The organism is Clostridium coskatii, from assembly GCF_001675205.1.
In the GTDB taxonomy this organism is placed as follows: Bacteria; Bacillota; Clostridia; order Clostridiales; family Clostridiaceae; genus Clostridium_B; species Clostridium_B ljungdahlii.
On sequence record NZ_LROR01000038.1, the window covers coordinates 1 to 57,671 of the forward strand.

Annotated in this window: 54 protein-coding genes, 7 riboswitches and 1 other annotated feature (1 of these 62 running past the window's edge); of the genes, 13 read left to right on the plus strand and 41 right to left on the minus strand. The window is 31.1% G+C overall.

Annotation, left to right across the window (positions count from 1 at the left end):
- Positions 1-126: 126 nt before the first annotated feature.
- Together CLCOS_RS07365 and CLCOS_RS07370 are read right to left on the minus strand one after the other, a co-directional pair.
- A complete protein-coding gene (locus CLCOS_RS07365; RefSeq protein WP_063600525.1) occupies positions 127-1,623 on the minus strand; it encodes a sugar ABC transporter ATP-binding protein in 1,497 nt (498 codons plus the stop codon).
- 35 nt (positions 1,624-1,658) lie between these two features.
- On the minus strand, positions 1,659-2,810 hold the full coding sequence (locus CLCOS_RS07370; RefSeq protein ID WP_063600526.1) for a sugar ABC transporter substrate-binding protein: 1,152 nt from the start codon (positions 2,808-2,810) through the stop codon (positions 1,659-1,661).
- Between the two features lie 269 nt (positions 2,811-3,079).
- A riboswitch (SAM riboswitch) is annotated at positions 3,080-3,189 on the minus strand.
- A 316-nt stretch (positions 3,190-3,505) separates the two neighbouring features.
- Positions 3,506-3,623, plus strand: a riboswitch (SAM riboswitch).
- Between the two features lie 173 nt (positions 3,624-3,796).
- Here CLCOS_RS07370 and CLCOS_RS07375 point away from each other — a divergent pair.
- The gene (locus tag CLCOS_RS07375) at positions 3,797-5,197 is read left to right on the plus strand and encodes an APC family permease (RefSeq protein WP_063600527.1); all 1,401 of its coding nucleotides are present in this window, start codon (positions 3,797-3,799) and stop codon (positions 5,195-5,197) included.
- Between the two features lie 33 nt (positions 5,198-5,230).
- Positions 5,231-5,965, plus strand: a complete 735-nt coding sequence (locus CLCOS_RS07380; protein ID WP_013239074.1) for a cyclase family protein — start codon at positions 5,231-5,233, stop codon at positions 5,963-5,965.
- A gap of 109 nt (positions 5,966-6,074) precedes the next feature.
- Here CLCOS_RS07380 and CLCOS_RS07385 read toward each other — a convergent pair whose 3' ends face one another.
- A complete protein-coding gene (locus tag CLCOS_RS07385) occupies positions 6,075-7,226 on the minus strand; it encodes a metallophosphoesterase (protein ID WP_063600528.1) in 1,152 nt (383 codons plus the stop codon).
- Positions 7,220-7,558, minus strand: a complete 339-nt coding sequence (locus CLCOS_RS07390) for a winged helix-turn-helix transcriptional regulator (RefSeq protein WP_013239076.1) — start codon at positions 7,556-7,558, stop codon at positions 7,220-7,222. The genes CLCOS_RS07385 and CLCOS_RS07390 overlap by 7 nt, the downstream gene beginning before the upstream one ends.
- A 156-nt stretch (positions 7,559-7,714) precedes the next feature.
- Between CLCOS_RS07390 and CLCOS_RS07395 the strand changes: the two genes are divergently transcribed.
- Complete coding sequence (locus tag CLCOS_RS07395; protein ID WP_063600529.1) at positions 7,715-8,119, plus strand: pyridoxamine 5'-phosphate oxidase family protein; 405 nt, start codon at positions 7,715-7,717, stop codon at positions 8,117-8,119.
- Between the two features lie 67 nt (positions 8,120-8,186).
- Here CLCOS_RS07395 and CLCOS_RS07400 read toward each other — a convergent pair whose 3' ends face one another.
- From CLCOS_RS07400 to CLCOS_RS07410, 3 genes are all read right to left on the minus strand, one after another.
- Entirely contained in the window at positions 8,187-9,125 is a 939-nt protein-coding gene (locus tag CLCOS_RS07400; protein ID WP_063600530.1) for a hypothetical protein, read from the minus strand.
- A 2-nt stretch (positions 9,126-9,127) separates the two neighbouring features.
- Positions 9,128-10,147, minus strand: coding sequence for an SPFH domain-containing protein (locus CLCOS_RS07405; protein ID WP_063600531.1), 1,020 nt, complete (start codon positions 10,145-10,147; stop codon positions 9,128-9,130).
- A gap of 297 nt (positions 10,148-10,444) precedes the next feature.
- Positions 10,445-11,797, minus strand: coding sequence for an APC family permease (locus CLCOS_RS07410; RefSeq protein ID WP_063600532.1), 1,353 nt, complete (start codon positions 11,795-11,797; stop codon positions 10,445-10,447).
- 249 nt (positions 11,798-12,046) lie between these two features.
- Positions 12,047-12,154: riboswitch (SAM riboswitch) on the plus strand.
- A gap of 168 nt (positions 12,155-12,322) precedes the next feature.
- On the opposite strand from CLCOS_RS07410, the gene metA reads away from it, so the two are divergent.
- Positions 12,323-13,240 (plus strand): homoserine O-acetyltransferase MetA, encoded by a 918-nt coding sequence (gene metA / locus CLCOS_RS07415; RefSeq protein WP_063600533.1) that lies wholly within the window; start codon positions 12,323-12,325, stop codon positions 13,238-13,240.
- A 33-nt stretch (positions 13,241-13,273) separates the two neighbouring features.
- Positions 13,274-13,777 (plus strand): hypothetical protein, encoded by a 504-nt coding sequence (locus tag CLCOS_RS07420; RefSeq protein ID WP_063600534.1) that lies wholly within the window; start codon positions 13,274-13,276, stop codon positions 13,775-13,777.
- Positions 13,778-13,978: 201 nt separating this feature from the next.
- Here CLCOS_RS07420 and CLCOS_RS07425 read toward each other — a convergent pair whose 3' ends face one another.
- The 14 genes from CLCOS_RS07425 to CLCOS_RS07490 form a co-directional block, all read right to left on the minus strand.
- A complete protein-coding gene (locus CLCOS_RS07425; protein ID WP_063600535.1) occupies positions 13,979-15,478 on the minus strand; it encodes a nitrogenase component 1 in 1,500 nt (499 codons plus the stop codon).
- Between the two features lie 30 nt (positions 15,479-15,508).
- Entirely contained in the window at positions 15,509-16,297 is a 789-nt protein-coding gene (locus CLCOS_RS07430) for an ABC transporter permease (RefSeq protein WP_063600536.1), read from the minus strand.
- A gap of 22 nt (positions 16,298-16,319) precedes the next feature.
- Complete coding sequence (locus CLCOS_RS07435) at positions 16,320-17,330, minus strand: ABC transporter permease (protein WP_063600537.1); 1,011 nt, start codon at positions 17,328-17,330, stop codon at positions 16,320-16,322.
- 24 nt (positions 17,331-17,354) lie between these two features.
- The gene (locus CLCOS_RS07440; RefSeq protein WP_063600538.1) at positions 17,355-18,236 is read right to left on the minus strand and encodes an ABC transporter ATP-binding protein; all 882 of its coding nucleotides are present in this window, start codon (positions 18,234-18,236) and stop codon (positions 17,355-17,357) included.
- A 38-nt stretch (positions 18,237-18,274) separates the two neighbouring features.
- Positions 18,275-19,339: an ABC transporter substrate-binding protein gene (locus tag CLCOS_RS07445; protein ID WP_063600539.1), complete on the minus strand. Its 1,065-nt coding sequence runs from the start codon at positions 19,337-19,339 to the stop codon at positions 18,275-18,277.
- 26 nt (positions 19,340-19,365) lie between these two features.
- Positions 19,366-20,163 (minus strand): ABC transporter permease, encoded by a 798-nt coding sequence (locus tag CLCOS_RS07450; RefSeq protein ID WP_063600540.1) that lies wholly within the window; start codon positions 20,161-20,163, stop codon positions 19,366-19,368.
- A gap of 96 nt (positions 20,164-20,259) precedes the next feature.
- Positions 20,260-20,727, minus strand: a complete 468-nt coding sequence (locus tag CLCOS_RS07455; protein WP_242866894.1) for a DUF523 domain-containing protein — start codon at positions 20,725-20,727, stop codon at positions 20,260-20,262.
- A 185-nt stretch (positions 20,728-20,912) separates the two neighbouring features.
- Positions 20,913-21,014, minus strand: a riboswitch (SAM riboswitch).
- 68 nt (positions 21,015-21,082) lie between these two features.
- Entirely contained in the window at positions 21,083-21,619 is a 537-nt protein-coding gene (locus CLCOS_RS07460; RefSeq protein WP_192847883.1) for a CPBP family intramembrane glutamic endopeptidase, read from the minus strand.
- A 265-nt stretch (positions 21,620-21,884) separates the two neighbouring features.
- Entirely contained in the window at positions 21,885-22,589 is a 705-nt protein-coding gene (locus CLCOS_RS07465) for a hypothetical protein (RefSeq protein WP_063600543.1), read from the minus strand.
- Between the two features lie 19 nt (positions 22,590-22,608).
- The gene (locus CLCOS_RS07470) at positions 22,609-23,844 is read right to left on the minus strand and encodes a sulfite exporter TauE/SafE family protein (protein ID WP_063600544.1); all 1,236 of its coding nucleotides are present in this window, start codon (positions 23,842-23,844) and stop codon (positions 22,609-22,611) included.
- A 92-nt stretch (positions 23,845-23,936) separates the two neighbouring features.
- Complete coding sequence (locus CLCOS_RS07475) at positions 23,937-25,370, minus strand: cell wall-binding repeat-containing protein (RefSeq protein WP_063600545.1); 1,434 nt, start codon at positions 25,368-25,370, stop codon at positions 23,937-23,939.
- 98 nt (positions 25,371-25,468) lie between these two features.
- Positions 25,469-27,754, minus strand: coding sequence for a heavy metal translocating P-type ATPase (locus tag CLCOS_RS07480; protein WP_063600546.1), 2,286 nt, complete (start codon positions 27,752-27,754; stop codon positions 25,469-25,471).
- Positions 27,755-27,866: 112 nt separating this feature from the next.
- Positions 27,867-29,177, minus strand: a complete 1,311-nt coding sequence (locus CLCOS_RS07485; RefSeq protein WP_063600632.1) for an amino acid permease — start codon at positions 29,175-29,177, stop codon at positions 27,867-27,869.
- Between the two features lie 452 nt (positions 29,178-29,629).
- Positions 29,630-29,733: riboswitch (SAM riboswitch) on the minus strand.
- 218 nt (positions 29,734-29,951) lie between these two features.
- Positions 29,952-31,487, minus strand: coding sequence for a methyl-accepting chemotaxis protein (locus tag CLCOS_RS07490; RefSeq protein WP_063600547.1), 1,536 nt, complete (start codon positions 31,485-31,487; stop codon positions 29,952-29,954).
- Positions 31,488-31,838: 351 nt separating this feature from the next.
- Positions 31,839-31,926, minus strand: a riboswitch (cyclic di-GMP riboswitch).
- 207 nt (positions 31,927-32,133) lie between these two features.
- Positions 32,134-32,255: riboswitch (SAM riboswitch) on the plus strand.
- A gap of 170 nt (positions 32,256-32,425) precedes the next feature.
- On the opposite strand from CLCOS_RS07490, the gene CLCOS_RS07495 reads away from it, so the two are divergent.
- Positions 32,426-33,226, plus strand: a complete 801-nt coding sequence (locus tag CLCOS_RS07495; RefSeq protein ID WP_063600548.1) for a hypothetical protein — start codon at positions 32,426-32,428, stop codon at positions 33,224-33,226.
- 39 nt (positions 33,227-33,265) lie between these two features.
- Positions 33,266-34,768, plus strand: coding sequence for an amino acid permease (locus CLCOS_RS07500; protein ID WP_063600549.1), 1,503 nt, complete (start codon positions 33,266-33,268; stop codon positions 34,766-34,768).
- A 119-nt stretch (positions 34,769-34,887) separates the two neighbouring features.
- Here CLCOS_RS07500 and cysK read toward each other — a convergent pair whose 3' ends face one another.
- From cysK to CLCOS_RS07545, 9 genes are all read right to left on the minus strand, one after another.
- A complete protein-coding gene (gene cysK / locus CLCOS_RS07505; protein WP_063556424.1) occupies positions 34,888-35,802 on the minus strand; it encodes a cysteine synthase A in 915 nt (304 codons plus the stop codon).
- Between the two features lie 34 nt (positions 35,803-35,836).
- Positions 35,837-36,979 carry a bifunctional cystathionine gamma-lyase/homocysteine desulfhydrase gene (locus CLCOS_RS07510; RefSeq protein ID WP_063600550.1) on the minus strand — a complete coding sequence of 381 codons (1,143 nt, stop codon included), beginning with the start codon at positions 36,977-36,979 and terminating at the stop codon, positions 35,837-35,839.
- 4 nt (positions 36,980-36,983) lie between these two features.
- A complete protein-coding gene (locus CLCOS_RS07515; protein ID WP_063600551.1) occupies positions 36,984-37,616 on the minus strand; it encodes a class I SAM-dependent methyltransferase in 633 nt (210 codons plus the stop codon).
- Positions 37,617-37,725: 109 nt separating this feature from the next.
- Positions 37,726-37,978 (minus strand) — a binding site (T-box leader).
- A 217-nt stretch (positions 37,979-38,195) separates the two neighbouring features.
- Complete coding sequence (locus CLCOS_RS07520) at positions 38,196-38,432, minus strand: hypothetical protein (protein WP_156496367.1); 237 nt, start codon at positions 38,430-38,432, stop codon at positions 38,196-38,198.
- A gap of 19 nt (positions 38,433-38,451) precedes the next feature.
- The gene (gene nadC / locus CLCOS_RS07525; protein WP_013239089.1) at positions 38,452-39,282 is read right to left on the minus strand and encodes a carboxylating nicotinate-nucleotide diphosphorylase; all 831 of its coding nucleotides are present in this window, start codon (positions 39,280-39,282) and stop codon (positions 38,452-38,454) included.
- A 6-nt stretch (positions 39,283-39,288) separates the two neighbouring features.
- Positions 39,289-40,854, minus strand: coding sequence for an L-aspartate oxidase (locus CLCOS_RS07530; RefSeq protein WP_063600553.1), 1,566 nt, complete (start codon positions 40,852-40,854; stop codon positions 39,289-39,291).
- A gap of 25 nt (positions 40,855-40,879) precedes the next feature.
- Positions 40,880-41,794 (minus strand): quinolinate synthase NadA, encoded by a 915-nt coding sequence (gene nadA, locus CLCOS_RS07535; RefSeq protein ID WP_013239091.1) that lies wholly within the window; start codon positions 41,792-41,794, stop codon positions 40,880-40,882.
- A gap of 214 nt (positions 41,795-42,008) precedes the next feature.
- The gene (locus CLCOS_RS07540; RefSeq protein ID WP_063600554.1) at positions 42,009-43,163 is read right to left on the minus strand and encodes a methyl-accepting chemotaxis protein; all 1,155 of its coding nucleotides are present in this window, start codon (positions 43,161-43,163) and stop codon (positions 42,009-42,011) included.
- A 141-nt stretch (positions 43,164-43,304) separates the two neighbouring features.
- Positions 43,305-44,081, minus strand: coding sequence for an N-formylglutamate amidohydrolase (locus CLCOS_RS07545; protein ID WP_063600555.1), 777 nt, complete (start codon positions 44,079-44,081; stop codon positions 43,305-43,307).
- Positions 44,082-44,178: 97 nt separating this feature from the next.
- Here CLCOS_RS07545 and CLCOS_RS07550 point away from each other — a divergent pair, with 97 nt between their 5' ends.
- From CLCOS_RS07550 to CLCOS_RS07575, 6 genes are all read left to right on the plus strand, one after another.
- Positions 44,179-45,771 carry a serpin family protein gene (locus CLCOS_RS07550; RefSeq protein ID WP_063600556.1) on the plus strand — a complete coding sequence of 531 codons (1,593 nt, stop codon included), beginning with the start codon at positions 44,179-44,181 and terminating at the stop codon, positions 45,769-45,771.
- A gap of 132 nt (positions 45,772-45,903) precedes the next feature.
- Positions 45,904-46,449 carry a biotin transporter BioY gene (locus CLCOS_RS07555; RefSeq protein ID WP_063600557.1) on the plus strand — a complete coding sequence of 182 codons (546 nt, stop codon included), beginning with the start codon at positions 45,904-45,906 and terminating at the stop codon, positions 46,447-46,449.
- Positions 46,443-46,838, plus strand: a complete 396-nt coding sequence (locus CLCOS_RS07560) for a DUF1284 domain-containing protein (protein WP_013239096.1) — start codon at positions 46,443-46,445, stop codon at positions 46,836-46,838. The genes CLCOS_RS07555 and CLCOS_RS07560 overlap by 7 nt, the downstream gene beginning before the upstream one ends.
- A 273-nt stretch (positions 46,839-47,111) precedes the next feature.
- Entirely contained in the window at positions 47,112-47,591 is a 480-nt protein-coding gene (locus tag CLCOS_RS07565) for a dihydrofolate reductase (protein ID WP_063600558.1), read from the plus strand.
- 13 nt (positions 47,592-47,604) lie between these two features.
- A complete protein-coding gene (locus CLCOS_RS07570) occupies positions 47,605-49,410 on the plus strand; it encodes a DUF2207 domain-containing protein (RefSeq protein WP_063600559.1) in 1,806 nt (601 codons plus the stop codon).
- A 113-nt stretch (positions 49,411-49,523) separates the two neighbouring features.
- Positions 49,524-50,753 carry a 4Fe-4S binding protein gene (locus CLCOS_RS07575; RefSeq protein WP_013239099.1) on the plus strand — a complete coding sequence of 410 codons (1,230 nt, stop codon included), beginning with the start codon at positions 49,524-49,526 and terminating at the stop codon, positions 50,751-50,753.
- Positions 50,754-50,795: 42 nt separating this feature from the next.
- Here CLCOS_RS07575 and CLCOS_RS07580 read toward each other — a convergent pair whose 3' ends face one another.
- From CLCOS_RS07580 to CLCOS_RS07625, 11 genes are all read right to left on the minus strand, one after another.
- Positions 50,796-51,752: an anti-sigma-I factor RsgI family protein gene (locus CLCOS_RS07580; RefSeq protein ID WP_029169946.1), complete on the minus strand. Its 957-nt coding sequence runs from the start codon at positions 51,750-51,752 to the stop codon at positions 50,796-50,798.
- Positions 51,742-52,428, minus strand: a complete 687-nt coding sequence (gene sigI / locus CLCOS_RS07585) for an RNA polymerase sigma-I factor (RefSeq protein ID WP_063600560.1) — start codon at positions 52,426-52,428, stop codon at positions 51,742-51,744. The genes CLCOS_RS07580 and sigI overlap by 11 nt, the downstream gene beginning before the upstream one ends.
- A 149-nt stretch (positions 52,429-52,577) precedes the next feature.
- Positions 52,578-52,724 carry a hypothetical protein gene (locus CLCOS_RS21435; protein WP_183128107.1) on the minus strand — a complete coding sequence of 49 codons (147 nt, stop codon included), beginning with the start codon at positions 52,722-52,724 and terminating at the stop codon, positions 52,578-52,580.
- Between the two features lie 297 nt (positions 52,725-53,021).
- A complete protein-coding gene (locus CLCOS_RS07590) occupies positions 53,022-53,762 on the minus strand; it encodes a class I SAM-dependent methyltransferase (RefSeq protein WP_013239102.1) in 741 nt (246 codons plus the stop codon).
- Positions 53,763-53,915: 153 nt separating this feature from the next.
- Positions 53,916-54,095 carry a hypothetical protein gene (locus CLCOS_RS07595; protein WP_144289729.1) on the minus strand — a complete coding sequence of 60 codons (180 nt, stop codon included), beginning with the start codon at positions 54,093-54,095 and terminating at the stop codon, positions 53,916-53,918.
- A gap of 56 nt (positions 54,096-54,151) precedes the next feature.
- Positions 54,152-54,793 (minus strand): hypothetical protein, encoded by a 642-nt coding sequence (locus tag CLCOS_RS07600; RefSeq protein WP_193756604.1) that lies wholly within the window; start codon positions 54,791-54,793, stop codon positions 54,152-54,154.
- Positions 54,712-55,218 (minus strand): MFS transporter, encoded by a 507-nt coding sequence (locus tag CLCOS_RS07605; RefSeq protein ID WP_013239104.1) that lies wholly within the window; start codon positions 55,216-55,218, stop codon positions 54,712-54,714. The genes CLCOS_RS07600 and CLCOS_RS07605 overlap by 82 nt, the downstream gene beginning before the upstream one ends.
- 444 nt (positions 55,219-55,662) lie before the next feature.
- A complete protein-coding gene (locus tag CLCOS_RS07610) occupies positions 55,663-56,307 on the minus strand; it encodes an alanyl-tRNA editing protein (RefSeq protein ID WP_063600562.1) in 645 nt (214 codons plus the stop codon).
- Positions 56,308-56,479: 172 nt separating this feature from the next.
- Entirely contained in the window at positions 56,480-57,001 is a 522-nt protein-coding gene (locus CLCOS_RS07615; RefSeq protein WP_023161871.1) for an aminoglycoside adenylyltransferase domain-containing protein, read from the minus strand.
- A 26-nt stretch (positions 57,002-57,027) separates the two neighbouring features.
- Entirely contained in the window at positions 57,028-57,249 is a 222-nt protein-coding gene (locus tag CLCOS_RS07620; RefSeq protein WP_013239107.1) for a hypothetical protein, read from the minus strand.
- Positions 57,250-57,270: 21 nt separating this feature from the next.
- Positions 57,271-57,671, minus strand: partial view of a class I SAM-dependent methyltransferase gene (locus CLCOS_RS07625; protein WP_063600563.1) — the 3' portion only. The gene runs 355 nt beyond the window's last position; the window shows 401 of its 756 coding nt (coding positions 356-756); its start codon lies beyond the right edge, outside the window — the gene reads right to left on this strand; the stop codon is at positions 57,271-57,273.

A 57,671-nucleotide genomic window follows, 5' to 3' on the forward strand; every position in this document is an offset into this window, starting at 1 on the left:
TTTTTATATCCTTTATCCCGTAACAATATATGCTTTTCAAAGTACGCCAATAGTTTTCCAGTTACTTCTAAGTAGTTGCTTAATTAAATATCTTTTCAGAATTTCCATCTACTTTTCGAGTGTCTTCTAATATAAAATATCTGATTCTTTAGTTTCTGCCGTATTTAGTTCCTTTACTATTCGTCCATTATAAATTATATAAATTCTGTCTGTAATACCCATGAGCTCAGATATTTCACAGCTGGCATAAATTATCGATTTCCCCTTTTCAGCTAATCCTTCAATTAATTGAAATATTTCTTTTTTAGCACCTATATCCACCCCTTTTGTGGGTTCGTCAAAAATATAAACTTTAGTATCACTTACGAGCCACTTGCCTATAGCCACCTTTTGTTGGTTTCCACCGGATAAAAGTCCTACTTTCTTGTTTTCATCCAAAGTTTTTATATCTAAATCCTCTATTATTTCTCTTGCCTTTTTATTTTCATTTTCAACATTCAATACATTTCTAAATTTACAGAACTTATTTAAACTAGAAGAAGTAATATTTACAGCTATACTTTCTTCAATAAATACACCTTGTTTTCTTCTCTCTTCAGGTATCAGTGCGATACCTGCATTTACAGCATCATAGGGAGATTTTATTTTTATCTTTTTACCATCTATAATTTTATCCCCCGACACTGTTTTAGATGCTCCAAATATGGCATTGCAAAGTTCCGTCTTTCCTGCCCCTACAAGTCCTGCTATTCCAACTATTTCACCGCTTTTTGCATATATATTTATATCTTTTACTTTTTCTCCATCACTTAAATTTTTTATTTCTACTAATTTTTTTCCCGGCTTAATATGCTTTTTTTTATAGCTATTTTCAAAATTTCTACCAAGCATATACCCCACTATTTCTTTTTGACTGGTAGCTTGTATTTGTTTTTCCACTACAAATTTACCATCTCTCATAACTGTTACATCATCACATATGGAAAAAAGTTCAGGCAACCTATGAGATATAAATATAATTCCTACATTTTGTTTTTTAAGTTCATCCACAATACTAAATAATTCTTTTATCTCAGAGGTACTTAAAGGTGCTGTAGGTTCATCCAATATTAAGAACCTGCACTTCATTGATATGGCTCTGGCTATTAATACCATCTGCTTCTGAGCAAGGGTAATTTCACTTATGAGTTTTTTAGTGTCAATTTCTATGTTAAGCTTTTTTAAAATTTTTTCTGCCCCATCATTTATATTCTTAAAATTTACAAACTGTTTTTTGCCCATATGGTTTACTATATTATCAAGCATTATATTTTCAGCTACAGATAAGTATGAAATAAGTGAAGTATCTACTTCCTGATACACAATTTGGATGCCCAGATCTTTTGCATCTTTTGGCTCTCCTATATGAACTTTTTCTCCAGCTATAAAAATTTCTCCAGTATAATTTGCATAAGCTCCAGACAGAATCTTCATAAGTGTAGATTTACCAGCTCCATTAGCCCCTACGATAGCATGTACCCTACCTGCGTTAGTAGAAAAATTAACTTTATCCAGTACCTTTACTCCTGGAAATTCTATTGAAATATCTTTCATGTTTAAAAATGTACCTCTGTTCGTATCCATATACACACCTTCCAAATTACTTTCAAATTCATATTTTATTTACTGCTATGCTGACTTTTCAAAGTATCCATCCATGGCTCTTCAAAAGCATCTGATTTGCCCCAGCTTGGAATTAATTTTGATAAGTTCTCCATGTTGACAGCAGTACCTGAATTTACTATTTGATCTTTTTCCACGGATGATGCTTGAAGATCGTAATATTTTGGTGTTTTTTCTCCTGCTATCTTTTTAGTAAGAAGTCTTACATCTACATCACCTATAAGCTTCGGATCTACAGCTGTTGTAATTGCCCATGGACTGTTTTTATCTTGAATTGCCTGAAGGTCTGCATTTGATACATCTATACCGTATACCTTTATTTCATTACGTCCGGCTTCTTTAACTGCCCTAGTTGCACCTATTGCAAAAGCGTCCCATGAAGCATATATAGCATCAATAGTTCCTTTTGGATGTTTTGCAAGCATTGCAGTTACTGCGTTTTGTGTCTGAACTGAGGTATCAGATGATGCTACTCCAAATCTTTCAACTTCTTTTATATCAGGATATTTCTCAAGCATTGCCTTATACATTCTATTTCTATTTACCATTGGTGCAAATCCATCAACCCAAAGATATATTATATTTGCCTTGCCGTTATGGTCTTGAACTAATTTTTTAAAGGAAGTGAGTGCTAAAGTTTCATCATCCTGTTCTGTTATAGTAACACCTTCTACCTTTGCTACTTCAGGATTAGAATCAAAAGTTACTACTGGCTTGCCTTTAGCTATAATTTTTTTAACATCATCTACAGTAGCACTATCATCACCATGGGATATTATAAAACCATCATAGTCTTTTTGAAGTGCCTGACTTATGGCATCATGAAATTTTACACTATCTCCATTGGCACTAAAAGTGTCCACTTTAAAGCCTAAACTTTCCCCTTCCTGCTTTACACCTGCTAAGTATTGTGCTGTATTGTCATCTCCACCTATTTTACGAATTACCATTATCTTTATCTGCTTACTAGAAATTTTAGATGGAACTTTTGTGCTGCCTGATCTTTTACTACTGCTATTTTGAGTATTTTGGGAACTCTGTGATTTAGAATTATTTGAAGTATTTCCACTGTCCTGGGAACACCCGGTGAAAGCAACAGCAGCTATTGTAAATAGCGCTAAAATTATAGTACTTATTTTTTTTCTCATTTTTATACTCTCCTTTTTTGAAATATAGACTTTTATTGGTTTTTATTCTTTGATTTTGCACCTCCCATATATTAATATTTTTAGTAAATAAAAAAGACCAAGCTTCATAAATATAGAGTTTTCTCTATAAATAAATGAAACTTGGTCTCTAGTTTTTCTAGTCAACCAATGCGTAATTATACTATTCTATTTTGTATCCTACAACAAAACAAGTTTAAAAAATAAAAAACTCCTCACAGAGAAAATGTAAGAAGTTATATTCTATACTTTTCTCATCTCTCAGGTTTCTCCTGCTGGAATTAGCACCGTTGAATACAGTACATTGTATTCAGGTTGCTGGACATCATAGGGCCAGTCCCTCCGTCACTCTAGATAAGAATTCTTTATTCGATTATAAACTTTAAATGCTAATTTCTAGTTTTTCTAGTCAATCAGCAAACATGTAAAATAATTTATATATAATATACAATCTTTTATTTTCTTTGTCAATAAAAACTTTTTTATCCTCTTACGCAATATATAGTAAATAATAATTTTACTCTTAGGCATTATAGAACTATAATAATATCTTGCAAATACATCATTTCCTTCATTATAAAGTGTCAATAAATTAAATTTTTTCGACTTTAATCTTTCAAAAAAACTATTGACAACAGGGCAATCTTGGTAGTATACTACTAATTAAATTAAATAAAATCTTATCAAGAGAGGTTGAGGGACTGGCCCTATGAAACCCAACAACCAGCATTTTCATTTGTTTTCATTTGAATGTATTGGTGTTAATTCCTGCAGATTATTTCTGATAGATGAGATAATTGATTTTTAATATCATGATATTAAAAGGTCATTTTTCTTATCTTATAGAAAAATGACCTTTTTTTTTATAAGATAAACCATTCGATTTGCGCAAATCAAATATTCTGATAAGATTTCCATTTGATTGATAAAAATATGAATAAAACCCTATTCGCTAAGGAGTGAACAGTATGAGTAAAGAAAACTCTAAAGGCATTAATGCCCTTAAAAAAAATCAACTTAATTTTGTAGAAGTTATTGCTCTTTCAGTTGCAATAATAGCACCTACTTTTGCTATGTCAATGAATGTAGGACTTATGGCATCAACAGTATCTTACTCTGTAAGTGCAGTATTTGTTATATCAACTATATTAATGGGCTTTGTAGCTGTATCTTTTATAAAATTCAATGAATATTTTCCATCTGCAGGTTCGGTTTATACATTTACAGAAAGATCTTTAGGCAAAAAAGCTGCTTCAATATCAGGATGGGCTCTGCTTCTTACCTATATAGGATTTTCTGCTGGATGTTCTTCTGCTTTTGGATCTCTTTTTTCTAGCTTTATTAAAGAATTAACTGGAGTAAGCATATCCTGGATTATATTTGCATTGATTTGTGAGGTATTTATATGGTTTGTATCCTATACCGATGTAAAATTAAGTACAAACATTATGCTTGTCATAGAAGCTGTATCAATTCTCCTCGTAATATTGCTTTCAGTAGTCATTCTTGTAAAAGTTGGTTCAACAAAAGGATTAAGTTTAGTTCCTTTTAAAGGAAATGGAAATAAATTCTCAAATTATGGTACTGGAATCGTATATGCAATACTATGCTTTGGTGGTTTTGAAGGAGCATCAAGTCTTGGTGAAGAAAGTAAAAATCCTAAAAAATCAATACCTCTTGCAATTGCAAGTACAGTTGTTGTAACCGGACTTATATTCGTATTCGTAAGTTATGCTGAGGTTATAGGATTTGGAGTATCGGCTTCAGGAATAGGGACACTAACCAAGTCCTCATCTACTATAGTAGATCTTTCTAAAAATTATATAGGAAGTGTATTTACTATATTAATTACGCTGGCTATCAGTATTTCTGCTTTTTCAACTGCTTTAGGATCTATGACTGCAGGTTCAAGGCTTTTATATTCAATGAGCAAAGATGGTAATGTTCCAGAAATTTTTTCTAGTGTACACCCTAAACACCATACTCCTTATGTAGCTTTAAACATCATACTTGCAATAATAATAATTCCTGTTTTAGCACTTTTTAGACATGATGGAGTAGAAGTATTTGGATATATAGGAACAATAGGTGCACTTGCCTTACTTGTTGCTTACTTTATAACAAGTTTGGGTTCACTTATATATTTTGGGAAGAAAAAAATATGGACATGGCAGCTTATTATACCAGTTATAGCTCTACTCGTTTTAGCATTTACCTTTTATTCAAATATTTATCCTATACCAGCCTTTCCTAATAATATATTCCCTTATATAGTTTTGGCATGGATAATAGTAGGTTTTAGTATTACTTCTATTTATAAAAAAAGTTCGGTTTTACCTGCAGCCTCTAAAGAGAAGGTTGCTAATTAATATATTATTTAATTTAGAAGGAGATTATATATTATGACTAATAGTTTATGGAATACTTTAAGTGATTTAAAAAAACACCAATGGGTAGATCTTACCCATGAATTTGGACCGGACACTCCAAGATTTGCAAGCTTTAATCCTGCAAAATTTGAAACTATTTTCACTCACAAGGATGGTTTCTTTGTAAAACAATATACATTTGCAGGACAATATGGAACTCACCTTGATCCTCCAGTGCATTTTGCAGAAGGTGGAAGATACATTGATGAATTAGAACTTCAAGAACTTGTTTTACCTCTTGTGGTTATAGATCTTTCAGAGAAAGTAAAAGAAAATGATGACTACGTACTTACAGTAGATGACATTTTAGAATGGGAAAAGAAATATGGTAAAATACCAGAAGGTTCTTTTGTAGCATTTAGATCTGACTGGAGTAAAAGGTGGCCGGATCAAGATAAACTTTTAAATCTTGACAAAAATGGTGACGAGCATTATCCTGGATGGTCCATTGATGCACTCAAGTTCTTATATGAAACTCGTAAAATAGCAGCAAATGGACATGAAACCTTTGATACAGATGCACCAATAGAACAAAAAACAACTGGATTTCAGGGAGAATATTATGTATTAAAAGAAGATCATTATCAAATTGAAGTTATGACCAATTTGGACAAAGTACCTCCAACTGGAGCAATAATCTTCAGCATAGTTCCCAAAGCTCAAAAAGCACCCGGTTTCCCTGTTCGTTCATTTGCCATTCTACCTTAAGTTCACAATAAATTACGCATGGTTAACTTAATTCCCCCTAAATAAAAATGAGGCAAGTAAAATATATGTTTTACTTGTCTCATTTTTCTTACTCATAATTCATGCACCTCTAGTGCTTAAACTTAATTTTAATGTTTACTATTTCACCTTTTGTTCCAATTCTTATGGGAGGTCCCCAGGTTCCATAACCAGAAGTAACTATTAAATTAAAATTGTCCTTTTTAAGGTATCCATAGTCATCTTCATAAATAAGCTTTGTCATAAGATTATTGGGGAAAACTTGCCCCTTATGAGTATGTCCTGAAAGCTGTAAATCCACATTTTCCTTATGAGCTTCCTCAAGGCCCACCGGTCTATGATTTAATTCTATAATAGGTAGGGATTTGTCTGTATTTTTCAAAATTTCGTTTAGCGATTTTATCTTTTCGCCACTATCAGCATCCTTTCTACCTACCACGTAAAAACTATTGTCTATTTTAACTGCCTTATCCTGCAGTACTTTAACTTTTGCTTCATTCATATAACTAATTGTTTCAGATAAATTTTCTCCATATTCATGATTTCCTGTAATGTAATATACACCATACTTTGAGTTTATCCTTTTAAAAGCTTGTCCATAATATTTCTTCAACTTTGTAGTTGTACTTTCATCAACCATATCTCCACAAAAGAAAACTATGTCAGGTTTTAATTTATTTATGGAATTCACCATTTTATCAATGCCTTTTTCCTTAATCATTATACCCATGTGTACATCTGACACCATTATCACGTTTAGTGAATTTATTTTACCTGCACTTTTATTTATATCTATATTATAATTTGTTACGACCGGATGAAGGGCATTCCACATGCCAAAGGAAAAAATAATTAAAACTATTATAAAAATTGAAATTCCGTCATTATATATGGCGCTTATATAATTTCTAATTCTCCCCTTAAATCCTACTTTTTTTAAAACAAATTTTACCACATCCGTGAGTATAAACAATATAAGTAAATAATAAAAAATGCCTAGGGATACTGCTCCTATTAGTGTTAATAGAGAAGCTAATATGTTGTTTACTGATACAACACTTTTAAATATAGAACTTATAACATAAGAAAAAGCTATAAACCAAAATGTAATCCAGTACAATCTCTTTTTTAAATTTTTATTTTTCTTTAAAAATACCTCTTTTACTTTTCTTCCAACGTAATACCATACTATTATATATAAAAGCAAAATAAGTATAAGTAAAATAATATTTTCAATTAGCATAAGTGATTACCTACACTACATTTCTTATATTCTTCTCCCCAACTCCACATGACATCTAGTATTGGCTTTAAACTGAATCCAAGGCTTGTCAGTGAATACTCAACTCTAGGTGGAACCTCGGCATATACTTTTCTATTTACAAGACCATCTTGCTCCATCTGTCTTAGATTTTGAGTCAAAACTTTTTGTGAAATACTTCCAACCGACTTCTTTAATTCTCCAAATCTTTTGGTACCTGTAAGCAAATCTCTAATGATTAAAACTTTCCACTTATCACCTATGAGTGAGAGTGTAGTTTCAACTGGACATGCAGGCAAATCTTTTTTATCCATAAAAGTTTCTCCTTTAAAAGTGTTATAAGCACACAATAGTATACTTTAGGTAACTACAGTACTTTTAAGTGCTTACTTTACATTTGATATTATGAATATTATTATAAATTTGTAAGTAGCAAATTGCAAGTTCAATTTTGAAGGAGGTTCATTAACATGAACGAAGTAGTAAAATTTTTAAAAGAAAATCCAGTGCAATATTTTGCAACTGTAGGATTAGACGGTAAACCCAAAGTACGTCCTTTCCAATTTATGCTTGAGAAAGAAGGAAATCTATATTTCTGCACAAACAATAAAAAAGACGTTTTTGCCCAACTTCAAAAATGTCCCTATGTTGAAATTTCAACATCAAGTCCAAAATTTGCATGGATAAGATTAAATGGTAAAGTTGTGTTTTCAAATGATATGGAAACTAAAAAAGCTATTATAGAGAACAGTAGTCTAGTAAAATCACTTTACAAGTCAGCAGAAAACCCTATTTTTGAAATTTTTTATCTTAAAGACGCAAAAGCTGTAATAGCCGATTTTTCAGGTAATCCACCTAAAGAATATGCTCTTTAATTTTAAAGACTAAATTAAACTTCCGGAAGTTAATAAATCATTTTTTTCTACTTAGAGTTTCATAAAATCATATAACTAGATGGCCCTTTTTTTCAGCAAGTGTGATTGTGGCTTCTATACCAGAGTTAAATTTGAGGTAGTCACTTTCAATGCCATCACTGAATATGACTCCATTTTCAGGCATTTGAGATGATATCTTTAGTTGAGATCCTTTTTTAATTCTCCCAAAAACTATATCTGCTTTTGTAGTTCTACTTGGGAAAGGCTCTCGTACAGAAAAGTACAAATAATCAATATCCCAAGCTGGATTATTTTTTTGTTTGGTTTTAAGATCTGAATTTGATGTGCTATTTATAATATTTGCAGCACCTGTAAGTATACTTTTGAGCCACCCTGTTGAACCAAGACCTGTAGATACAATAACTCCACTTGAAGATTGATGTTCTTCATCGTTTCCTAACTTTATACTGTACCTAGCAGATACATGACTTTTTTGTCCTATGAACAAGTCATTTACAGCATAAATACTCTGTCCATCATTTAAAGCTGCTTTCGCCATGGAAACTTCTTTAACTTGTCTTTTTACATTAAAAACATCTTTAACAACCAATTTAAGATCATGAACTTTAAATGGAAGAAGCACTCCATCCCATCTTGAAGGATCAGGATTTACACCAATTAAAAGCTGATTTGAAAGATACTTTAAAGTATTTGCCACAAGACCATCTTGTCCTATAACTACCACTAAATCATTACCCCCAAATATAAAGTTAGGTACAAAATCCCTATCCACAATTTGAGTTCTGCCTAATTCTTCAAGTTGACTTTGAGCTTTAGATACAGCTTGTTTATAAATTTTATCTTCAGTGACATAATCTGAAAAGTCACTTCCAAGATGTTCGATATAAAACTTTGCTTGTTCAATTGTATTATATCTTGCAATTAATTCTTCAAGTCCTGTCTTTCTCTTTATTATAACTATCTTATTTTCAGTTAATCTTACCATAACTAATTTCTCCCTTTAAGTATTTCTTGAAAAAGATCGGGTGATATATTGAGCTGTCCAATTTTTCCTGCATTCTCTGCTAGTTCTTGAAGGGCAAGTGCTGCTAATTTATTTGGCTGCATTCCAATGCTTGCAAGAGATTGTATTACATTAGAATCTATTCCTTCTAACGACTTCATAACAGCTGACAATTCATAAGCTTTTGCATCAGCTCTAACCTTTGAATTTTTTACAGAAATGTCAACAAGTGATCTCTTTTTTTCTTCAAGTGCAGTTTCAAAATTCATCTTTTCTTGTTTGAGTTCATTTTGCTTTTGCTGGAAAGTTCTCTCTGCTTCAAGTTGGGTTTCTCTAACTTGTTTTTTCTTGTTTTCAACTGCTATCTCCGTATTGTATTCATTTTCCTTTACACGTCTTTCCTGTTCAATTGAAGCATTTCTTCTCTCATAAATAGCTTCATCTGCTTTTTTCAAGATTTGCTCTCTTGTCTGAGCTTCTAATGCCCTTGCAGTTTCTTTATTTGGAACAATATTTAATATTGAAAGTCCAAGTATCTCAATTCCAAGAAGTTCTATCTCCTCACTTTTTTTAATCTTACTCAATATCTCACTTGCAAGCACTTCACTTGATTTAATAGCATCCTTTAGCTCCAAATTCTCGATTGTCTTTTTAGTTAGCACCCTTACAATATTTATTACCCTCTGCGGAAGTTTTTGAGGATCATCGGAAACATATCCCTTTCCTTTCTTCATATCAAATGTATAATTTAAAACTCCTGCAATTTTCTTTTGATCGACAATTCTAAAAGTAACCTGCCCTTGAACTGTAACCGTCTGAAAATCTGAAGTAACTTCTTCAAAAATAAAAGGTGAATCCACACTTCCAACAGGAACAAGAACAATTGAAGTAGTTGGAGCATAATAATAAAATGATATTCCAGCACCTTCCCTTACAATTTTACCGTTTCTATACTTTAACACATACTCACTTGGTTGAAATTTTATAAATTTAAATCCAAACATAATTTTACTCCTCCTAAAAGATATTATTAAATTTAGATGATCTATAGTTTTCATCTTTTTTTAGAAAATCTTTTTCTAAAATTTCTTTTTCATTTTGAAATTGCTTTTTATCCATATTATCACCTACATGTTTAAAATGTGTTATTAACTATTTGTTATTAACATAATAATACTAACATATGCTTATGTCAATACCTTTTTTAATATAGATATCAAAAAATATAAAAACAAAGGGCTAAACACTTTAACCCTTTGCTTTTATATCTTTTCTTTACGCATTCAATTCTATTGTTATTCTTATTCCGCAATTTTTTCTTTAGAAAACGCAGCCCCAAAAATCATTACAACTGCAAAAACGATCAGATATGCAACAACCTCCATTTTATGAGAAAAGCAAGCAGCAATTATCATAAAAATACATCCAGCTAGAGAAATAATAGGTGCTATAAATCTCTTAAATGAGTTTAAATCTTTTTCTTTTTTCATCATCATAATAAAAATAGGAATATACAATGCATAAATAGTAACTATAGGTAATTCGGAAGAATCAAAAGAGAAAAATCCAAACCAAGGCTTTGTTAAGTTAGCTCCATAAAAGTATAATAACCATATACCACAAAGAAGCAGTCCAAATACAGATGAATTAGTAGGCATATTTGTTACATTATCAACTTGCTTAAATACATCTGGTTTTGGTCCAATATTCCTTGCTGCTAAAGAATAAATACCTCGAGTACATCCAAGCATTAATCCATTTAAAGTTCCAAGGCAAGAAATAATAACAAATACAAACAGCAGTGAACCACCTACTGATGAAAAAACTGTCTGAAAAGCTAACTTAGCTCCTGCTTCACCGCCAGCCATCATAACCTTATTTGTTACTGCTCCAGCTAGTCCTACATAATAGAGTATGTAAATAATCATAATTACAAAAGTTCCTCCAACAAGAGCCAATGGAAGATTTTTCTTTGCATCTTTTAACTCAGCATTAATACTTGTAGCAATGATCCATCCTTCATAAGCAAAAGCTGTAGCAACAACAGCTGTAAATAGTGCATTAGAAGTATTGACTTCTTTTACTACTGTTGTAAAATTATATGCAATCATGCCATTACCCACACCTACAACGGTTCCAATTACAGCCATTAAAGCTAGTGGAATAAGCTTTATAATAGTTGTACTAACCTGAAATTTACCTGCTAAAATTGGTGACAGTGAATTTAATGCAAAACTTGCTATCAAATATAGACCTGCAATAGTCATACACTCTCCACCTGTAATTGAGAATCCAAGTAATACACAAGTATATCTAGCCGAAACCCATGCTAATACTGACGTCAATGTCGGATAGTAAATGAGTGCCATAAACCACCCAACATAATATGCATACTTTTTGCCCAAAGTAGCTTCCGCATAATCTACTACACCGTTTACATATTGATACTTAGTTGCCATTACAGCAAAAGTATAGGCACAAGAAATCATAATAATACCACCTATAACCCAGGCCAATATACCAAGTGTAAGATTTCCTCCTGTTGCAGTTAAAACTTTTTCTGCTTTAAAAAATACACCACTACCTATAACAATTCCGATAACCATGGCTATAGCCGTAATAAGGCCATACCTTTTTTCTAACTTTGATTCCATAATCAAATATCCCCCTCTTTGATTTATTAATATTATAACTGAATATTGCTTTTATATATCATGCTATCTAAGCACTACAAACAGCATGACATATTAATTTTTATTGTACCACAGAATTAGTCATTTACCAACATTTCTTTTTCTTCATTGTTATGAATTTTCAAATTATTTATAGGCATTGAAATGCTTGTATTTGACAAAAATCTAATTTTATTATATTATATAATAAACTAAATAAAATCAATTTAAATCTTATCAAGAGCGGCGGAGGGACTGGCCCTATGAAACCCGACAACCAACATTTTTCATTTGAATGTATGGTGTTAATTCCAGCAGATTATTTCTGAAAGATAAGGAAAATAGTTTATATAATTAGTATTAAAAGTTGTTTTTCTTATGAAGACAGCTTTTTTATTATACAAATTATTTAAATTAACCTATTCCTTTGTATAGCTGTTCACTACTTAAATATCCAAAATAAGATTTTTATTTGATTAAGGCATTATATATAAAGGAGGATTTTTTATGCCAATAAATATACCTAACGATCTTCCAGCCTCTAAAACACTGAAGGCTGAAAACATATTTGTAATGAATGAAAAACGTGCATTAAAACAAGATATAAGACCACTTAATATAGTCATATTGAATCTAATGCCGGTTAAAACCGTTACGGAAGTACAACTTTTAAGGTTGCTTAGTAATTCCCCTATTCAAGTTGATATAACATTAATGTATCCTAAATCTCACAGATCAAAAAATACTTCAGAACAATACCTTCTCAAGTATTATGAAACTTTTGATGAAATAAAGGGCAGAAAATTTGATGGCATGATAATAACAGGAGCACCTGTTGAAAAGCTGAAATTTGAAGATGTTGACTATTGGGATGAATTAACTGAAATAATGGACTGGAGTAAAAAAAATGTATATTCAACACTGCACATATGTTGGGGTTCTCAGGCCGGACTTTACCACCATTTTGGTATTCCAAAATATATTTTAGATAAAAAAATGTTTGGTATTTTTCCACATATAATAAATGAAGAAAATACACAGTTACTTAGAGGATTTGACGATATATTTTACGCACCTCATTCAAGGCATACCTGTGTAAAAAAAGAAGATATTGAAAAAGTACCTGAATTAGAAATACTTTCAGAATCAAAAGATGCCGGAGTCTATATAATGTCAACAAAAGGTGGCCGTCAAATTTTTGTAACAGGGCATCCTGAATATGATACCTTAACATTAAAATCAGAATATGATAGAGACGTAGCAGCTAATCTGCCCATAGAAATTCCGAAAAATTATTTTCCTGCTAATGATACAGCAAAACAGCCTAGAGCAACCTGGAAAAGTCATGCCAACCTTTTATTTCTAAACTGGCTGAATTACTATGTATATCAAGAAACCCCTTATAATTTGGATAGTCTTCAATAATATATGAGCTTTTATTGCAAGGAGGTGAATCCTGTGGGAACTAGGCTTTATTATGAGCATTTCGCTAAATATAACTTTCCTAATATAAAAATTAGGGTGTGGCAGGATAACATAAGACCTTGGTTTGTTGATTTTTATATTGGAGATGAAAATGGCAAAATTAATAAATATATTAAACAAAATGTTATCCCTAGAATTATGAATATTCGAGAGGCTGACATAAAATTTCATTTTAAGCCCTATGATGCAATATTATCTGACAGTGTTCCTTCTGAACCTAATTTGCCTGATAATATAAAAACTTTAGCACTAAATCCAGATACCACTGTAAAAGGATTGTACTGTAAATTTAAAGCTGCATTTCCAAGCTTAGGAGATTTTAAAATTTATGCACCTCTTTTTCCTGATGTTATAGGTATTGAAACCAAAAATAAACTAAGCAAAAGTGAGCTAACTAAAGTTGAAAGGCTTGGAAAGGAACTGATTTCTGTAACCTCAGAATTAAAAGTTTTTAACAGCAGTGCTGCTAAAAAATAAAAATTCAACAGCATAGAAAAATGGAAATGAACTTTTAATAAAATAGTATCATTTCCATTTCTTTTTTTATTATACATTATTCTAATTTAAATGATCTTCTCCAAACCAATTTCTAGCTTTTTAGTTAAATTTCCTTCTGCAATTCTATTGAAATATTAAAAATAAACCACCAGCTTAAATGACTAGTGGCTTTATATAAAATTAATTTTCTTTTTCAAGCACATAAGGATCCTTCTGGCTCAACCACCACTTTGTATAAGGCAATTTGACATGTGCAGCCAAATCCTGGTGAAATTTTTTATGTGAAAGTATTTCAAGTATAGTTTCACCTAGATTTAAAATTCCCTGATAACCTACAGCATGATGTTCATCTCCCAGTGGAGCTGCTGGAATTCCCATGCGAGAAGCTAGAGATGCAAGTCCACTATGTCTTATGAGAATAAAATCTGGATTGGCATCTTTAAGTAATATACAAAATTGATATTGCTGCCTATTACTTACACTAAATTTTTTCACCTCACCATAGTTGTCTACTAAAAATTTTAAAGAATCCTCTTTAGGATCATGACTATCATACACAGGATCATGATGAAATACAAGAGATCCGTCTACTTCAACTCCAAGTTCCCTAAGCACTTCAATAAGTCCATGAGAATAAGCGGAACCTGTAGCCACATAACCTTTTTTACCCTTTAAAAGTTTTCTAAGTTTCTCAAGTCTTGGTGCTATTCTTTTGTGTTCTTTTTCTATATAGGCTTCTGCCTTCTCTTCCCTATGAGTAACTCTTGCAAGTTCCCTTATCCAAGCATCTGTTCCTGCAATACCATAAGGCTGAGGAGCCTTTACCTCAGGGACGCCAAATTGTTCTTCCAGGGCAGCAGCTAAATAAGATGATAATGTATAACAAAACCCAACAGTTGCAGCTGCTTCAGAAAGCTGTTGTAATTCTTCAACTTTTGCCATATCTACAACATAATTAACCCTAAGTCCAAGCTCTGCAAGCATAGGAGTAAAAACATCACTTCCCCATAGATTAATTACATTGACTAAATCTTCTTGCTTTTTAGGATGTTTGTTAACTATTTGCCTTAAAATTCCGTGCTGAGTAGCATCAAATCCTGTGCTCCAATGCTTTGATCTGAAACCTTCACAATACATAGGAATAATGGGTATTTTAAGTTCTTCCTGCAACTTATTTGTTACGCTATCTATATCTTCTCCAATAATTCCCGCAGCACAGGAAGTTCCAACAAAAATTGCTTTAGGATGATGCCTATTCCAGGCATCTCTTATAGATTGCTCTAATTTATTAAGTGCACCAAATACCATATCAGTTTCTTTTATATTAGTATTAATTATCTTTATATTTTCCACAGGTAAATTTCTAATTGCAAGACCATTACGATATATGGAATTATTATTCACCTGACTTACTCCACAGCCTACTGGAGCATGCTGAACTAAAACTGCATCTCTTACATCTCCAGCCTGGCATTCTACCATCTGTTCACTACAAGCAGATCCTTGAGTAAAAGGGCCTATGTCCTCACACAATCTCTTTCCTCCATTACCTTTACAGCCTGCACATGTAAAGGCAGAGTCCCTAGAAAGTTCTGAAGCTTTTCCCGTTTTCCAGCCAACTATAGTTCCAAGGCGTTCTTCTCGAGTTTTTACTACAGAAGTTTTTAAATCAAATTTCATTAATTACACCTTCTTTTATATCCTTAAAATTTATATATTTAAATTGATACCATTAAAAATCCTTTCACTTTTATTTACTACAAATTTATTTTCAATAAACTTTATTATAGTATCTATAAATAATCCAAGAAAAGCTATGACAATTGCTACCGCAAATATTTTTCTGATAGCATAGTTTTCCTGGTTATTCAAGATTAACCAACCTAATCCTGATTTTGCTCCCATCATTTCTGCTGCAATCAACATAAAAAAGGAATAACCTGCGCTAATTCTTATTCCCACAAAAACCGAAGGTAAAATTGACGGCATGATTACTTTAGAAAAGAGCCTCCATTTTCCAAGTCCAAATGCTTTCGCAGCTTTCAATATTAAAGTATCCATATTCCTAATACCATATATTGTATTAAACATTATAGGCCAGGTACATGTCCATGTAATCACTGCTATTTTAGTAATTTCTCCTATTCCTAAAATCAAAAGGAAAATGTGAAACAATATAAATGGGTTTATCTGTGAAAATATTTCTATAACAGGTTCTGTTATTAGATTCAATTTGGAAAACCAACCTCCTAATAAAAAACCAAGAGGTATTCCAATTATAATTGATATAATAAAACCTACTAAAGCTCTTTCAGCACTTATACCTACACTTGCCATAAGATCTTCAGATATGAACATATCCTTTAATGTTACAAGCACACTAGTAAATGGTGGAATAAATAATGGATTTACTATTTGCATTCTACTTATGATTTCCCATAAAGCAAGGAATGCAAATATTGTAGTAAATTTATACAAAGTATCCTTCTTAAATTTCATTGAATCACTTCTCCCGAAAATCTTATTTACTCATATGCATATTTTTATCTTTACTCATATCCATATGCATGCCTTTTTCTGTGTCCGTGTTCATGTGCATGTTCAAATTACTTCTGCTGTCTGTAATTTTGGCAACCTGCACTTCAAAACTTCCAATACCTATGATTACAAGCATTGTAATAGTTACAGCTGTTATTTGAATTCTGCTAAATTTAGTTATAGTATTTTTCCACTTAGTAAAACTAAATACATGGGGTGATTCTTTCCAGAAAAACATCTTATTTTGAATGTATATTAAAAATCTATTTAGAGCTAGCCCTAAAATAACAATGCATATTCCGGCAGCATACATTCTGGGAATCTGATTGTTCATTGCAGAATTGTGAAAAAACCAGCCTACACCGGCAGTAGCTCCTACCATTTCAGCTCCAATCAGCATAAAAAATGACATTTCCACTCCTACTCTAAGTCCTAAAAAAATAGAAGGTCCTGCCCCGGGCAGCATTACTTTTGTTAGCATCTGCCAGTTTGATGCTTTCATAGACAGAGCAGTTTTAATTAAAATAGGATCAACTCTTCTTGCACCTGCTATTGTATTGTATAAAACCGGCCACATACAAACCCAGGCAACTACTGCCAATTTAGCACTTTCGCCTATTCCAAAAAATAAGATAAATATGGGCATTAGAGAAAAAGGATTTACCTGTGAAAATATTCTAAAAAGTGGATCTAAAATATCTGCAGCATGTGTAAACCAGCCTCCAAGTAAAAATCCCAAGGGTACTGCAATTACTATAGCTATTAAAAGCCCTACAATAACCCTCCAAAGACTTACCATAATATGAATAAATAATCCATTGTAAACCCACAGGTTGCACAACTGAACTAATACTTTAGAAAGAGGGGGGACAAATTGAGAATCCAAAATCCCCTCTGAAGGTAAAAGCTGCCACAGTAATAAAATCAACATGACCCCTAAATATTTTAAAATATAATATTGAAAGCAATTACTATATTTTTCTGTTCTATTCATCCAAACACTCCCATTATTTTAAATTCATATAGAAGCTTCCAGTTTAATTCCACTATTTAAATTGTTTTTATTATCCTTGCTGTGGAGCAGCTCCCATATCTTATTTCTATTAGAATTAAACTCCTGAGACATTCTTACATTAATACTGCTTCTAGGTCTTGGAATGTTTATATTAATAATTTCCTTTATTCTACCTGGATTAGCTTCCATAACCACTACCCTATCCGCTAAAAATACTGCTTCTTCAATGCTGTGAGTTATAAATACAATAGTTTTATTTGTCTTTTCCCATATATTTAGCAGCTCCTCTTGAAGTAATTCTCTCGTCTGTGCATCTACTGCTGCAAAAGGTTCATCCATAAGTAAAACTTCCGGATCATAAGCTAGTGCCCTTGCAATTGCCACCCTTTGTTTCATTCCTCCTGACAGTTCATGAGGATACCTATTTTCAAAACTATTCAATCCTACTAAATCTATAAATTTTTTACTAATTTCACGTCTTTCTTGTTTTGGTATTCCTTTTACTTCAAGTCCAAATTCAATATTTTTTTCTACAGTTCTCCATGGAAATAATGCATATCCCTGCATGATAATGCCCCTATCAAGAGCTGGACCTGTAATTAACTTGCCATCTATATAGGCTTTCCCCGATGTAGGCTTTGACAATCCAGCCAAAATATCTAAAAAAGTTGATTTTCCACAACCACTTGGTCCCACTACTGTTATAAATTCACCCTTTTTTACTCTCAGATTAAAATTATCAAGTGCTAAAAATTCTTCAGCTTTCTGGCCATTTTGAGATTTTACATTATAAACTTTTCTTATACCATTGATTACAATTTTATAGTTGTAATCACGTTTTTTATTTAAATCTTCAGGTTTTGATTTTTCAATTACTTTGCTCATTTAAAATTCCCCCTCATAAACATTAAATTGAATACAGGCTACTTAGCTATATAATTTGGCTGTGATCCCAGATTTGCATATTTGTCAAAATCATGGGTTACTATATCACTAACTTTAACCTTTGAATTTTTAGGAAGTGCCCCACTTTTAATACTTCCATCTATCCATTCTTTAATATCAGAATCTTTTATTGTTCCATTATCTGCATAATAGTGATTTGCACTTACAGGCACTCCTATAGCATCTGCTGTCCACTGGTTAACTTTTGCACGTTCTTTTGGATCAGGTATACTTTTGTTTATATATCTCTCAGCCTTTTTAATTGCCACTACAAATTTTGCAACTTCATCCGGATGTTGTTTTATAAATTTATCTGAAAAATAATAGAGATAAGTCCCTCCATTCTCACCATCTATAGGACGGCTTGTAGTAAGTATATTTCCTATTTTGCTATCTTCAATAGATTTATAGTATGGTGGATGGACTACAGCAATTTGAATAAGTTGTTTCTTTAAAGCTAAAACCTGTTCTATATCAGGCATTTGAACCCATTCAATTTTATCTAAAGATATGTTATTTTTAGCAAATAATATATCAGATAAATAATCTACACAAGAGTTTCTAGAATTAGTTCCCACTTTAACTTTTCCGGGATATTTATTAATATCTGCTAATGTCTTTATAGGACCATTTTTATTACTTATCCACCACATATGTTGAAGATGGGTGTCTGTAACACTTTCTGGCGGTTCAACGATAGATCTTGCCACAGCTTTTAATTTTGCTCCTCCTTGTGCTGCAATAGCTAAATTATTAGGATGTGCATCTCCAAAATCATTATTCCCATTTAGTATTGAAGGCAGTCGTTGAGCTGGCTGAGTATCTCCAGTGTATTCTACTTTTAACCCCTGGTCTTTAAAATACCCAAGCTTATCTGCCACTATAACCGGTGCAGCTGTACAATCTGTCCTGCTCCAGGTTTTAATAACTTGCAATTTCCCATTTTTACCGGTTGAAGCCTGCTTGCTGCCTCCGCATCCAGAAAAAAATGACGCTGTTAAAACTACTGCAGTTACAAGTAAAGTCAATTTCTTATTTTTCATTTTTAGTCCCCCTAAATTTATATTTTTTAAGATATGAAAGAATCCTCTTTCCACACAACAACTTTTTTCTCCACAAACCCTATCGCCTTATTTATAGCTATTCCTAAAACAGCAATAGTGAGTGCTGCTGCAAAAAGTCTATTTATCTGAAAATTAACTTCTGAATTCAATACCAACCATCCAAGTCCTGCACTTGCACCAATCATTTCTGCTGCAATCAGCATCAAAAATGCATTTCCAGAACTCATTTTAAGTCCTGAAAATATACTTGGTGCTGCACCTGGCAAAATAACTTTCCAGAATAATTTTACTTTAGATGTTCCCATAGCTCTGGCTGCCTTAATTAAGAGCGGATCAATAGTTTTTACACCTGTTATAGTGCTAAATAATATAGGCCATATAGACACCCAAAATATTATTGATATTTTTGCCACTTCTCCAATTCCAAACAACAAAATAAATACAGGAAATAGTGAAAAAGGATTAACTTGTGCCAAAATCTGAAGCAGAGGATCTAAAAATTCTTCAAGCTTTTTGAAGCCACCTGCAAGTAAGAATCCCAGAGGGACTGAAACAATTCCAGCTAAAATAAATCCTATTCCAGCTCTTATGATGCTTACTTTAACATGAACAAGCATTTGATTTTTTATTGTAAGACTCCATATTGTACCTATTGTTTCCGAAAAAGTAGGTATGAATTGGTGATCAGCTATACCCACAATTGGAGCTACCTGCCAAAAAATCAAAAACAAAATAATGGCCAAGCTTTTTCTTGTAATTCTTATTAATTTTTCACGCAAATTTTTCTTACCTTTTGCCTCCATAATATCCCTTCCTTAATTTAAAATAAAAAGCACCAGAAACTTATATTCTTAAAACTAAGAACCAAGTCTCTAGTGTTTCTAGTCAACTTTATACTTTTATAATATATTAATTTTTTTAAGTTCTTTTTCTACATCATCTAGTTGGTCTTCACCAAATACCTTTATACCATTTTGACGAAGTAATGCAACTGCCCTCCCTTCACCTAACTTTTTAGTATCTGTAAATGTACCATCATAAACATATAAGCTTCCACATGAAGGACTATCCTGTTTCATGATTGCCAAAGCCACATTATTATCTTTTGCAAGCTTAAGTGCAGCCTGTGCACCTTTTTCATACTCTTTAGTAACATCATCTCCAGCTCCTGTAACTACTCTTTTGCCCCGTATCTGTGAATCTGGCCTTGGAGTAGGAAGCCCTCCTGCCACTTCTGGACATATATATACAAACCTTCCTTCCTCAGACCACTTGAGAAAACGTGGATCATTACAAGTGACATTTCCATTATCGTAACGTACTTTATGACCTAATAAACATGCACTTACTAAAATTTTTTTTTTCATTATCCCTTACACCTCTATTATGAAATTATTTATGCCATAAAAACTAGTATAAAAAAAACACTAAAAACCTATATTCTTAAAAAATAAGAACCAAGTCTCTAGTGTTTCTAGTCAACTTTTTGTTAGAAATTTGTACAAAATAAAAACTTCCTTACAAAATGAGATGCAAGAAAGTAACCTTTTGCTTCTCATCTTTCAGATATACAATCTGCTGGAATTAGCACCATCAAATAAATTTAGGTTGCCGGACGTCATAGGGCCAGTCCCTCAGTCACTCTAGATAAGAATTTGTATTTAATTATTGTGTTGATTGTACCAAATAAAGTTTAACTTGTCAATAATTATTTTTTGAAAATTATATAACATTTACTAGGAAATTGAATAATGCATGAAAAATAGTTGAAGTAATTATATTTCTGGTTTTAAAAAACAAATATCCTAGAAATAAAGCAGTAGGCAATAATATTATGGATGAAGCTAATGCATTGGTAAAATTGAAATTAGCACATATCATTCTCTGGGGTATATGTGAAAAGCAAAAAATAAATGCTGTAATAACTACACCCCTTGATATACCAATGCATTTTATCAATCTAGTTTGAACGTATCCTCTAAATATAATTTCTTCAGTTAATCCAACAATAATAAAATATATAAACATCCATAAATTTAGAAAAGAATAGTCTATATTTATATAATCAAATTTATGTCTTATCATTATGGCAAACACAAAATACATAGAATAACTTATAAAAGCAATACTTATAGACTTTAAAAAGTTTTTTCCAGTTATCCCAATGCTGTATAAATTCTCTCTATTAAACTTAATTGCAAGTATTACTGGAAAAACTTCTATAATAAATATAACTGCATAAACAAATATTGTTGACATGCTTCCAATAATAATATTAAACCTGCATATTATTTGCACTATGACTGGATTTAAGATAGTCCCGCAAAAAATAGCAAATACCAGGCTAATTGCTGCTGATTTTTTGATGTTTTCTATATTTATTGCATAATATTTAAATCTCATCTTTTTAATAATAAATTTTATACATAAAAAGCATAGTAAAAAAACGAGTGATTCTTGTGGTAAAAAATCTTTAATTTGCTGTTGAATTAATTCCGACATATTTTTCCCTACCTTAAATAAGCTAATTACCGTTTATGGATTCTACTGTTATTACCTGAAAGCTTTTTCCGTCAGTATCAGGTCCAGGGTTAACCTCAGTATTTCCCTTTAGTACTCCTTTCACAGTAACAGGCACAGGACTTTTACCCTTTCCGGCCTTAACTTGTCCTCCAACTATATTCCATGCATTTAATTGGGAACCTGTACCATCAAAAGCCCATTTTCCATCTGCACCACTTGTATTTTTTGTAGCAATTGTACCATCAAAGTAATAAAATACCCATTTTCCAGCCTGCTGAAATGTTATACCCAGACCAGCCTCTGCCATTAATTTCATATATACCATATCTGCAGTATCCTCATGGAGTCCAGCTGCAAAATCATCCTCTGTAGTTATATATCCTGTAAAAGTCTGTGTTTGGGAAGCTGACGTATTTGATGAATTTGTTTTAGACTGTAATTGAGTCTGTGCTGCTGGTGATGTTGAAGATTTTGATTTATTGCCAGCTTCCATTTTGCATTTATCTGTAGATTCATCTTTATACTTACAGGATTTATCATCATTTGACTTTTCTAGTGCAGTATTATGCTTACTTTTACTACTTAAAACATTATTTTGAACGTCTGCAGTTGATTCTAAGGATCTATTTCTTATGCCAAACGCAGCCATTGATAATATAGCTGCACACACCACTATAACTGCTATAATTATTTTTTTCTTTTTCATTATACTATCCCCTTAAATTTTACTTAGCATCCTTAATTTGATCCTGTTTCAATTTTCCCAGGTTATCCACTACTATTATTTTGCTCTTTATCATTCCCATCCAGCAGGTATAAATAAATTGTCCATCTTCATTCGGAGTAAATTCAATTATATTGTCTCCTACTACTAAACTTTTTTTAATTTTGTATTTAGGAATCTGAATTGCCTTATTACATTCATTAAAATTTTTCTTATCAACATGAACATTCCATTTAACGTGTACCCCTTTCACCACTTCAATAGGTGGAAAGCTATCAGATCCCACTTCTGTCTTTACAGCTTGAACATTACCTTGAAGCACGGAATATCCCTGCCCAGATTTACTTACCATACTATCCATTCCCAGGGATACACCATATAAAGATAATCCTCTTCCAATCATGACTACTCCAAGTGTAAGCACTAATACAGCACTAACTTTTAATATTACTGTTGAAAATTTTCTATTAATAATTGTATTTGCTGCACCAAACGCAAAAACTATAGGAACTGTGCCGATTGAAAAAAAGAACATAGATGCCGCACCTAATAATACACTTTTTGTTGCCAGTGCATAAAGCTGAACTATTTGAAGTGGTCCACAGGGCATCAATCCAGTCAACAAACCTACAATAATAGGTCCGTAATTATTTTTCTTATAAATTTTTTTTGCAACAAAAGTAGGTGCTGTTATATTTAATTTTCTCAATATACGAAAAGCTCCCAGCAAATTTATTGCCATAATAATCATAAATATACCGCCAATAATAGGAACAATTCCACTAAAAATACCTGAAAAACTAATTATGCGTCCTAAACCACCCACAATGCCGCCAACAATGGTATATGATATAACTCTCCCGGTATTGTAAAGAAATGAAGGTATAAATGCTATATAAGGTTTTCCGTTTTTTAATTTAATTTCATTTCTTTTAACGCATTGAGATATTGCTATACCACCGCACATTCCTATACAATGAAAAGAAGTTAATACACCAAATGCAAACAGCAGCACATAACTAGAATTATTTCCAAGCTTAGGTAGATATTTAAGTAAAAACAAATTTTTAAAAAACTCTAAAATGTTAATTTTAAAAATTGTTGTAAGTATTATAATAAACATAATTATAATCGATATAGGAACTACTACCACCATCACGAGATTATTTCCATTTTTTTTGGCGTTTTCAGCATTATATTGATTTACATTTATATCCTTTATGCTGTTTTTTGCCATATTAAGACCTCCTTGTTATATTTTAGAATTGCATCATCCTTCATAAAAGTTTCAGTGAAAATTCTATTTCACTGAAACTTTTATGTTATTTTTTATTTATTTACTGTTATAGAATTCGCTGTTATTACTGGATACTCTATATTATCAGCATCAGGTCCTGGATTCGTCTGTGTATTTCCTTTTAATGTTCCTGCTACAGTAACTGGAACAGGGCTTTGAGGATTTCCAGCTTCAACTTGCGCTTTAACTAAATTCCATGCATTTAACTGAGATCCTGTACCATCAAAAGTCCATTTTCCATCTGCTCCGCTTGTATTATTTGTAGCAATATTTCCATCAAAATAGTAGAAAACCCATTTTCCATCCTTTTGGAACGTTATTCCCAGGCCAGATTGTGCCATAAGCTTCATATATATCATGTCAGCAGTATCTTCACCAAGAGAAGTTGCAAAATCATCTTCAGTTGTAATATATCCTGTATAAGTCTGATTAGACTGTGATCCGCCATTATTTGAAGCAATAATGGCACTAATTTTACTAATAATATTTCCTGAAACAACACTAGTTCCGCCTAAGACTTCAACATCTGATAGAGAAGTTCCCTCTGATTTTAAATAATCAATGGCATTTTCAGTACTCTTAGAATTTTCACTATCCACCAATACTAACGGTGCATTATCTTTTCCTGCTAAAACTGATGCAACTAACGCATCTGCATATCCATCACCGCTGGCATTTGCTACATAAGCTTTACTTGTTTTTATGTCATCTTTAAATGTCCCTAATACTTTAAGATTTGTATCAAACCTGTCCTTGCCTCCATCAACTCTATTGATTCCATTTACAGCTTTATAGGTATCATCATTTATAACAAAATTAGTGCCTATTACAGTAACTTTTGATTTATGACTGCTTACAAAACTTTCAATTGGTTTTATGCTATCTAAATCATTGTTTCCAAGTAAAAGTATCTCTCCTTTTGAAGCTGCAATTGAAGCTGCAGTCAGTGCATCTGAAAATCCCTGTCCCCCAACTAATATTGCATTAGTTGGGTCCACTCCTAAGTCCACAAGTTTACCTGCTACAGCAGCATTTGTTTCATACCTGTCTTCACCTCCAAGTTCAGTAACTGAATATGAGCTTTTAAGAGAATCTCTAATGTCTTTTGAAATAGAAGCATTACCTCCTACAATGTATATATTCTTGGGTTTTAATGTTGAAATTGCTGATTTTGCACAGGAATCTAATGTTTTTGAAGTAGTTAAAAGTATTGGTGCATCTAATTTTTTTGCCAGTACAGAGGCACTAACTGCATCTGCATAACCTTCTCCTGATACCAGAACTACATTGTCTGAAGTGCTCCAATTGGATTTTGCAACTTTAGCTGCTGTTTCATACCTGTCCTGTCCACTTGTCCTGTTTACCTGTCCTGCTGCTTTAACAGTTGTTGAATCCAAAGTAGTACCTAGAGCTGTGGCTGCAAGACTTACTGAAATTATTAACGTTAATAGTTTATTTCTTTTCATGATTCTTTCCCCCAATATAATTTGTATTTTAATAAATAAATTAAAAAGAGGCTAAATTTCCTTAAAAAATTAAGAAAATTTAGCCTCTAGTTTTCTAGTCAGCTTTTAAATCTTTTCAAGCTAAGAGAATTTAAAGTTACAGATATTGAACTCAATCCCATGGCAGTTGCAGCTAAAACCGGATTTAAGTTACCTGCAGCTGCAAAAGGTATTGCAAATAAATTATAAATAAATGCCCAAAATAGATTTTCTTTAACTTTTAACATGGTTTTCTTAGACAACTTTATTGCCCACACAAGTGCTCTTAAATCATCTCCTAATAGAACAATATCTCCTGTTTCAATAGCTACATCAGTACCAGTTCCAATGGCAAATCCAACATCTGACACTGCAAGAGCAGGTGCATCATTTATGCCGTCTCCTACCATGGCTACAACTTTACCATTTTCTTTTAGTTTTCTAATTTCCTCTGCCTTATTTTCAGGTAATACTTCAGCTATGACATTTTTTATTCCAACCTTATTTGCTGCAAATAATGCAGTTTTTTCATTGTCTCCAGTTAGCATATAAACCTGTATACCCATCTTTTCCAGTTCATTAACTGCCTTTCTAGAATTATTTTTAACTTTATCAGAAAGACCAATCACAGCATCAAGTATACCGTTAAATGACATGAGTACAGCAGTCTTTCCCTCACTTTGCAAAGAGTTCAACACTTTTTCGGAATTTGCCAGTTCAATTTTATTTTCTTCAATAAGTTTTTTTGTTCCAATCAATACCGAATTTCCATGAATAACTGCATGTACTCCTTTCCCCGGGATAGCCTCAAATTCTTGGGCATCACTAATTTCAAATTCAAATTTTTCTTTTGCAGCCTCATATATTGATTGTCCAAGTGGGTGTTCAGATTTTTTTTCAGCCATAGCTGCAAACGTCATTACATCATTTTCATCCTTTAATACCCTTTTATTTAATAAAATAATATCCGTCACCTCAAGTTTGCCAGTTGTTATAGTCCCAGTTTTGTCAAAAACAACAGTGTCTATCTTGCATGCTGCCTCTAACTTTTCACCATCTTTAATTAATGTTCCATTTTCAGCTCCTTTACCTACACCTACCATAATTGCTGTAGGCGTTGCAAGTCCCAATGCACATGGACAAGAAACAACTAAAACCGATACTGCACATATGATAGGTTTATCTATTAAACCTATTCCTTGATTATATATAATAAGATACCAGATTATATAAGTACTAAAAGCTGCAAACAATACACCTGGAACAAAAAATCCACATATTTTATCCGTAATTTTCTGTATTGGAGCTTTACTTTGCTGTGCTTTTTCAACCATTTTTATAATATTTGCAAGTACAGTTTCACTGCCAACTTTAGTTACTCTAAACTTAAATGTTCCATATTTATTTAGGGACGCTCCGGTTACATAATCATTTTTCTTTTTTTGAGTGGGTATGCTTTCCCCTGTAAGCATAGACTCATCTACTGTTGAATAACCTTCCACTATAATACCATCCACAGGTATCTTTTCGCCTGGTCTTACATCTATAATATCTCCAACAACAACTTTTTCAATTGGAATATATTCCTCAGCGTCATGTCTCAAAACTCTAGCAGTTCTTACTTTAAGTTTCATTAAAGACTGCAGGGATTTTGATGTTTTTCTCTTTGCAACAGCCTCCAAATATTTACCAAGCAATACAAGGGTTATGATAACAGAAGAAGATTCAAAATATATATTTTTCATTCCACATACATAAGAAGATGTATCAAAAAATGAAACATATAAGCTGTAAAAATAGGCAGTAGAGCTTCCCATTGCCACTAATAAATCCATAGTGGCAATTTTGGCTCGAAGTGCATAAAATGAATTTTTATAAAATCTAAATCCTATTATAAATTGCACAGGCGTAGCCAGTGCAAGCTGCACTCTCCAATTGTGTAAAAATATGGTGTTTTTTATTAAATATTGAATAAGATCTGAAAAACTCGTTTCACTTTGTGGATTGATATAATTGTCAATTACCCCTAGTCCATCAAGCATCATAGCTAAAATTAAAGGCAAACTCAAAGCAGCAGATATTATTAAAAGATTTCTCAATTTATTCTTTGCAATTTCATATCCATCCAAATTGCCTTTTTCACTTTTATCTTCATTTTCCTCCGGGAAAAATCCTAAAGATTCTATGGTCTTTTTAATATCCTCTAATTGAACTTTATCCGAATCATATTCCAAAAGTGCTTTTTCAGCTGCATAGCTTACTGACACTTTATTTACTCCATTCAACCTTTCAAGATTATATTCAATAGACATGGAACATAATGTGCATGTCATCCCATATACTTTAATAGAGATATCTTTTTTCATTACACTCCCTCCTGACTTGTAAATGTTATAAATTATAAAAAAAAACTAATATTGCTCTTTAAACTTAAAAGGCAACATTAGTCTCCAGTTTTCTGGTTAACGTAAATTAATATTAATTTGATTTTCTTTCTTCTCTTATAAGCAATTTATACATAACTACAAGGCACAATACCCATATAGGCGCTACATAAAGTGCCACCCGTGTACCTGACAAAAATCCCAAAGAGATAACAATTAATACTAAATATATAATAGTAATATATGATGACACCGGATAAAATGGCATCTTAAAATCTATTTTACCTCCAGATTGAAGTTTTTCTTTTCTGAACTTCAACTGGGTAATCAGAATAGTTCCCCAAGCAGTCAATATAGCTATAGTTGTCACTGATGAAATATAAGTGAAAACTTTACCCGGTACAAAATAATTTAAAATTACTGCAATTGCCGCCACTGCACTGCTAAATAGTATTCCCACATAAGGTACACCGGACTTGCTAACTTTTGCAAATATTTTCGGTGCATTATTATTTAAAGCTAAACTGTAGAGCATTCTTCCATCTACATATAGTGCACTATTCATTCCTGAAAGTGCTGCTGTTAAAATTACAAAATTGATAACTGCTGCTGCCTCCGGAATTCCTACCTTAGAAAACACCAATACAAAAGGACTTCCATTTACCCCTATCTTATTCCACGGATAAAGTGCTAACATGACAAAAATAGATCCTACATAAAAGATGAGTATACGCCAAAATACATTGTTGATTGCTTTAGGTATTGATTTTTTAGGATTTTCCGCTTCTCCTGCAGTTATTCCTATAAGTTCCACACCACCAAATGCAAAAGTAACAAATGTAAATGCCATCAAAAATCCGCTAAATCCATTTGCAAAAAAACCTCCATTTGTCCAAAGGTTAGATAAGCCAGCAGCATGTCCTCCATTAAAAAATCCAAAGAAAATAATCAATAGTCCAAATATAATCATACATATGATAGCTACAACTTTAACAAGTGCAAACCAAAATTCAAATTCTCCATAAGTTTTAACTCCAATTAAATTGATTATTATAAGTATAGATAAAAATATTAAAGCAGTAATCCACTTAGGAAAAGCAGGAAGCCAAAATTGAACATATACTCCCACTGCCGTAAGTTCTGCCATAACAGTTAATATACACTGAAACCAATAAGTCCAGCCAGAAAAAAATCCTGCAAAGCGGCCAAGATATTGTGTTGCATAGGCACTGAATGAACCTGAATTAGGGTTGTCAACTGCAAGTTCACCAAGAGCTCTCATAATTAGGAAAACAAAAAAACCTCCCAGTAAATATGCTAAAATAATTGATGGTCCACCTATCTTTATGGCATCTGCCGATCCATAAAATAATCCTACTCCAATAGCTCCTCCAATAGCAATCATCTGAATATGCCTGTTCTTTAAATTTTTCTTTAAACGATCTTCTTCCAAATCTTTGTACCTCCTTAACAATCGGTCACCTTTACATCATAAACCGCAAAGATAACATATAATTAGTGTCTAAGCTTTTTTGCTGTTTTTAGATGAGATTTCTATAATTTCATCAATGAATCTTACTTAGTGGGAAAAGCAGATATCTCAAATCTTTGATTTGATAATATTTGATGATAGTCGCTTTCTCTTTAGAGTTTTGTTTCTCCCACTAAGTTTAGATGAATTATCTAGGGGCGTAGCTACTGTTATCTCCCACTTTGATAGAAAAGCAGATATCCCAAATCTTTGATTTGGCGATAGTCGCTTTCGCTGTGTGCGTGGGAGTGTTACAGTAGGTAGCCATCAGATAAATAAAAAAATCTTCTTGTAAGACAAGTTACAAGAAGATTTTATCTTCATGTTTCTCATCTTTCAGGTATAACCTGCTGGAATTAGCACCGTTGAACATAAACGTTCAGGTTGCCGGGCGTCATAGGGCCAGTCCCTTAGCCACTCTAGATAAGAAATTAAAACAATTAATTTTAAATTTTATAGTTTCTAATAACATGTTATTATTTTGAATATTGTACCTAGTATATATTTTTTTGGTTTACTTGTCAACAATCTCATTTCATTAGAGCAAATTTAATTCACATCAAAACTATTTTACTAATTTCAATACTTGGGGCATACTTAGTTGTTGAGATACTTTAATTTCATAAATAGGTTAGAAATAACCAAAATCTATTTAATAAGTTTATTCATATCTTCAGCAACATTTCTAAGTTCATTAATGTTAGCTTCTATTTCTTCACTGGTGGCAGCATTTTGAGATATTGTTTCTGTTATCATTTCATATTTTGATATTGTATCTTTTGTCATATTCGATACTTCTTCATTAAATTGAACTACATTTTTAGTTTTTGTAAATAACGTAGTAGAAGCATTATTTGTATCCAGAACATTATTACTAAATAATTTCAAATTGGAAGTCATAGCATTTATTCCTCTGACTGTTTCATTAATAATACTATTACCGGTCTGAGACTTTTCGCTATTATACGTCATTTGTTTTTGAACTACATCAATTTTATTTTTTAGTTCATCCACTATTGTACTTGCTTGATTAAGTGATTGTTTTGTTCCTTCAGCTAATTTTCTTATTTCATCTGCTACTACTGCAAACCCTTTACCATTTTCACCTGCTCTTGCTGATTCAATTGATGCATTTAAAGCAAGAAGGTTAGTTTGTTCTGATATATCTCCTATAATATTTAATATCTCATCTACTTGTCTTGATTTTTGTTTCAAATCTTTTGTAGACTTAAACGTATCCTCTATACTATTTTTTATATCCATAATAATTGAAAGAGTATCATTTAAAGATTTCTGATTTTTATCTGTAATATTGATAAAGTAATTTATTTTATCTTCACTATCCTTGGTTTTTTTAGCAACAACCTCATTAGCATTTAATAAAGTATTTAATATTTCTTTATTCTTATTTGATTTATCGAGCATTTCACCAGAACTTTTTGATACAGATTGGCTTGTTTCTGAAACTTCCAAAAGTGAACTTGTTTGTTCTTCAATAGCTGCACTTAAGTTTTCACTTGATGATAAAACAGTACCAGAAATTTGAGCTATATTTCCAAATAAATCTAACAATTTTTGCTTTTCTTTTTTTAACTCAATTTCCTTATCACCAATTGACTTTAATAGATTAGATGCAAAGTATACAACTATGAAAATTAATGCCAAAGTTATAAAAATAGTGATGATTTTCATAGCCGATTCTGCAATAATTAATTGTTTATCCTGAAAAATTGAAGGATTATTTACAAATACTATGATTTGGCATAAAAGGCTTAAAGCTATTGACTCTATAATCATTTTTATATCAAAAAGCAAGGCTCCAAGAATAACGAAAAAGAAAACTATAAGCCATATGGAATTTAAGTGCATTGTAAAGTTCAAATATAAATACTGAAAATAAGTTATTATTAAAAGTACAATTTTTGTTGTATTAAATGCTTTTATATTAAAACCATTTTGAGTAATGATACATTTATAACATTTATAAAATATAATACCATAAATTAGAACAAATATTCCAAGCATAATTAAAGAAATTACACTTATGTTGTCATTTAGTCCAAGTAATTTTATTGAAGAATAAAATAGAAATGATAGAACACAGCATGCCATATAAATTATTAGTACAACTTTAAGTGATTTTTTATTAAAAGTTATTTGAAAGCTCTCTTCTTTAGTATTCATTTTATGTCCCCCTAAATATATTAATCTTTTTATATTTTCAAGTGCAAACTGAAATTTCATTTCAAATTTGCTTTTTCCGATACAAACTTGAAAACTTTTACAAATTAAAAATGTACCTATTAATACATAAATAGGTACCAGAATATAAGTATAAACAGAGTTCTTGGCATCAGAGTTTTGACTCAATCTGACGCTTATTAACAGAATTCTAAGTGCTTTCAAGCACTTAAAACACGTTATCCTCTAGTAGAAATCGTTATCCAAACACGTAGCAGTGCTTATCTCCTCCTTTAATAGTCACTTTCACTGTTGTGCGATGGAGTGGATAAATATTGATTATTAAAACTATAATTTGGTAACCTGGCAGTCATAGAAAATAATTTTCTTTAGACCCATAGCTTTGCGACTTTATCTTTCGATAAATGTGCTATTATCAATGTAGTAATATAAAATATATTACATTAAAATTTTATAAAATTCAATGGTAATCGCATATTATTGTAATTTATGCATAAAATATTTATATATTTTGTATAAGCATTCAATCATATTATCCTGTAACATAATTAGATTTTTATTGACATTGAAAAACATAACATATATAATACATATTAGTTAATAAGAATTTTACAAAAAATTAAATAAATCCTTATCAAGAGAAACTTAGGGACTGGCCCTATGAAGTTTCAGCAACCTCATGTTTTGCTTATGCGTAAACATGTAAAGGTGCTAATTCCAGCAGATCATAATAATTCTGAAAGATGAGGGAGAGATGTTTTTTTAATAAACTCTCGTAATAACCTACGCTATTTATCCTCTTCTTTTTGGGAAGAGGATTTTTTATTTTTCAGCAAAAAATTCATGAATTTAAAATACATTACTTAAAGAGAGGAAGTGAATAATGTATTTTTACATATTAAAATACATTAGTACAAATTATGGACAAACTTACATCAAAAGAAATTATAAAACTTGCACTAAAAACTGGAGCTTCTCTAGCAGGCATTGCAAATGTTGAGGATCTAAAAAAAGCCCCTGCCTTTACTGTAGTACCTAAGATGCCTAAATACAATGGTGTTGGAACTTATATGCGCGGAGAAAAAGATAAATTTCTAACAGAGGTTCTATGGCCCCAAGGAATAAAAAGTGTACTTATTTTAGCTTATCATCATCCTATAGACAACCCTGCTGTGGATTATTGGATTGAAGATCACAACACTATAGGCAACAAAAAATTAATTAGTATTACCAAAAATGTTAAAAGTATATTAGAAAAGGAATGTGTAGAAACCTATTCTTTTAATTATCATGTTGAAAAAGGTGGAATATTCTTAAAAGATTCAGCTGTAACAGCTGGATTAGGATGCATAGGAAGAAACAACTTACTAGTCACACCTGAATATGGTCCGCATGTAAGATTAAGAGCACTTGGTTTAAGTTTGGATTTACAATCAACTGGTCCTTCTGGATACGATCCATGTAAAAGCTGCAAAATTAAGTGCTGGGAAAAATGTAAAAAAAGTGCATTTGCTAAGGAAATATATTTTTCTTCAGAATTAGGTAGAAGTGAACTTCCTGGAAGAGTAGGAAATTTTGATAGAACCTTGTGTAATATACAAATGGAAGAAGATGTAGCTAGTATTAAGCCTATGAATATACCTGAAGTTTCTACAGAAGAACCTGTTAATGTTATAAAATACTGCAGAACATGTGAATATGCGTGTCCCATAGGTAAATAACTATATGTTTTATTGTTAGACAAAAGGAGGAAGTTTAAAATGGACACAAATTCAAAAGCAAATGAACAAGGTCAACTTAAAAGGACTTTAAAAGCCAGACATATGAACATGATTGCCATAGGAGGGTCAATTGGAACCGGTTTATTTTTCGCCAGCGGAAGTGCAGTTAGCACAGCTGGACCTGGTGGAGCTGTTTTAGCTTATGTAATTATGGGAATTTTAGTTTATTTTTTAATGACATCTCTTGGTGAGATGGCAACACTGCTGCCTATATCAGGATCCTTTGAAACTTATGCTACAAGATTCATTGATCCTGCACTAGGTTTTACCCTTGGATGGAATTACTGGTTTTGCTGGGCAATATGCGTTGCAGCTGAATTGGTTGCAGGCTCAATGATTGTTAAATTCTGGCTTCCGAATACCAATACTACTTTATGGAGTATGTTATTTTTAGTAATAATTTTTATCTTAAATATTCTTTCAGCAAGAATTTACGGTGAAAGTGAATATTGGTTTGCAAGTATTAAAGTTGTCACAATTATAGTATTCCTTATAGTAGGTGTTCTCATGATATTTGGCATTTTAGGTGGAAAATCACCTGGATTAAGTAATTGGGTACTATCAGATGCTTCTGGAAAGAAAGGGCCTTTTGTTGGCGGAATATCTGCTATTATTAATGTATTTTTAGTTGCAGGATTTTCTTTCTCTGGAACAGAAATAGTTGGCCTTGCCGCAGGTGAATCGGAAAATCCTGAAGAAAATGTTCCTAAAGCTATAAAAAATGTTTTCTGGCGTATTTTACTATTTTATATGGGGGCAATTATAGTAATTGGTTTTTTAGTTCCTTTTACTGATCCAAACTTATTAAAAAGTGGTGCAGATAATATTTCATTCAGTCCTTTTACCATGGTATTTAAAAGATCTGGTCTTGCAATTGCAGCAAGTATTATGAATGCAGTAATTTTGACATCAGTTCTATCCTGCGGTAATTCAGGCCTTTATGTAGCTTCACGTATGCTTTATTCCCTATCCAAAGAAGGAAAAGCACCTAAATTTTTATCAAAAGTAAACAAACATGGTGTTCCTACAACTGCTTTATACGCCACAACTGTTATTGCTTGTTTTGCTTTTTTCGCCTCTTTGATTGGAGATGGGAAAATATATTACATACTATATAATGCTTCTGGTATCACAGCCTTCTTTGCATGGTTAGGTATAGCTATCTGCCACTATAGATTTAGGAAAGCATACACTGCACAAGGCAAAAATTTGAAAGATTTAAAATATAGGGCTAAGTTATATCCATTTGCCCCTATTATATCTATTATACTTTGTATAATTGTTATATTTGGTTCTAACATATGGGTATTTCAAGCTAAAACATTTAGCTGGTTTGATTTTGTAACAAATTATTTGTGTATTCCTATATTTATATCTTTGTATCTTGGATACAAGATCATTAAGAAGACAAAGATAGTACCTCTTAAAGAATGTAACTTTGAATATACTGAAGGTGATAATAAAAGAAAAACTTTATCCTAATATTAAGGTTATAAAAAAACAGACAATGGATACAAATTGATATGCTCCCTGTCTACTTGACAGGGATCAGTTCAAATACTCATTGTCTACTTTTTTAATATTTTAAATGGAACTTTTATTTATTCATATAAGTTTTTGCTAAAATACCTGTCTCCTCTATCCGGAAATACTGTAACTATATTACCTTTATCTATAGTTTTAGCCAGTTTTAACGCAGCTGCAATTGCTGCTCCAGAAGATGAACCTACTATCAATCCCTCACGTTTAGCCAGTTCTTTAACTAGTGAAAATGCCTCCTCATCATTTACCTTTATGACTTTATCCACTAATTTTAAATCCATAGTATCTGGCAGGAAGTCATTTCCTATACCTTCAATGGCATAACCATGTTCTTCAGTGCCGCCGCCAAGAGTAGATCCTTCCGGATCAGCTAATACAGCTTTTACATTACTATCTTTTTCTTTCAAATATCTTGCTATTCCTGTAAAAGTTCCCCCACTTCCAGCTCCAGCTACAAAGTAATCTATCTTACCGTTTAACTGCTCATATATTTCAGGACCTGTTGTAAGGTAATGAGTCTGTGGATTGTCTTCATTTTCAAATTGACCAAGTGATATAGAATTGGGAATTTTGCTTAAAAGTTCTTTTGACTTTTCTATAGCTCCTCGCATACCGTCTTTTTCAGGAGTATGCACTATTTCTGCACCAAGTGCCCTCATAAGCACTTGCTTTTCTATGGAAAATTTCTCTGGAACCGCAAATACTACTCTATATCCCCTATTGAGTGCTCCAAGTGCAATTCCAAGTCCAGTATTTCCTGCTGTAGCTTCTACTATAGTATATCCTTTTTTTAACTTTCCTCTTTTCTCTGCCTGCTTTATCATATAATCCCCAATTCTGTCTTTTACACTTCCTCCTGGATTGAAATTCTCAAGTTTAGCATATATATTCACACCATCTTTTAAATCAAATTCATTTATCTTTAATATAGGAGTCTTTCCTATCATTTCCTTTATATCATCAAAAACTTCCATTTAAAAATCCTCCAATCAAATTATTTATCAAACTCTATTTTGAAAGCTCAATTGCCTTTTTTAAATCTTTTACCAAATCTTCTTTATTTTCTATTCCAACAGAAAGTCTTGCCAAATTGTCTACAATTCCAACTTTTTGTCTTATTTCATAAGGTATAGCTGCATGGGTCATAGTAGCAGGATGGCACATTAAAGATTCCACTCCACCAAGACTTTCTCCAAAAGTTATAAGTTTTAAATTCTTGAAAAACTTCTTTATATCTATATCCTTTTTCAGTACAAAAGAAATTATAGCTCCATAACCTCTAGCCTGTTTTTTCTGAATTTCATGGCCTTTATGGCTCTCAAGTCCCGGATAATAAACTTTTTCTACAAAAGGACTCTCATTTAAGAATTGAGCTACATAGCTTGCATTTTCAAGGTGTCTATCCATTCTAACTGACAATGTTTTTATTCCCCTTATCAAGAGCCAGCTGTCAAAAGGTCCTAATACTCCACCTGTTGAATTTTGTATAAAATACAATCTTTCAGCCAACTTTTCATCATTTACAACAACAAGTCCTGCAACTAAGTCGCTGTGGCCCCCTAAATACTTGGTTGCACTATGAAGTACTATATCTGCTCCCAGTTCTATTGGTTTTTGAAGATAAGGTGTCATAAAAGTGTTGTCTACAATAGTCAAAAGATTATTTTTCTTTGCAATTTCAGATATCTTTTTTATATCTGTTATATCCATAAGTGGATTAGTTGGAGATTCAATATATATTGCCTTTACTTCTTTTGTAATACTACTTTCAACTTTTTCTAGGTCACTTGTATCAATCAATTCGTAGTTTAAATCAAAATTTTTAAATACTTTATCAAGTACCCTGTAAGTTCCACCATATACGTTGTCTGATATTATTATTTTATCTCCACTTTTAAAAAGTGTCAGCACGGCAGTTATAGCTGCCATTCCTGAGGCAAATGCAAGTCCATTTTTACCTTCTTCAAGTTCTGCTATAAGTTTTTCAAGTGCCTCTCTAGTTGGATTTCCCGTTCTTGAATATTCATATCCTTTGTTTTCTCCAAGTCCACTTTGCTTATAGGTTGACGTCTGATATATTGGAACACTAACTGCTCCTGTAGTTTTATCCCCATCAACCCCACCGTGTATTAATAATGATTCTATATTCATCTGTTTATTCTCCTTTCTTTATTCCTTTAGCCATAAATATTCCCGGTTCAGTACATTCACCTTTGCTGGAATATCCTGTACATTTAAGTCCTGTACTTTCAACCTGTATATCCTTAAATCCTGCATTTTTTACCCAGTCGCTTATCATTTTATGAGAAAATCCAAGCCACTCATCATGCATTTCAATTCTTGCCCATTCTCCATCATGTTCTTCTACATCACATATGACAAAAGTTCCATCTTTTTTAAGCACTCTATAAATTTCATTAATTGCCTTTTCTGCATCTACTACATGATGGAGAGCCATATTTACAAATACAGCATCAATAGATTCATCAAAGAGCGGTAAATCCGACATAGAACCTTTTATTGGATATATATTCTTAATTGATTTATCTAAAGCTTCACTATGAAGCTGCTTTAACATGTTTCTGGAATTGTCCAGAGAAAATACAAGTTTTGCATCCTGTGCAAGTGCAAGTGATATAAATCCTGTTCCACAGCCCAGGTCTGCACAAATTTTATTCTTTATATTAAATTGTGAAAGTGCTATATATTTTAATTTATCCTCAAAATAATCTTCTCTTATTACATCCCATTTATCTGCAATTGAATCAAAATATCCTACAGAATTCATGATTATTGTCCTCCTTATAAATAATTTCAATATAAAAAATTTTCAATTATTTCCAAATATTATATTTTTGAGTTCCGGATTCTCAAAAACAAAAAACCTTCTGCCTCAATTCAGAGGCAGAAGGTTTACTTCCGCGGTTCCACTCTGTTTATCCTATAAAAAATACACATATAGGACAACTTAATTTTTGGTACAATCATACCTCAATGCTTTAACGGGCATATACGCTGAAGTCTACTAAACTTCAATTCAGAGCTCCAAGATGCACTTCAATTATCATCAACTAAGATCTCCTTTCATCCAAGGGAAATCCTCTCTGTAATAGTCAAATTATAATCTACTCTTCTTATCATCGCAATTCATAGTTATTTACTAAGATTTAATTTAAATATATAATACTACGTAATTTAAATATAATCAAGTATTATTTTTAATTTTTATTTCACTTTTTTACTTTATATCTATAAATTTTTATCATTATAGTATTTATGGGGTTGTTGCACTAAGTAATTTACATACAGTATGTTGGAACAACATACTGTAGTATTCCAGCTTAGTGTGACAGCCCCCACTTTAAATTTATTTTGCATCAATTTTTTTTAGCAGTTTCTCAATATACTCAAGTATAACCCTCTGTTTTATATCTTGAAACATTTCATCAGTATCCCATATTTTATCTTTAATACAAAGACTGTCTTTTATACATATACTTTCTCTTAATCTAGTTGCATCCAGTTCCAATTGACTTTTTAACTCTTTCAAGTTTTCTATAGCCAATGTCATCACCTCATTTGTTCCTCTTAATATACTATTCATGACTTTAAAATTAGGAACTTTATATAAACCTTAAACTTATATCCAGCGCTTTTACAGAATGTGTAAGAGAACCTATAGATATTATATCAACACCTGTAGAAGCAATATCCCCTATAGTATTTTCGGTGACATTTCCCGAAGCTTCTAAAATAAACTTTTTATTTACAAATTTCACAGCCTTTCTCATAGTATCTACATCCATATTATCCAACATAATTACATCAACTTCAGTATTAACTGCTTCTTTCAATTGATCCAGATTTTCTACTTCTACCTCTACTTTAGCTGTAAATGGAATTTTATTTTTTATTCTTTTAACAGCTTCCGTTATAGAACCTACTGCCCTTATGTGATTATCCTTAATCATTACAAAATCAGACAAGTTCAGCCTATGATTGTATCCTCCTCCTGCTGTAACAGAATACTTATCCAAAATTCTAAATCCAGGAAGAGTTTTTCTTGTATCTACTATTTTCACATCATAATCCTTTACTAAATCAACCATCCTATTAGTTTTAGTTGCAATTCCACACATTCTTTGAAGTATATTAAGGGCAACCCTTTCTCCCTTTAATATAGATTTAGAATTTCCTTCTAATTCTACAATAACATCGCCTTTCTCCACTTTGGAACTGTCTTTTATCTTGACGTTGAATATTATACTGCTGTCCACAATTTCAAATACTCTTTTAGCCACATCAATTCCAGCAATAACACCTGGCTCCTTTGCAATAAATCTTCCTTTTGAAACCTCACTTCCCAAAAGCAAATTATCTGTAGTAACATCACCATAATTTATATCTTCTATAAGAGCATTTTTTATTAATTTATCAACTATTAAGTAATTCAAATTCAATCACCTCAAAACTACGTTATCTTTAGAATAATCCTCAATATAATTACTTCCTATGGAAGTCTTACTTTCCAAAGTAGCCATAATTATACTTCTAGCAACTTCATACATATTATAAACTTCTACTTGCTCGATACTTTTAAAATTTATATATTGAAATTTAAACAGAACTTCATCTACAACCTCTAGTGCACTTTTAATGTTATCAATTCTTCTAACTATTCCCAAATTATTTTCCATTAATATCTTCAGATTCTGTTTAAGTTTTGAAAAGTCCATGTAACTCTCTTTACATTGAGGAATAAATACACTATCTTCAAAATTATCTTCATCTATAACTTTTATTTTATTTAAGATGTCCTCTGCAACCCTTTTTCCAAAAACCAGAGCTTCCATTAAAGAATTACTAGCAAGCCTATTTGCTCCATGAACCCCAGTGCAAGCACATTCTCCAACTGCATAAAGGTTTTCCATACTAGCTCTTCCAAACAGATCCACCTTAATACCACCCATAAAATAATGTTCAGCTGGAGTTACAGGTATGTAATCCTTATATATTTCTATACCATTTTCTTCGCATTCACTATAAATCTTATTGAATCTATTTTTTAAAAAATTTTTTTCGTACATAGTAGCATCCAAGTAAACATAATTAGAATCAGTTTTTTTCATTTGATCACTAATTGCCCTAGCTACAATATCCCTAGGAGCAAGTTCCATCCTTGAATCATACTCTTTCATAAACCTGCTCCCACATTTATTTTTAAGTACGGCACCTTCTCCCCTTACAGCTTCAGATATTAGAAACATCTTTTCCTCATTATTTTTAGAGTATAAAGCTGTAGGATGAAACTGAATGTATTCCATATCTTCTAAGGTTACCTTTGCCCTTATTGCCATGGCAATTCCATCTCCTGTAAGCACATCTACATTCGTAGTTTTAGAAAATAACTGTCCAATTCCACCAGAGGCTATTATACAACATTTTGACTTTAAATAAACAACTTTATTTTTGTAAAATGCCATTATACCACAGTATTTGTTTTTGTTATCAACAATATCCAAGGCGAAGATATTAGGTATTATTTCTATATTAGAAGCATTTTTAGCCTGGTTTACAAGAACCTCCATTATAGCTTTTCCTGTAGAATCTCCATTTACATGAAGTATCCTTGCAATGGAATGATTTCCCTCAAAAGACCTATAAAAATTACCTTGGGAGTTTTTATCAAATTTAACTCCAAGACGAACCAAATAATTTATAGCTTTCTCAGATTCATTTACAAGCACATTTACAGCTTCCAAATCATTAACATAGCATCCTGCATTTATAGTATCCTTTACATGAAGCTGTCTGTCATCGTTTTGTATACTTGCTGCAATTCCTCCTTGAGCCAGGTATGAATCACAATCATATACATCCTTTTTGCTTAAAACCGCTACTCTTAAATTTTTAGAAAGCATTAAAGCAGTATAGAGTCCTGCTATTCCTGCTCCAATTATAACTACATCAAAGCTCTTGCTTTCACAGGAATTCACGTTATAGTTTGCTAAATATCTTCTTTCCACTTTACATCACCAGCCTATATAGAATTTATTCAATACGTAACATTTTCTCAAGGGAACCCAATGCCTTTATTCTCATTGATTCAGGAATAAATATTTCATGTTCCATATTTAAAAGAGAATTGTGGACATCTTTTAGTGTAGTCATTTTCATATTTTGACATACAAGTCTTGGACTTAATAAATAGAAATTTTTTTCAGGATTATCATTTTTCATTTTATGAAGTACCCCTATTTCAGTACCTATAATGAATTCCCTATTTGGTGATTTCTTTGCATAGTCAATTATCTGTGACGTACTTCCAACAAATTCAGCATTATCCCTTATTTCTTTTGAAACTTCAGGATGCACTAACATTTCAGCTCCAGGATGCTCTCCTTTTATTTTTTTAACATCTTCTATAGTTATTCTGGCATGAGTTATGCAGTGACCACCTGACCAAGGTATGATTTTTTTACCTGTAACTTTTTCAGCTACATAACTGGCAAGATTTTCATCTGGTACAAATAATATTTCATCCTTATCCATACTTTCTATAACTTTAACTGCATTAGAAGAAGTACAACATATATCACTTATAGCCTTAACCTCAGTAGAAGAGTTTATATAACACACCACAGCTGCTTCTGGATGCTTTTCTTTTTCCTCCATAAGTTGTTCTTCATCTATACACTCTGCTAAAGGACATCCTGCATATTTTGAAGGAAGTAAAACTCTTTTATTTGGTGATAGTATTTTTGCACTTTCTGCCATAAATTTAACCCCACAAAATACTATAACTTCATTATCCATTTTAGCAGCAGCTCTACTTAGTGCAAAAGAATCCCCTACAATATCTGCTATATCTTGAACTTCTGGCAGCTGATAGTTATGCGCTAATATGCAAGCATTTTTTTCTTTTTTCAACCTATTTATTTCATTTATTAAAAATGTTTTGTCCATATTACACCTCTAAAATAATATTTTTGTTTGATAATATATTAATATTTTTATACCATACCAATATTTTTATACTACAATTTCATGTATATACACCAGTATATACTATTTTTTATATTTTAACAACATACAATAAAAGCATTACTAAATTCCACCTTTACAATTACATTAAAAAAAGTATGGATCATAATCCATACTTTTAGTAAATTATCATAATTTACAAACTATTTACAATTTGATTTAAATTTTCTGACATAGATGTGATTTCTTCTATACTAGCTGTGATTTCCTGTGTAGCCGCTGCCTGCTCTTGACTTGAAGTCAATGAATTCTGACTCATCTTGCTAGAAGATTCAACCTTTTCCCTAATATTATCTGTTAACTTTGCAATTTTAGGCACTGTACTTCTTGACTGTTCTGATAATTTTCTAATTTCTTGTGCAACTACCCCAAAACCCTTTCCAGCATCTCCTGCCCTAGCTGCTTCAATTGAGGCATTTAATCCAAGCATCTTAGTCTCATCTGAAATACCTTTTATTAAAGAAGATACTTCATTTATCTCTTCTGACAAAGATATTATTTGTTTTATTTCATTATCCAGATTTTGCTCGTTTGTATGTATTTCAGATGCTGAAGCAGCTAATTCCTCAATGGTAGAGGATACTCCTGTAATATTTTCCGTAAGATCATTAGACATATTTTTCAAATTCACTGTAGCTCCTCTAGGTATAATCATTCCAAAAGTACCCACAACATCACCTGTATCCTCATCACATAATGGATAAGTTGCCATCCTAACAGGTGTTCCTGAATTTCCTAAACTATCTACATTCTCTGATGCAAATTTTTTAGTTTGAATTGCCTTATGTACTACAGATGCAGGATTATCTACAAATGGGACTCCCGGCTTAATAGCAGGTATATCAAATTTTTCAGATCGCTGTATATCAACTATTTTTTCTAAGTCAGATAAAATGAAAAAAGCTCCTTCTGGAAACATTTCAACTAATATTGGTGCAAAATCTTTAAACGCCTTTGTTACAGGGTGTATCTTTGGAAACAGGGAACAAAACATCCCAACAATTTGTCCATTTTCATCTTTTATAAGTTCCTCAAATATTTTAAATCTTCCGTATCTAGGATCTGAAACATTCTTTATAACATCTTTTTTTTCTTGAAATGCTTCTAATGATATGTTCTGTTTACTTACATCAAATCCAATATCCATCACTTTAATATCAAATGCCTTAGATGCTTTTCTCCAAACAATTCTATTTTTTTCAATAATAGCATATAATACTCCTCCTGATATCATATCTGCCTGGGATTCACACATACGTTTTACACAATCTAATTCATTTATAGAAATCATAAAAATCTACTCTCCTTACATTATCTTTAAAAATTATATTAACCGTTATTTTTATTATAGTTAACCGGTAGAACTTAATCAATAAATTCGCTATATTTATTCCCTCGTTTTCCTACTTTTTACTAAACTTATACATAATACTTAATTTTGTAACTTATTTCTTATACAACATAAGACATTATATAGACGTCTTTTAGCGCTATAGAATAAGTTGCTATTTACATTTTTAACTTCTTCTTCAGCAAAATATCTATTTTCTATATAGGCTGTATATCTTATTTCAATTTGTATAGCTTCTACATTTTTCGTAGAACTATAATGAGATACGATGTATCCTCCTCTAAGTCCCTTTTCATCAACTTTTACATTAAACCCCTGAGAAGTAAATGCATCATACACCAGTTCTAAAAATTCTTTGGAACAAGTTTTTCCTTCACGGGTTCCAAGTATTATATCTGCTTTTGACTGTTCAAAGAAACTATGTAAATCTAACAAGTAGACTTTATTCTTTAGTTTCAAAACTTTTTCTAGTTCTCTTTTCAAAGAAGAGTGATAGGGATTATAGATATTCTTTATTCGCTCCTCTATTATCTCCATTTCCAATGGCTTGTCATAAATTTTTCTGTCAAAGGTAGTGTTATAATATACTAAGGACTTTGTATATTTCCCCTGTATAAATTTATTTTCAATATTTCTATTTACATCTATAACATATCTGCTGTAATTAGCCGACACTACAGTTATATTTAACTCTTGTAAAAAATCATAAAGGTCATTTAAAAACCAGTCATTGTTTGGAAGTAGCACTCCTTTTTTCATGCTTTGTTTCATTTCCAAAGTTATTTTACTAGATCCATGTGGAATGCTTGTAACTATATTACACGGACTTTTACTATTTATTACATTAACCGGATTCATCAACATCCCTCCAAATTATAATAAGATGATAAATTTGTATCATAATACAATACATGTTACTATTGTAATATAAATGATATTATATATGGAAGGTGATATGTTGATTATTAAAAAAATAATTTCATTGTCCCTCGTGGCATCATCTATAATGGTATTTTCTACTTTCACATCAACTGCAGCAGCTGATTCCTCCTATTCCCCTAAAAAATCACAGGTAATTCAATGGGAAAAGCATACAGATATAAGTACGCTTAAATGCTGGACTATAAAATTTAAATCACCAGTAGATGAAAATTCTCTCCTGCTCCCGGGAATAATTACTGTAACAGACTCAAAGGGCTGCTTAATTCCAACAAACCTTTTTTTAGACAATAAAAACAGCTATGTATATGTACAAGCACCCGAAGGTGGATATACTAAAGGACAAACTTATTATTTAAACATTTCCAAAGATTTAAAATTTCAAGATAAAAGTAAATATCTTAAAAATCCAGTACAAATGGAATTTTCAACTGACAATATAGGTACTGTATCCATAGATGAAAATAGTCCTATAATTGGAACAAATAATTCTTTTGGATTCAACCTAGCAAAAAATTTACTATCTGAAGATACAGATAAAAGTCAAAATATGATTATTTCTCCTTTGAGCATATCCAACATATTAGCTATGACTCAAAATGGTGCTGAAAATAAAACAAAACAGGAAATATTGAATTGTTTAGGGCTTGCATCTATAGATGATAACACTATAAATGAAGAATATTATAGTTTGTCACAATACTATAACAATTTAACATCAACAGACTTAAAAGTTGCAAATTCAATATGGACAAATAATGATATAAACTTAAATAGTACTTTTAAAAATACTGCCCAAAAATATTATAATTCAGAAATACATTCAGAAGATTTTAGTGATCCTAACACCTTGAAAAAGATAAATGAATGGGTAAAGAAGTCCACCAAGGAACAAATTAAGCAGATTATAGACGATATAAGTGAAAAAGACCAAGCCATTTTAATAAATTCCACATACTTTAAAGGAAAATGGAAAAATGGATTTTCACCAGACAAAACTAAAAAGGAAAATTTCACTCTATCCAGTGGGAAAGTGATAAGTACAGACACTATGGAAGATACCTCCCAAATAAATTATCTGAAAGGAACTAATTTTCAAGCAATTTCTCTGCCCTACTATGATGGAATGGAAATGGACATATTTTTGCCTAACAAAGGTACAGATATAAATGATTTTACAAAAAATATTACTGAAGAAAAATTTGACAAATGGATAAACAGCTTTAATGATACAAATGTTCTACAGCAAATTCCTAAGTTCAAAATCAATTATGGTGTGACTTTAAACAATACACTAAAAAATTTAGGAATGGACCAAGCATTTGATAGCAGTAAAGCAGATTTTACAAAACTTATAAGTGAAACATCAAAAAATCCTTTCTATATTAATACAATAAAACATAAGGCTGCAATCAATGTAGATGAACAGGGCTCTGAAGCTTCTGCAGTTACCTCGATATTCGTAGCAGGTTCTCCTGCACCTTCTTCTAATGAGCCAATTTCTTTTAAAGTAGATAGGCCCTTTTTCTTTGTCATACGAGACAATAACTATAATCTTATATTATTTATGGGCAAAGTAGAAAACCCAAGTACAAATACTGAAAATTAAATATAAAATATCCTTTTTGAGCAATTGTTAACATCAATATACATTTCATGTTGACAATTCCTTAAATAATTATTATAATTTTATTGTCAACGTAAATATTATATAGGTTAACAATTGTTGAGGAGGAAAAATATGAACTTAAAACTTAGAGAAATAACTACAACAGCTATATTTACAGCTTTAACAGCTATTTTAGCTCAAATTTCTATACCGCTCCCTTTTAGTCCTGTACCTATAACCTTTCAAATATTAGCAGTTTACATATCTGCAGTAATCTTAGGAAGTAAACTTGGTGCATTATCTCAATTGGTATATGTACTTTTAGGAACAGTTGGTGTACCTGTATTTGCAAACTTCCATGGTGGTTTAAGTGTAGTATTAGGACCAACAGGAGGATATCTCATAGCTTACCCTATTATAGCTTACATCATAGGGAAAATTTCAGAAAAAGAACTGTCTTTTGTTAAATCAATTGTGGGTTTAATTCTTTCATTAATATTTTGTTATGCACTTGGAGTACTTCAGCTTTCATTTATAACAAAAATTACAATAGAAAAGTCCATATTAGTAGGTGCTCTTCCATTTATCCCTTTAGATACCATAAAAGTTATAATTGCTTATATATTAGGTAGTAGAGTTCGAGACGCTCTCATAAAAACAAATCTTATAAAATGTTAACATTAAGAGCTCATCATCTATTGTGTATCCAGGGATATAGGGGCTACGGTTATAGCAAAGATTTCACTAAAAATATGGGTAAGATTGTTTATACTTTAAAAAAGGATCCTTCCACACAGGTGAAGATTATAGCCAAAACAGACATCCTTTGTTCTTGCTGTCCACATAATATAGACGACAAATCCTGTGAACATCAATATAAAGTGGACCACTTAGACAAAAAAGTATTAGATCTATTTCAAATAGAGAAAAATAAAGTATACTACTATAGAGATCTTTTAGATATTATACGCAAAAAAATAACTTATGAAAGTTTCAAAAATATATGCAGTATATGTCAATGGTTTAATTATGGATATTGTAAGGAAGGACTAATAGCCATCAGGTAATTCATCTAAACTTAGTGGAAGAAACAAAACTCTAAAGAGAAAGCGACTATCACCAAATGAAAGATTTGGTGATAGTCGCTTTTTCCACTAAGCAAGATTCATTGATAAGTCAGAAAATCTGTAGAATTTCTAATTGAAATTTAAACTTATATAATATCGTATAAGCTAACTATTAATTAGGAACTCTATAATATTTTTGTAAAAATTTATAAGAAATTATGGTATACTATTTACATATACTTTAGTGTTAAATAAGCAGGAGGTAATCGTATAATGTTACATATAATTGCAGCTTTAAATGAATATTATGCACTTGGCAGGGACAATAAACTACTCTGGCATATACCAGAGGATTTAAAAAGATTTAAAGACATCACCTACGGTAAATCCATTATAATGGGAAGAAAAACTTTCGAATCCCTCCCATGTATACTTCCTAAAAGAAAACATATTGTCATTACAAGAGATAAAAGCTATAACATTTTAGATGAAAGAGTAGAAATAGTCCACCATGTTGAAGACGTTTTAAAATACAAAGATTCTCCTATAGAAAGCTTTGTTTCAGGTGGAGGAGAAATTTATAAGCAATTACTCCCCTACTGTAATAAATTATACCTTACAAAAATTCACTCTCATGAAAAAGGCGATACCTATTTTCCTAAATTTGACAAAAGCAATTACCATGTAATCGAATTCAAAGAGCACTGTTATGGCAATATAAAATATAGTTTTATAACTTATGAAAAAAATTAATAGGAGAATAATAATGACTTTTTTTAAAAAATTTTTAATAAGTACCTTTATATTACTTTTTGCAATTTCCATTCACTCTTTTAAAGCCTACGCTTCAAGTGGAGTGGACTTATCCATGTTCAATGTAAATACCTCTATAAAAGAAGATGGTTCTATAGATGTAGAAGAAATTATAACTTACAATTTTAAAGATAACTATAATGGAGCCTATCGGGATATATCTACTATAAGAACCAAAGGTATAAAAAACCTTAAAGTATCACTTATATCACATGATGGCAGTGAAGTTCCATTTAAAGAAAGTTCTAAGGTTAAAAACGGAGATAATGGTGTATTTGAAATATTGTCAAAAGGTACAAATTTATATGGAATTAAAATTTACTGTCCTTCAAAAAATGAAAAGAGAACTTTTAAAATAACCTATACTATAAAAAATGTATCAGTAAAATATAATGATACTGGTGAATTTTACTACACGTACCTGTCAAACTATAATGAAACTAAAGTAGACAATTTAAAGATACATATTAATCTTCCAGAAAATATTGACAAGCAATATATAAAAGCTTATTACCATGGTATTGCAAATGGAGAATGCATTATAAGAAATGGAAATGTAGATTACTTCTTTCATCATGTAAAATCAAAGGAGCTCGTTCAGGTAAGGTTGCTTTTTCCAAGCAAGTTAATACCTTTATGTAAAAATGTAAATAATAAAAATTTGCTAAATACAATTTTAAGTCAAGAAGCAAATTATGAAAAACAAAAGCAACAAAAAATAGCTCATGCTATATTTGTAAGAAATATATTAAACATTATAAGTGTAGTATTATGTCTTCTTTCCCTTTTCTTGATATTTAAAACATCAAAAAAACTTAACAAAATTACAGATACATCTTATAGTGCATACTCCCCTGTTGAAATTCCTGAGGATTGTACACCTGCAGTTGCAGCTTATTTAGTTGCCAGAACTATAAACGGAAGAACTATCTACGCTACAATACTTGACTTATGGAGAAAAGGTTACTTAACTATTGAGAAAAACATATTGGATGCTGCTAAGAAAAAACTAAACTTCTTAATTATAAAAAATAAAGAACCCGATTGGCTACTACTAAAACACGAAAAATACTTTATGCATTGGATATTTGACATAATGGGCAGTGGCCAAAATGTAAGTACCCTGGAAATTAAAAAGCATTGTAAAATATCCTCATCTCATAGTAATTTTGCAAACTGGCTAAACCTTATAAAAGAAGAAGCCAAATCACGAAATTATTATGATGTTGAAGCTTCCAAAGCAGGAATATTTATAATTATTCTTGCTGTAGTTGAATTGATCTTTTCAACTATTTCACTTATGACTGAAGCTCATGCAGGTATCTTCAGCTTAATTATATCAATTTTTATGATTGTCTATGGATCAATGTGCTGCTGTAAAAAAAGTGCTTATGGACAATCTCAATATAAAAAATGGATGAAATTTAAATCTCATGTGCAAAATATGGACTTAGAATATAATATAGGAAATGCCACCATTGAAACCTATATTCCCTATGCAGAAGCCTTAAATATAAAACAAAATAGTATGTCTAAGCTTAGAAATTCTTTTAAAACTCCTTCAGATGATGATATGGGATGGCTATACTACTATTTAATTTTTGACAGTTCTACCTTTGACAAAGACGACACCTTTAGCAATAATATATACAATTCTTTTAATACAGGATCTTCAGGTAATTCAATTGTTTCATCAGATAATTCCTCTGGAAGCAGCAGTGATGGTGCGGCTGGAGGCGGTGGAGCTGGAGGATTTTAAGCAAAATTATTTAATTTTAATCTATTTTTAAGATTATCCTTTTATAATAGCTCTATAATAATTTAATTTTATAGTGAAACACCAAAACTATAAATTGAAAAGGAGCTATAAAGATGGCAAAAAAAATAAGGAAAATACAAATTACAAGACACATTGTACAATTAATTTTATTTTTTTTACTACCCGGCCTTTACATAATGGCCTTTAGTGAATTAAAAAATATTTTTCAGATGATTGTTAAAGGAAACTTTAATTTCATTCAAGCATTCCCACAGTTACTGGAATTTTCAATATGTATACTATTTACTATTTTTGCAGGCAGGTTTTTCTGTGGATGGTTTTGTGCCTTCGGTACTTTTAATGATTGGGTTCATATTATATCGAAAAGAATATTTAAAATTAATTTTAAAATAAGTGAAAAACTAGACTCTAAACTCAAATATGTAAAATACGTAGTGCTGTTATTACTTCTAATTGCTGGATACAATAGTGGAAGTAATTTTTTACAAGGTACAAGTCCCTGGGATGCATTTGCTCAAATAACTGATTTTTCTAAAGTTATATCAACTTTAACTATAGGCTTTGTACTTTTAGTTCTAATAACTTTAGGCGATATTTTTATTGAAAGATTTTTTTGCAGATATTTGTGTCCTTTAGGTGCTGTATTCTCCCTGTTCTCTAAAATAAGTATATTCAAAATCAAAAAACCTAATGATAAATGTGGTAAATGCAGGGTATGTACAAATAATTGTTCTATGGGATTAAAACTTTATAGTACAAATAGCGTACATGGTGGAGAATGTATAAATTGCTTAAAATGCATAGAGGAATGTCCTAGGAAAAATACTAGTGTAAGCATAATTGGAGAAAATGTAGATTCAAAACTTGCATGTTCAATTGCTTTAACTCTATTTATTGGAACTTACGGTCTTATAAACCTGGGAAATACTATGTTAAGCAGGCAAAACGCCTCTTCCATAAATAATGTAGCTACTACTCAAACTATGGTCCAGGAAAGTGCTTCCAACGAGAATACAAGTACATCTTCTTCCAATACAGTACAAGGTAAATATAAAGACGGAACTTATACTGGAACTGGAACTGGCTTTAGAGGAGGTACAACAAAAGTATCTGTTACTATAAAAAATGGTAAAATTACTGATACTCAAACAGTATCTACAGAAGATACACCTAGGTTTTATCAAAATGTAGAAAGTACATTGCCTAGTGAAATAATTTCAACACAATCAACTTCTGTTGATGCAGTGTCTGGAGCTACCTATAGCAGCAAAGGGTTCACAGATGCAGTACAAAATGCACTAAACCAAGCTGTAAAAAAATAAAGAGTAAGACCTGTAAGATTATTTTCCACAGGTCTTGCTCTTTTATTTTTTCTTATTTCCATTAGAATTCTGCTGGTGGGAATTATCTTTATTGGAGCTATCATTTTGCTTGCTACTCACATTTTCCTCAGTTTTTTTATTTGAATTTTGACTTTCTTTAACTTTACTGCTATCTGAGTCTTGTAGCTGTTTTGCATTAGATCCACTCTTGTCTTTTTCTTTATATGAGCTAGAATTACTTTCACTTGAAGAATTGCCTACACTTGATGACTTACTTTCATTCTTAAATTTATTTTCACTACTGGTGCTATTATTTAATGTTTTATCCTCTTTTTTATCACTTAAATGTTTTTGACTGCTTGGAGTATTTTCTTTAGCAGCAGCTTTATCACTGCTATTTAAGTTCTTGTTAGTAGAATTATCCTTTGGTTTATTATTTAAAATAATATTACCATTAGTTTCAATTTTTACACTTAAATTAGAAGATGCCATATTTGATTTGAAATCAGAAACATCTATGTTTTTACCACTAATGTCAATTGATATAGTTTTCGCATAATTCTTATCAATAAATTTATCCTTTTTAGCTTGATCAATTATTACTTTTAAAGCATCGTTTATATTGTCATTATTTATTTTCACTTCACTCAATATTTTATTTCCATCACCATTTAACCCTTTAAAAGAAATGATTTTATTTAAAAAATTCACCTTTAGCTCAATGCTAGGATTTATATTTACTAAAACAGTAGCTGCAGGAGTATAGTAGGCTTTTACACCACCACCTATTAATAATACAAACATTATACAAGCTGCTGCTATTATCTTTCTTGTATTAAAAAAACTTAATCTGTGAAGAACTTCATCTCCCTCAAATTTTTCGCCAACATGAAGCCTTTTTCCACTGGATTTTACTTTTATAAATTCACCATAAGGAGTAAGTAAATTAGCATATTTTCCTTCTACACTTACTACTATGCCTTCCTTTTTACCCATCATTCTCACCCACTTTTACATTTAAATAGGACCTTATATACATAAAATTTTCGCTGCTAAATAATATAAATAGAGCAATAATATACTTTCTCCACTTGTCAATAAATTTTTTGTTACATCCAGTATATATACAAATTTGCTTAATGGGCAGCTGCTTTTTATTCAATACAAAATTACTAATTTCACTATTGCTGCATATCTTTAACACAAGTTTTAAAATACTGTCTCTTGTATCCTTATGCTTTGGACTATTATTTACAAGACTGCTAAAATCGATTTTATATTCCATAAGTTTTTTATTTAATTCAATAATTTCATCTGCTCTATTTTTATTTTCCAATTCCAATTGAAAACTTGTTATGGAATTGGCATTATTTAATTTTTCCATACTGCAGTCACTATCGTCAAAAGTAAGTAAAGGTGAATTTTTATTTTTTCTAAAATAATCAATTAATGCATTCCTAATTATAATTTTTGCATATGCATAAAAATTTCCCTTTGTTTCTGTATAATTATCACAAGCTTTGTTAAATGCAATCAAAGCAATGCTCAGTTCATCATCATTTTCCCATTGAAGATATCTTTTTGAAATAGTATAAGTACATTTATATATAAAATTTTTATTTTCACTAATAAATTCATCTCTGTTTTCATGGAGTAAATGAGCAATATCTGCCATTACATCACCTCATCTATAAAATTATACGAACAAAATAAAAATTTTAAGGGTGTCCCCCTAAATTATATTTAATCATCGTATATTCCACTGAATAGTTAAACGGGATTGATGTAAAAGTACAAGTAGATTTATGGCATTTCAGGATATATCTACTTTAAACAGTGCATATATTCTCTTGCTCTATCTCCTTTTACTAAAAAGGGCTGTCCTTTAGAACAAAATACCGAAGTAGATGTATATTCAATATCTGCATTTTTATCATAGCCCATTTTTTCAATGACTTCTTCTTCATACATATAATAACCTATTTTTTTGTAGAAAATTAAATTAACGTAGTAAACTCAATGGTTTGTTACATTCTTACTAGTGTAGAAAATTACTGCTTTACTTTTATCGTAATAACATTTTTTATAATATAATAAGCTTGCTTAATTAAAAGAAAAAATAACATTATAAAGTTGACTCATTGCTCATTTCAAAAAATAAACCATATCATGGATATAAGTTTCATGATGTAGTTTATTCTTATTTTATTGATAATTGTTGAACATAACAAGAATATTGTGAATTAACTTAACTTTGCAAATAAGAAATTATTTTTCTAATTCTATAAACAAATACATCGGTATTTTCTTCAACCAAGCGACTCTCGATGACATTTGAGCCTGTTCTTGTGTTGGTATTGGTTCGTTCATATCAGTCAACTTAAAACCATTTTTGACAAACGCTTTTATATAATCTGACAAAGTCCTATGTCTATATAAAATTGGAGCATTCATTCCTTTGATTTCTCCAACCCATTCTTTTGGATTATGATAATCAGAAACAAGTACCTCTATATTTTCATTATTTAACATCCATTTAGTTTCTTTGCCCTTGAAGCATGGATGCAATATAGAAATGAATACCTTTCCATTTTGCTTTAAAACACGATGAATTTCCTTTAAAGTACCATCCAAATCTTCAACATCCATTAACATCATCGAGCAAAGCACTATATCGTAATAATTGTCGTCAATTACATTTAGTGTATTTGAATTAAGAACACAATGCTCAATCCTTAAACCTTCTTCTTTTGCTTTATTTTTTGCGTACTCAATAAAAACTTCTGAACAGTCAGCAGCCGTAACGATTGCTCCCTTATGTGATAATGCTCTCGAATAACCACCCTCACCACATCCTAAATCAAGAATATATTTACCTTTGATATCTCCAAGTTTTTCTAATGTGTATGGCATTATGTAATATATTCTAAAATCATTTGTTTGGGCTTTTTCAATCCATTCGTCTATATTCACCTGATTCCAACATTTGGTTGAACTATCTTTTATCATTTTCTTATTCCTCCGCAAACTACTATTTATAAAATATTAATTAAATAACCTCTATGTAGCAATTATTTACGATTGTGCTTTAATTGATATAAAAAGTGTTTTAGTAAATCATTTGACTTTTATAATTAAATTCTTAAAAATAAAGAATCCAAATTAATTCTCTCTCATTTTACATACACCATCTAGTTTTCTCATACTTTTGTTTAATCTAAATAAGCAACATCCTACAAAGCTGATGAGGCCAACACATACATATAGTAAAGCAATACCACTTCCATTACTATTACCAACTAATTTTGCTAATAATGCTGGAATCAAATCGAATTTTTTCATATATGGCTCAAGCACTTTATCGGCTAAAAAAACACCTGACAGATTGCCTATTGGAATTAACATATATTGTAAAATATTCGTGCTGAAAATACTCTTCCTTGCATCTCAAATGGTACTTTTGTTCTCATTATATGATCAACATTAGCCATTAATAATGGTACCAGCAAACTTCCGACAAATACTGCTATTGTCCATACATAATAATTGTGACCAATTCCCAGAAGACTATCACCAAACAAGAATGAAAATGTCATTACATTTAAGATAAGAGGTATCCTTTTAGATGTCTGCGGCATTTTTACAACAAGAAGGCTGCCAATCAGTACTGCAATACTTTCCGTACTGCTTACAATTCCAAGTTCATTGTAATTATTATCAGTTCTAGATAGTACCATTGGACCCAGATTCGTATTGTAAATTGCTGCAATAAAATTGACAAACGCCATAAATAAAATAAGGCTGAATATGCCCCGACTTTTAAATAAATACTGCATACCAGATTTGCATTGTTTCCATAAACCATCTTTTTTTATTTCTCTAGATACATGTACTGACGGAATTTTAACAAAAAAGACTAAAGCGACAAATTCAAAAACAAATGTCGATAAATCTATAGCTATAATAGGCTCCAACCCATAAAGTGCAATAGTAACAATGGGGGCAAATATTCCTGTAAAAGAATCACAGAAGCTAAACATGCTATTCGTTTTAATATAATTATCTTTAGAATTGCAGATACCACAACATCTGAAGCTCGATTTTGAAATGCATCCGTTATTCCAAGCATAAAATTTATAACGTATAGATTCTCTATTTTAAGTGTATTTGTAATCATCATAAGAATTATACTTAATGAAAACATAGCTGCTATAACATCTGAAATCAACAAAATTTTTTTCTTGTTCCAGCAATCACTAATGGTGCCTGCAATAAAATTAAATAATACTTCTGGTACCAAATAGCATACCGAAAGTAATGACATAAACAAAACAGATCCACTTTGCTTATATGACCAGAGAATCAATCCATAACTTGTAAGCTTGTTCCCAAACTGAGATACAAATTGTCCTATCATAAATATATAAAAATTTTTTAGTTCACTATTAAAATAATTATTTTTCATCTCAACTTTACTCCTTTTCAATATTAATATTGAAAAGGCAAAGTCAAAATCAAGTAGATCATTCCTCCATGCAAGCTCTACCCTATGACTTTGCATGGAGTTAAAACAATGTTTAACGTCATTCCTATTCACTCCTATAGATATTATTTATGCCAATAATGCTTCTATTTTACATTAACTTATAATAATTGTACCATATTTACATAGATCTAATTTTACACTTTATTGGAACAAGTATAAAATAACTTTACTTTTGAACACAGCATTATTCAATTTTCAAATAGCATCTATACATTCAAATTTATGTTCATAATACATATAATTTTTGTATTACGAACATAAAAACGCCGTAAAATTTTTTAAATAATACGGCGTTTCAGTAAATTATTTACTTTTTAATTGTTATGTTAAATAGGAAGATTGTGTACTAACTTAAAATTATTATTAAGGTTGAAGATAAATTTCAATTCTTTCTTTTCCACAACCCAAGTTTTTTCTTTTCAAAGATATAGAACATATTTCTCCTGTCTTCTTTAAATGAGTTCCTCCGCAAGGAACTTTAGCAAATCCTTCTATTAACCAGTATCTTCTTTCAGTTTCCTCATCTTCAAAAGTACTTGTTATGTCTAAGTTTGAATCAATGAGATTGTTTATTTTATTCATAAGTTCTGGAAAAATTTCAGATATATTTCCCTTCCAAAAGAAATCTACTCTTGCTTTTTCTTCAGTAATATTTGCACCAATTTTTTCGGGATGATTATAATTCTGGTAAACTAACTCCAAAACAATTTCTGCCGCAAAATGTAATTTCATTAGTTTATATCTTTTTTCCCAATCAATTTCAACCATAACATTTTGATTTGGTTTCAAATTATGATTTTGCTCAAGAGTATAGAAAATTTCTTTTCCTTCTTTTCTTGCTTTAATAATTTTGACTCCACCTATTGTTCCTGAGTCAGATTGTTGTCCTCCTAAAAAGGCAAAGGCTATTGTTTGGTCAAGGGTAACGACATTATTATCAACACTCTTTACCTTTGCTTCAATCTCAGTTAAGTATGGATTTTCCCAAAATACTTTCTTAACAGCCATTATTATCACTCTTTTCTAATGTGATTTGTTACATAATTTTTTATTATTCTGTATTAACTAACATTTATTATATATTACACCGTATTATTTAATTTTCAAAGAACAATTTTGTCTAACTAATTCGTAATAATTTCAGATTCCGAACTAAAAGTTATGCATAAAATCATCGATATTATTCTTTGGTAACAATATGTTCAATACCGACTATACTGCCTAATACTTTAATTTTAAAAAACTCTGGAATTATATAAGTCTTATTTAAACTTTCAATAGGCAACCTGTGTTTTGATCGTTGATCATCAGGAATACTCATTATTGTATACTTAGCAGATTCAATTTTAGTAGCTATGCTTTTATTATCAAGGGTGTATAATATTCTGCATAATGTCAAAACAGCAAATTCAATCCATTCATCTGATAAAAATATATTCTTTTCACACAATTTCTTTTTCCAATAACTATTTAAATTATAATTCATTGTTTCTACAATATTATTCCACTGAACATTTATATTTAGGCTGCTAACATTAGGACTATTTATAGGTATTCCATTATATTTTAATGTCCACCAAGTAACATAATTTATATCATAATAACCATAACTATTAAATTTTTCATCACAAAAATATAAATAAGGTTCTATTTCGGAATTAGGTTTTCCTACCTTATTTTTAGTAAGATACATACCTTCCATTCTTTTAGCATATTTAAATTTACTATTTAATCATTATGTATAAGAGTTACTATTGATATATCTTTGTCTTCAAAATCTTTGTTTAGTATTGTAATAAAGTCAATATCACTTTTATCCTTATCAAAACCACCTAAAGCAACAGAATTATAGAGGTACACACCAAATATCTTACTTCCAAAATATTTTTTTAAACTTGCCTCATATTCATATAACATAGACCTTAGGATATTAGGAATTTTTTCATTCATATTGATTCTCCTTATTTACACCTAATTCTTCTTTGCTATAATTGTAAACTCTCCAGGTATATCTTCATTTGTCCAAGATGGATGTTCGTCAAATCTATTAAGAGTAAATCCATTTTCTATAACTGCATTAATGATTTCACTAATGGTATATTTTCTATAACTACATAATGGCATTTGTCTGCGAATCTCATCTGGAAAAAATCTTGCATGAGCCATTTCACCTTCAAATACATCTGTTGAAAAATAACTCATTGTCGGCTGTTCTAGCCCTAGTATATCTGATATTTTTTGAAACGGGTGAAAATCACTACAAATCATTTTTCCATTTGTTTTTAAAAGCTGCTGCATTATTTTCATAAATTGGTTGATATCATGAAAATAATGCAGGATTCCTCCTTCCATAAAGACCACATCAAAATATT

Bases quoted from the DNA above. Each gene is read 5' to 3' on its own strand.
- CLCOS_RS07400 (WP_063600530.1), bottom strand. From the start codon at position 9,125: ATGGTAAGATTAACTGAAAATAAGATAGTTATAATAAAGAGAAAGACA.
- CLCOS_RS07540 (WP_063600554.1), bottom strand. From the start codon at position 43,163: ATGATTTCTATAAATGAATTAGATTGTGTAAAACGTATGTGTGAATCC.
- sigI (WP_063600560.1), bottom strand. From the start codon at position 52,428: ATGGCAGATATTGCTCATTTACTCCATGAAAACAGAGATGAATTTATT.
- CLCOS_RS07555 (WP_063600557.1), top strand. From the start codon at position 45,904: ATGAACTTAAAACTTAGAGAAATAACTACAACAGCTATATTTACAGCT.
- CLCOS_RS07545 (WP_063600555.1), bottom strand. From the start codon at position 44,081: ATGAATCCGGTTAATGTAATAAATAGTAAAAGTCCGTGTAATATAGTT.
- CLCOS_RS21435 (WP_183128107.1), bottom strand. From the start codon at position 52,724: ATGTATGAAGAAGAAGTCATTGAAAAAATGGGCTATGATAAAAATGCA.
- CLCOS_RS07435 (WP_063600537.1), bottom strand. From the start codon at position 17,330: ATGAATAGAACAGAAAAATATAGTAATTGCTTTCAATATTATATTTTA.
- CLCOS_RS07365 (WP_063600525.1), bottom strand. From the start codon at position 1,623: ATGGATACGAACAGAGGTACATTTTTAAACATGAAAGATATTTCAATA.
- CLCOS_RS07590 (WP_013239102.1), bottom strand. From the start codon at position 53,762: ATGATAAAAGATAGTTCAACCAAATGTTGGAATCAGGTGAATATAGAC.
- CLCOS_RS07550 (WP_063600556.1), top strand. From the start codon at position 44,179: ATGTTGATTATTAAAAAAATAATTTCATTGTCCCTCGTGGCATCATCT.
- CLCOS_RS07450 (WP_063600540.1), bottom strand. From the start codon at position 20,163: ATGGAGGCAAAAGGTAAGAAAAATTTGCGTGAAAAATTAATAAGAATT.
- CLCOS_RS07500 (WP_063600549.1), top strand. From the start codon at position 33,266: ATGGACACAAATTCAAAAGCAAATGAACAAGGTCAACTTAAAAGGACT.
- CLCOS_RS07395 (WP_063600529.1), top strand. From the start codon at position 7,715: ATGAACGAAGTAGTAAAATTTTTAAAAGAAAATCCAGTGCAATATTTT.
- CLCOS_RS07520 (WP_156496367.1), bottom strand. From the start codon at position 38,432: ATGAATAGTATATTAAGAGGAACAAATGAGGTGATGACATTGGCTATA.
- CLCOS_RS07445 (WP_063600539.1), bottom strand. From the start codon at position 19,339: ATGAAAAATAAGAAATTGACTTTACTTGTAACTGCAGTAGTTTTAACA.
- CLCOS_RS07615 (WP_023161871.1), bottom strand. From the start codon at position 57,001: ATGGAAGGTATGTATCTTACTAAAAATAAGGTAGGAAAACCTAATTCC.
- CLCOS_RS07570 (WP_063600559.1), top strand. From the start codon at position 47,605: ATGACTTTTTTTAAAAAATTTTTAATAAGTACCTTTATATTACTTTTT.
- CLCOS_RS07510 (WP_063600550.1), bottom strand. From the start codon at position 36,979: ATGAATATAGAATCATTATTAATACACGGTGGGGTTGATGGGGATAAA.
- CLCOS_RS07515 (WP_063600551.1), bottom strand. From the start codon at position 37,616: ATGAATTCTGTAGGATATTTTGATTCAATTGCAGATAAATGGGATGTA.
- CLCOS_RS07380 (WP_013239074.1), top strand. From the start codon at position 5,231: ATGACTAATAGTTTATGGAATACTTTAAGTGATTTAAAAAAACACCAA.
- CLCOS_RS07465 (WP_063600543.1), bottom strand. From the start codon at position 22,589: ATGAAAAAGAAAAAAATAATTATAGCAGTTATAGTGGTGTGTGCAGCT.
- CLCOS_RS07580 (WP_029169946.1), bottom strand. From the start codon at position 51,752: ATGATGGGTAAAAAGGAAGGCATAGTAGTAAGTGTAGAAGGAAAATAT.
- CLCOS_RS07375 (WP_063600527.1), top strand. From the start codon at position 3,797: ATGAGTAAAGAAAACTCTAAAGGCATTAATGCCCTTAAAAAAAATCAA.
- CLCOS_RS07370 (WP_063600526.1), bottom strand. From the start codon at position 2,810: ATGAGAAAAAAAATAAGTACTATAATTTTAGCGCTATTTACAATAGCT.
- CLCOS_RS07455 (WP_242866894.1), bottom strand. From the start codon at position 20,727: ATGAAAAAAAAAATTTTAGTAAGTGCATGTTTATTAGGTCATAAAGTA.
- CLCOS_RS07575 (WP_013239099.1), top strand. From the start codon at position 49,524: ATGGCAAAAAAAATAAGGAAAATACAAATTACAAGACACATTGTACAA.
- CLCOS_RS07565 (WP_063600558.1), top strand. From the start codon at position 47,112: ATGTTACATATAATTGCAGCTTTAAATGAATATTATGCACTTGGCAGG.
- CLCOS_RS07495 (WP_063600548.1), top strand. From the start codon at position 32,426: ATGGACAAACTTACATCAAAAGAAATTATAAAACTTGCACTAAAAACT.
- CLCOS_RS07605 (WP_013239104.1), bottom strand. From the start codon at position 55,218: ATGAAAAATAATTATTTTAATAGTGAACTAAAAAATTTTTATATATTT.
- CLCOS_RS07475 (WP_063600545.1), bottom strand. From the start codon at position 25,370: ATGAAAAGAAATAAACTATTAACGTTAATAATTTCAGTAAGTCTTGCA.
- CLCOS_RS07425 (WP_063600535.1), bottom strand. From the start codon at position 15,478: ATGAAATTTGATTTAAAAACTTCTGTAGTAAAAACTCGAGAAGAACGC.
- CLCOS_RS07610 (WP_063600562.1), bottom strand. From the start codon at position 56,307: ATGGCTGTTAAGAAAGTATTTTGGGAAAATCCATACTTAACTGAGATT.
- CLCOS_RS07410 (WP_063600532.1), bottom strand. From the start codon at position 11,797: ATGGAATCAAAGTTAGAAAAAAGGTATGGCCTTATTACGGCTATAGCC.
- cysK (WP_063556424.1), bottom strand. From the start codon at position 35,802: ATGGAAGTTTTTGATGATATAAAGGAAATGATAGGAAAGACTCCTATA.
- CLCOS_RS07485 (WP_063600632.1), bottom strand. From the start codon at position 29,177: ATGATTGCTATTGGAGGAGCTATTGGAGTAGGATTATTTTATGGATCG.
- CLCOS_RS07460 (WP_192847883.1), bottom strand. From the start codon at position 21,619: ATGTCAACAATATTTGTTTATGCAGTTATATTTATTATAGAAGTTTTT.
- CLCOS_RS07595 (WP_144289729.1), bottom strand. From the start codon at position 54,095: ATGAAAAAATTCGATTTGATTCCAGCATTATTAGCAAAATTAGTTGGT.
- CLCOS_RS07390 (WP_013239076.1), bottom strand. From the start codon at position 7,558: ATGGATAAAAAAGATTTGCCTGCATGTCCAGTTGAAACTACACTCTCA.
- CLCOS_RS07440 (WP_063600538.1), bottom strand. From the start codon at position 18,236: ATGAGCAAAGTAATTGAAAAATCAAAACCTGAAGATTTAAATAAAAAA.
- CLCOS_RS07470 (WP_063600544.1), bottom strand. From the start codon at position 23,844: ATGGCAAAAAACAGCATAAAGGATATAAATGTAAATCAATATAATGCT.
- CLCOS_RS07560 (WP_013239096.1), top strand. From the start codon at position 46,443: ATGTTAACATTAAGAGCTCATCATCTATTGTGTATCCAGGGATATAGG.
- CLCOS_RS07620 (WP_013239107.1), bottom strand. From the start codon at position 57,249: ATGAATGAAAAAATTCCTAATATCCTAAGGTCTATGTTATATGAATAT.
- CLCOS_RS07490 (WP_063600547.1), bottom strand. From the start codon at position 31,487: ATGAATACTAAAGAAGAGAGCTTTCAAATAACTTTTAATAAAAAATCA.
- CLCOS_RS07600 (WP_193756604.1), bottom strand. From the start codon at position 54,793: ATGTTTAGCTTCTGTGATTCTTTTACAGGAATATTTGCCCCCATTGTT.
- CLCOS_RS07480 (WP_063600546.1), bottom strand. From the start codon at position 27,754: ATGAAAAAAGATATCTCTATTAAAGTATATGGGATGACATGCACATTA.
- metA (WP_063600533.1), top strand. From the start codon at position 12,323: ATGCCAATAAATATACCTAACGATCTTCCAGCCTCTAAAACACTGAAG.
- CLCOS_RS07405 (WP_063600531.1), bottom strand. From the start codon at position 10,147: ATGTTTGGATTTAAATTTATAAAATTTCAACCAAGTGAGTATGTGTTA.
- CLCOS_RS07385 (WP_063600528.1), bottom strand. From the start codon at position 7,226: ATGCTAATTGAAAATATTATTTTACTTATACTTATTTTGCTTTTATAT.
- nadA (WP_013239091.1), bottom strand. From the start codon at position 41,794: ATGGACAAAACATTTTTAATAAATGAAATAAATAGGTTGAAAAAAGAA.
- CLCOS_RS07430 (WP_063600536.1), bottom strand. From the start codon at position 16,297: ATGAAATTTAAGAAGGATACTTTGTATAAATTTACTACAATATTTGCA.